This window comes from Anaeromyxobacter sp. (genome assembly GCA_016718565.1).
Lineage (GTDB): Bacteria > Myxococcota > Myxococcia > Myxococcales > Anaeromyxobacteraceae > JADKCZ01.
In genome coordinates this window covers 1-55797 of sequence record JADKCZ010000013.1, presented here as the reverse complement: position 1 = coordinate 55797, position 55797 = coordinate 1, and the positions used below count along the sequence as shown (strand labels likewise).

Here is a 55797-nt window from a genome sequence, read left to right as displayed (position 1 = left end):
CCACGCCTGGGGGCGCGGCAGGGAGGGGCAGCTCGGCAACGGGACCGGCCTGGACGAGCGCACGCCGGTCCTGGTGGGGGAGGGCTTCACCGCGGTGGCCGCTGGCCAGCGCCACTCGCTCGGGCTCACGGCCAGCGGGGAGCTCTACGCCTGGGGCGACAACGGCCACGGCCAGCTCGGCGTGGGCGCGGCGGCGGCCTCCTCGACGGTGCCGGTGCTCGTCGGCGCGGGCTACGCCGCCGTCGGCGCCGGGGCTGAGCACTCGCTGGCGGTGACGTCCGGCGGGGAGCTGCGCGCCTGGGGGCAGAACGGCGGCGGCCAGCTCGGCGACGGGACGACCACGTCGCGGAGCGCCCCGGTCGCCATCGGCTCCGGGTTCGCCTCGGCGAGCGGCGGCGGGATGCACAGCCTCGGCCTCAAGGCGAACGGCGACCTCATGGCCTGGGGCAACAACGAATACGGGCAGTTCGGCGACGGGACCAGCATCTCGAGCGCCACGCCGGTGCCGGTCGGCACCGGCTACCTGGCGGCGGTAGCGGGTCGCGACGACTCGTTCGGCCTGAAGGCCGGCGGTGAGCTCCTGGCGTGGGGCCAGAGCAGCTTCGGCGGCCGCGGTGACCCGTCGCCGAACCCGGCCACCACGCCAGTCTCCCTCGGGAGCGGCTGGGCCGCGGTCGCCGCCGGCGAGCACCACACCCTCGGCATCGCCCTGAGCGGCCACCTGCTCGCCTGGGGGCACGACGGGTACGGGCAGCTCGGGAGCGGCCTGGTCGGCTTCGCCTTCACACCCGAGCCGGTGGCGGGCGAGTTCCTCTCCGTGGCGGCCGGCGCCTACCACTCGCTGGCCCTCGACACGGCGGGCCGGCTCCACGCCTGGGGCGACAACCAGGTCGGCCAGCTCGGTACCGGCACCCTCACCTCCGCCGTGGCCCCGGTGGGCGCCCGGGGCCACTATCGCAAGGTGGTCGCCGGCCGCGCCCACGCCCTCGGGCTCACCGCCTCGGGCGAGCTGTACGCATGGGGCTACGATGGCGCCGGGCAGCTCGGGGTGGGCCTCGGGTTCATCGCCGCGTTCCCGCAGCTGGTCGGCGCCGGCTTCGCGGACGTGGCCGCCGGAGGGGACCACTCCCTGGCGCTCAAGCAGAACGGCGACCTCTATGCCTGGGGCCAGAACGCCAGCGGGCAGCTCTGCGACGGCGGCACCACCGGCGCTGGAGCGCCGGTCCTCGTCGCCGGAGGCTTCACGGCCATCGCGGCGGGGGCCTGCCACTCGCTGGCGCTCCAGGCCGGGGGGAACCTCTACGGCTGCGGCTGCAACACCTTCGGCCAGGTGGGCTCGGGCGACACCCGGGACGTCACGCGCCTGGCGGTCGTCGGCGTCGGCTTCACGGCGGTGGCGGCCGGCGCCTGGCACTCGCTCGGCGCCAAGGGCGACGGCGACCTGTACGGCTGGGGCTCCAACTTCTCGGGCGAGCTGGGCCTCGGGACCATGCCACCCCAGATCGGCCCGGCCCTGATCGGCTCCGGGTTCGGCAGCTTCGCCGCCGGGGCCACTCGCTCCTTCGGCGTGAAGGGTGGTGACCTGTACGCGTGGGGAGACAACCGCCAGGGCGCCCTGGGCGACGGGACCAGGACCGACCGGGACCAGCCAGTCCTCATCGGCTCCGGGTACGCCAGCGTGGTGGCCGGCCAGGATCACGCCCTGGCCTTCAAGGACTCCGGGGAGCTGTTCGGCTGGGGGAGCACCGACCACGGTCAGGCAGGGGTGGGACGCCGCTCCTGGCGGGCCGAGCCGCGGGTGGTGACGCCGCCGCCGTAGGGCGAGACCGGGGTGGAGCCGGCCTCAGGCCTGGCAGACCGGCAGCACGTACGGCCCCTCGGGGATGACGGCCACGGCGCGGTCCCCGCTCCTCGCCACGCTGCGGGCCACGGCCGCCTCCACCGAGTCGTCCACCAGGTGGACGCCGGTGAGGGCGCGGTCCTCGGGCGCCAGGCCGTGGGTGTAGAGGTGCACGCGCGCCAGCTTCATGGGCTTCACCTGCATCTGCGTCTGCCACTCGTCCACGTCGGCGAAGCGCTTCCCGGCGATCTCCTCCAGGAAGCGGTCCTGGCCGAGCGCCACCAGCCGCCGCTGCGCCTCGACGTACTCACGCGAGCCCATCCCCTCGGAGCACTCGGAGGCGATGATCAGGTCGGCGCCGGGCGCCAGGATGTCCTTGGGCGCCACCATGCCCTTCACCGTCTGGTAGTAGGTCTTGTCGAGGGGGTAGCCGGCGGCGCTGGTCACCACCGTCTTGAAGCGGCGCGGCACCCGCACGATGGCGTAGCGCTCCACGAACGCGACCGCCTCGGCGTGGCTCGCCACCACCTCGCCGAAGTTGACCAGCGAGACCCGGCGCGCCTCGTCGAGCACCACGTTCATGGCCAGCACGGGCCCGACCAGGGCGGCGATGGCCAGCTGCTCCTGGTGGAGCGGGTTGCCCTCCAGCACGCAGTTGTCGGCCAGCGGGTGGGCCATGAAGCGCGAGCTGTGGAAGGTGGTGATGGTCTCCCGGTGGGCCACGCCGGGCGCGATGACCTTCCGCCCGCCGGAGTACCCGGCCATGAAGTGCGGCTCGACCAGCCCGGTCACCAGCCTCAGCTCGGCCTCGACGAAGCGCCGGTCGAGCTTCACCGGCGTGCCGGCCGGCGTGCGCCCCAGGTCGACGTGGGCGTGGTCGTCGCGGGCGTCGTGGTTCTCCACCCGCACCGTCGAGAGGATCCAGGGATCGCCGATCAGCTCGGCCAGCTCGTCGCCCAGGTTGGGCCGGTGGAGTCCGGTCGCCACCAGCACGGTGATGCCCTGGCGCGGCACGCCGGCCTCCAGCAGCTCGCGCACCAGGGGGCCGAGCAGGAGGCCGTTCGGCACCGGCCGGGTGATGTCGCAGACCAGGATGCAGGCGGTCGCCTTGCCGCGCGCCGCCTCCCGGAGCGGGCGCGAGGCCACCGGCGAGGCGAGCGCGGCCGAGACGCCGTCGGCCGCCGAGGGGAGCACCGGCATGGCCGGCTTGCGGATGACCGTCACCTCCAGGTCGTCGGGGAGGTGGAGCGGGAGCGCCCCGCGTCCGTACAGCAGCTCGAGGTCCATGGCGGCCATGATAGCGCCGCGCCGAGCCGCCGGCGGACCCGGCCGGGCCTGGCCCGCTTTGTAGCGGTCTCGCGCCTCCGCTATACCTCCCCGCGTGCTCCACCTCGTCGGCCAGGACGCCCGGACGCTGGCCGAGCGCGCCGGGATCAGCCTCGAAGACGCCCGCCGGGTGCTCGGCGCGGTGGTGGGGCGCGGCGAGTCGGTGCGCGGGGCCCGCAACGTGCGGCGCGAGGTGCTGGACCACCTCGAGGCGGTCTGCACCCCGGGCGTCCTCACCGAGCTCGAGCGGGTGGACGCGGCCGACGGCTTCCGCCGTTACCTGCTCGGCTGCCCGGACGGCGCGCGGGTGGAGGCGGTGCGCATCCCGCTCTTCGACACCCACCACGTGGCCTGCCTCTCCTCGCAGGTGGGCTGCGGACTGGGCTGCGCCTTCTGCGCCACCGGCGCCATGGGGCTGGTCCGCTCGCTGGCCTCCTGGGAGATGGTGGCCCAGCTGCTGCACGTGCGGCGGGACTCGACGCGGCCGGTCACCGGCGCGGTCTTCATGGGGCAGGGCGAGCCCTTCGCCAACTACGACGCGGTGCTCGACGCCGCCTACGCCCTGTGCGACTCCTCCGGCGCCCGCATCGACGCCAGCCGCATCTCCATCTCCACCGCCGGGCTGGTGCCGCAGCTGCGCCGCTACACGGCCGAGGGGCACCGGTTCCGGCTGTGCGTCTCGCTCACCGCCGCCCTGCCGGAGAAGCGGCGGGCCCTCATGCCCATCGAGGCGGCCTGGCCGCTCGAGGAGCTGGTGGACGCGGTGCGGGACCACGCCGCGGCGCGCGGCCGGGTGACGCTGGAGTACGTCATGCTGGCGGGCGTGAACGTCGGCGAGGAGGACGCGGCGGCGCTGGGGCGCCTGCTGGCCGGTATCCCGGTGCGGCTCAACCCCATCGCGGTGAACGACGCCACCGGCCGCTTCCGCCCGCCCACCGAGCCGGAGTGGAACACCTTCCGCGACCACCTGGCGCGCCACCTGCCCGGCCAGCCCATCGTGCGCCGCTACTCGGGCGGCCAGGACCAGCACGCCGCCTGCGGGATGCTGGCCTCGCGGGCCGGCGCGGCGGTGGCGCCGGGCTGAGCTCAGCGCCCGGGCCGGGCCCCGTCCGGCCGCGCCTCGCCCTCGTCGAAGAGCTCGAGGTGGCGCAGGAGATCGAGCTGCTCCAGCAGCTCCAGGTCGCGCAGCACCAGCTCGTCCTCGTCCTCGTCGGCCTGGCTGGCCGGGTCCGGCCGCGGCGCCTCCGCGGGCGGTGGCGGCGGGGGCGGCCGCGCCGCCGGGTCGGCCTGCGCCACCAGCAGCGCCAGCAGGAGCGCGGTCACGGCGTCCCCACGTCGAGCGCCAGCACCAGCTTGGTGATGGGCGCGGCGCCGCCGAAGAAGTCGCCGGGGAGGAGCACGTCGGCCTCGGCGCCCACCGAGAGCCAGGCCAGCGGCGCCCAGGTGGCGGAGAGGTCGAGCTCGGTGCCGTAGACCAGGCCGCCGAACGGGCCCTGGTCCTCGGCGCGGAGCCAGGCGGCCCGCGCCACCAGGGCCACCTGGGCCGGCAGGTCGGCCTCCACGGTCAGGCCGGGGGCCAGCACGCCGCGCCCGTTCACCCCGGGCGCGCTGGCCTGCCGCGCCGCGAAGCCCTCCGAGAGGCCGCCGCTGAAGAACAGGTTGGTGGCGGCCACGAAGGGGGTGACGCCCAGGAACCCGGCGTAGCCGGCTGGCAGGCCGAGCCGCGCCTTCTCGGTGGGCGGGCGGTCGCCGGAGAGGTAGAGGAGCCAGGGCTCGAGGGTGAGCCAGTCCACCGGCGACCAGCCCCAGCGGACGTGGGCGGCGCGCCCGGAGAGCGGGATCTGGCGCACCGCCGAGGGGCCCTGGGCGGTGGTCAGCCGGGAGAGCTCGCCGTCCAGCACGGCCAGGGTGAAGTCGAGCCGGTGGCCGCGCAGCGGCAGCAGGCTGCCGCTCAGGCCGGCCCAGGCCAGGGTGGCCTGCGAGCTGGGGTCGGCCACCAGGAAGCGGGCCAGGTTGCGGGCCTGCAGCTGGTAGCCGGGCTGGCCGGGCAGGAGGTCGGAGAGCTGCACCACCGCGTCCTCCACCAGCGCCCCGCGGAAGAGGTCGGCCACGCTGCCGGTGGCGTCGCGGTGGGTGGCCACGAAGACCCCGAGGTGCTCGAAGAGCGAGGGGCGCCAGTCGGCCCTGAGCGAGACCACCGGCTGCAGGCCCGCCTCGCCGGCCGGCCAGTCGCGGCTGGGCTGGAACACCGCGGCGCCCAGCTCGAAGGGCGGCCCGAGGGCACCCAGGTCCAGCGCCACGTCCAGGCCGGTGGCGTAGTCGTCGTGCACCAGCCCATCCGCCACCACCTGGCGGGCCCGCCCGGCCCGCAGCGTGGCGAAGCCGGCGCGCCCGAAGCTCCAGGCGGCGTGGGCCTCGCGCACCAGCAGGGTGGCCGCGAGCTCGTCGGCGAGGGGGCGCCCGTTGGCGGTGAGCGCCGCCTGGTCGAGGGCCGTGCCCGGGAGCGGGTAGACGCCCTGCGCCGCGGTGCAGCCGGCCTGGCCGTCCAGGTCGAGCCCGGTGGGCGAGGTGGAGGAGAAGCAGACCGGCACCACCTGCGGGGCCCGGCGCAGCCGCAGCTCGCCGGTGTCGAGCGCCAGGGTCCAGCGCAGCGCGCCATCGAGGTGGCGGCCGGTGACCCGCACCGCGGCGAAGGCCGAGCCGAAGCGCTCGTCCTCCTCAGGCACCAGGTAGCCGGCCAGGGCGAAGGTGCGGGTGGCGGGGTCGAAGCGGACGTCGGCGGAGGGGCGGTCGCCCGCGAAGGTGGCGCGCAGGTGGAGCTGGGCCTCGGCGCGCACCGCGCCCTCCTCGGCGCCGGCGGGGAGCGCGGCGGCCAGGGCCAGGGGGAGCAGGCGGGCCAGGAGGGCTGTGCGCACCGGGGCAGTCTAGACGACCTGCCTCACCGGCCGCGCCGCTGCCGGAAGGTCTCGCGCGCCTTCTGCCGCTCCTCGGGCCCCATGTCGCGCCAGCGGCGCAGGTTCTCCAGGTAGCGGGCCCGCTCGCGCGGCCCGGCCTGCACGATCTCCTTGAGGGCGCTGCGCACCCTGGCCCGCTGCTCCGGCGGCAGCTCGCGGAAGCGGGCGAACCGCTCCATGAGCTCGCGCCGCTCGCGCTCCGGCAGCCGCTGGAAGGCCTGGTAGCGCGACAGCACCTCGGCGCGCGCGGCCGGGTCGAGGGCGCGCAGCCGCTGCAGGTTGCCGCGCAGCGCGGCCCGCTCCTCCTCCGGCAGGGCGCGGAAGGCGCGGGCCTGCTCGCGCAGGGCCTGGCGCTCCTCGGGGGAGAGCCGCTCCCAGCGGGCCCGGGCCTCGGGGTCGACGGGGCGGGCCGAGGCGGATCCCGGCGCGGCGGCGGCGGGCGGGCGGCGCGGCGGCGGGGGCCTGGGGCGGGGGCGCCGCGGGCTCGCCGGCGCGGGCCGGGGCGGCCAGCGCGGCCAGGACGAGGGCCAGCGCCAGCCACGGTGACACGGCGCGGAGGGGGCGGATCACTGGAGGGACTCCTTCCGGTCGAGCTCGTGCAGCGCGGCCACCACGGCGGCGTCCTCGGCGGTCTCCACGTCGCCGAGCGAGGCCACCACCTCGTACTCCTCGAGCAGCTCGAGGTCGGCGGCCAGCGCCAGCTCGTCGGCCCGCTCGGCCCGCACCGTCAGCAGCGCCACGGCCGCCAGCGCGGCCAGCGCGGTGGCGGGCAGCGCGAGCCGCCAGCGCCAGCCGCGCAGCCGGGCCAGCAGGCCGGGCGCCGGGGCGGGCTCGGCGGCCAGGCGCGCCGCGAGGCGGGCGTTGAACCAGGGCGAGGGCTCGGGCGGCGGGGGCAGCGCGCCCAGCAGCGCCAGCGCCCCGGCCAGCCGGTCGCGCTCGCCGCGGCAGCCGCCGCAGGCCGCCAGGTGGGCCTCCACCTCGGCCCGGCGGGCCGGGGGGAGCGCGCCGTCCAGGAGCGCGGTCAGGTCGTCGGTGACGTGGCTCACGGCAGCACCTCCTCGGGCGCACCGGCGTGCGGGGCCAGCGCGGTCGCCGCCGCCACCGTGGCCCGGTGGACCAGCGACTTCACGGCCGAGACGCTGGTCTCCAGGGTCTCGGCGATCTCCTCGTAGCTCAGCCCCTCGAAGCGGCAGAGCACGAAGGCGGCGCGCTGGTTCTCGGGCAGGCGGCCGAGCAGCGCGGTCACCGCGCCGGCCAGCCGGGCCGCCTCCAGCTCCTGCTGGGGCGAGGCGTCGCCGGAGGGCAAGGCGTCGAGGTCCGGGGCGGCCTCGCGGCCGTCGGCCTCGTCGGCCGGGGCGCCGGGCGACACCTGGTGCGCCGCGTACTCGCCCCGCCGCAGCTCGTTCAGGCAGTGGTTGGTGGCCACCCGGTAGAGGAAGGTCTTGAAGCGGGCGCTCGGCAGGTAGCGGTGGGCCGACCGGTAGAGCTTCACGAAGACGTCCTGCGCCAGCTCCTCGGCGCGGGCGGGGTCCTTCACGAAGCGGTGGCAGAAAGCGACCATGGCGCGGGCGTGCCTCTCGTAGAGGGCCCGGAACGCCGCGGCGTCGCCGCGCTGGAACGCCAGCATGAGCGCCGCGTCGGAGTCCTGGGCCATCTCCAGATCCAGAACACGCCCGGCCGGCGAAGGTTGCGGTGGCCCCAAGCGGGGCGTCAGCCGAAGACCAGCACCAGCCCGTGGGTCATGAAGTAGACCGCCGCCGCCACCAGCGCGGCCGCCGGGATGGTGAAGACCCAGGCCCAGATGATGCGCCCGGCCACGCCCCAGCGGACGGCCCGGGTGCCCCGGGTGGCGCCCACCCCGACGATGGCGCCGGTGATGGTGTGGGTGGTGGAGACCGGGATGCCGTAGTGGGCCAGGGCCAGGATGGTCACCCCGCCGCCGGTCTCGGCGCAGAAGCCGCCGATGGGCTGCAGCTTGGTGAGGCCGGTGCCCATGGTCTTCACGATGCGCCAGCCGCCGAACATGGTGCCCAGGCCGATGGCGGCGTGGCAGGAGAGCACCACCCAGATCGGGATGTGGAACTCCTGGCCGCTCCAGATGGTGCCGAAGAGCACCACGCCGATGATGCCCATGACCTTCTGGGCGTCGTTGGTGCCGTGGCTGTAGCTGAAGATGGCGGCCGAGACCAGCTGCAGCTTGCGGAACCACTTGTCCACCTTGGCCGGCGTGAAGCCCTGCACGATCCAGGCGGTGGCCACCATCATGCTGGTGCCGAGCACCATGCCGATCACCGGCGAGAGCACGATGAACATGGTGATCTTGAGGATGCCCGAGCCCACCAGCCCGGAGGGGCCCAGGGCCGGCAGGGTGGCGCCGATCATGCCGCCGGCCAGCGCGTGGGAGGAGGAGGAGGGCAGCCCCCAGTACCAGGTGAGCAGGTTCCAGACGATGGCGCCCATGAGCGCCGCGAAGACCACCAGCAGCACGGCGGTGGAGCCCTGCGCCTTCAGGGCGTCGAAGTGGATGATGCCCTTGCCCATGGTGTTGGCCACCTTGAGCTCGACGCCCCACAGCACCGGCGCCGCGGAGATGAAGTTGAAGAAGGCCGCCCAGGCCACCGCCCACAGGGGGGTGAGCACCCGGGTCGAGACCACCGTGGCGATGGAGTTGGCCGCGTCGTGGAAGCCGTTGATGAAGTCGAAGGCCAGCGCGACGAGGACCAGCCCGATGACGACGGCGTAGAGGAGCATGGTGGCGGTCCGGAGGCGCGCGGCCTCAAGCGTGCTCGAGCACCACGCCCTCGATGACGTTGGCCACGTCCTCGGCGCGATCGGTGGCGTCCTCGATCAGGTCGATGATCTCCTTCCACTTCATGACCGTGAGGGGGTCGTTGCCGCGCTTGAAGAGCTTGGCCATGGTCTGCCGGGTGAGCGTGTCGGCCTGGTTCTCCAGCACGTTCATCTCCTTGCAGGCCTCCAGGATCAGCTGCGGGTTCTTCTTCATGTTGCGCAGCCCCTTCACGGCCTCCTCCATCTTGCGCGACTGCTCCACCAGCACGGCGGCCAGCTCGCGGGCCTCGGGCAGCACCACGTCGATGTCGTAGAGCCCGAGCCGCTCGGCGGCGGCGTCGGCCAGGTCCAGCACGTCGTCGATGCGCGAGAGGAGCCGGTGGATCTCGGAGCGGTCGAAGGGGGTGATGAACTGGGTGTGCAGGCGGGCGAAGGCGCGGTGGGTGATGTCGTCGGCGCGGTGCTCCACGTCCTTGATGGCCTGGCACTTGGCCGGCACGTCGGTGAAGTCGTCGAGCAGCGCCTTGAGGAGGATGGCGCCCTCGACCACCGCGGCGGCCTGGGCCTCGAAGTCCGAGAAGAAGTCGTCGCTCTTGGGCATCAGCCGCTGCAACATTGGGGCGCTCCTGGCGTGAGGGCGCGCGGAAGATACCCGGTTCCGCCCCAGCGGCCAATGGTCCCGTCACCTGCTGCTCACAAAGGGCCAACCCCGCCTCGCGACGGGTGATTTGGGTCGTTGGCCCGTCGCGGAGGTAGGATGCGACCCGTGACCGAACGGCTCTGGCTGACCGATCCCGACCGCCTCTCCTTCGACGCCGCCGTGGTGGCGGTGCGCACCCTGGGCGACCACCCGGCGGTGGTGCTGGACCGCACCGCCTTCTACCCCGAGGGCGGGGGCCAGCCGGCCGACCGCGGGGTCCTCGGCGGGGTGGCGGTGCTCGACGTGCAGGAGGTGGACGGCGAGATCCGGCACGCCCTGGCCGGGCCGCTGCCGGCCGGGCCGGTGCGCGGCGAGGTGGACCCGGCCCGCCGGCGCGACCACCTGCAGCAGCACCACGGCCAGCACCTGCTCTCGGCGGCCTTCGAGGCGGCGCTGGGCGCCCGCACCCTCTCGTTCCACCTGGGCGAGGAGGCCTCCACCATCGACCTCGACTGCCCGGTGGGCCGGCTGGACGCGGCCGCGCTGCGCGCCGTGGAGGCCCGGGCCAACGACCTGGTCTTCCGCGACCTGCCGGTGGAGGCGCGCGACTTCGCCCCCGACGAGCTGGCGGCGCTGCCGCTGCGCAAGGAGGCGGTCAAGGGTGCGCGGGTGGTGGTGGTGGGCGACGCCGCCAGCGGCGGGGTGGTGGACGCCTCGCCCTGCGGCGGCACCCACCCCAGGCGCACCGGCGCGGTGGGCGCGGTGGCGGTGCTGAAGGCCTCGAAGTGGGGCGCCGGCGCGCGGGTGGAGTTCGTCTGCGGCGGCCGGACGGTGCGGCTGCTGGCCACCTTGAACGAGAGGGTGGCGCGGGCGGCCGAGGCGCTGCGCTGCGCCTCCGCCGAGGTGGCGGAGGCCGCGGCGCGCACCGCCGAGGACCTGGCGGCGCGCCGCAAGGAGGGCGAGCGGCTGGGGCTGGCGCTGGCCGACGCCGAGGCCGGGCGGCTGGCCGCGGCCGGCGGGCCGGTGGTGTGCGCCGTGCTGGCGCCGCCCGGCGCCGGGGCGGCCGCCTGGCTGCGCGGCGTGGCCCAGGGGCTCCAGGCGCGCGGGCGCATCGCGCTCCTGGGCGCGGCCGAGGACGGGAAGGCCTACCTGTGCTTCGCCAGGCCCAGGGGGCCGGGGCCCTCCATGGGCGACGCCCTCAGGACCGCGGTGCCGCTGCTCGGCGGCAAGGGCGGCGGGGCGCCCGACCTGGCGCAGGGCGGCGGGCCGGAGGTGGACCGGCTGGCCGAGGCGCTCGAGGTGGCGAAGTCGGCGGTGGGCGAGCGGTAGGCGCCCGCCCCTCACCCCCGCAAGGTCACCAGCGTGGCGCCCCAGCCGCCCGCCGCCTCGTCGGCCGGGCGGAAGGCCAGCACCAGCGGGTGGCGCGCCAGCAGCGCCTCCACCGAGCGGCGCACGGCGCCGGTGCCCTTGCCGTGCACCACCCTGAGCGCGCGCAGGCCGGCGGCGTGGCTCTCGTCGATCCAGGCCGGCAGCAGCTCCCCGAGGTCGCCCGGGTGGAAGGCGTGCAGGTCGAGCACGCCGTCGAGCGGCAGGGAGACCGGGCCGTCGAAGGGATCGGTGGGGTCGGTCGGGTCGGTGGGATCTGCTGGAGCTGCCACGCCGCCAGGATAGCGGGGCGGCGGGCCGGACGCCCGCCGGGGCCGGCGGGCTACGGCCGCGCCGTCGAGGTCGCCGGGGCCGCCGGCGCCGCGAGCCGGCGCGCCAGGACGGCCCGGATGGCCGGGAGGTCGAAGGGCTTCTCGAGGCACTCCCGCCCCGGCTCCATGAGGAAGTCGCGCGCCGCGTCGGTGCAGGCGCCGCCGGTGAGGAAGACCATTCGGCTGGCCAGGTCGGGCCGCGACCGGGCCAGCTCCCTGTGCAGGTCCATGCCGGTCATCTCCGGCATCTGCAGGTCGGAGAAGACCAGGTCGAACGGCTCGCCGCCCAGCACCCGGTCGAGGGCGGCCCGGGCCCCGCCGCAGCAGACGATCTCGTGGTCGGAGCCCAGCGTGCGCTGCAGCACCGTGCCCACCAGGGGCTCGTCGTCCACCACCAGGATGCGGGCCCGCCGCCGGCCCGGCGTCGTGGCCGGGGGGAGCGCGTCCTGCTCGTCGTCGGCCGGGTCGTGCCCGGCCACCGGCAGGACCACGCGGAAGGTGGAGCCCCGCCCCGGCGTGGACTGCACCTGGATCTCGCCCTTCATGGCGGCCACGATCCCGTGGACGATGGAGAGCCCCAGACCGGTGCCCACGCCCGGCGGCTTGGTGGTGAAGAACGGGTCGAAGATGCGCGGCAGGACCTCCGGCGCGATGCCGCAGCCGGTGTCGCTGAACTCGACGACCACGTGGTCGTCGCCCTGGGGCCTGGTGGTGATGCGGATCTCGTGCTGCTCGGGGGCCCCCTCCGGCACGGCCTGGGAGGCGTTGATCAGCAGGTTGAGGAAGATCTGCCCGAGGCGGGCCTCGTTGCCGCGCACCGCTGGCAGCGGCCGCAGGTCCTTGACCAGCCGGGCGCGGTGCTTGAAGGCGTTGCCGGCCACGTTGATGCAGCTGTCGAGCACCGGGCCCAGCTCCACCGGCCCGACCTTGGAGTCGTCGGCGCGCGACAGCGACTTCAGGTCGCGCACGATGACCCGCATCCGCTCCACGCCGTCGCGGGCGTCGCGGGCCGCGTCGCGCAGCTGGATCAGGACGTCGGCCACCTCCTCGTCGGCGCGGGCCGAGGCGGGGAGCAGGCTGGCCAGCAGCACCGTCTGCTCCGCCAGGAAGGTGATGTTGGCGTTGACGTAGGCCAGCGGGTTGTTGAGCTCGTGCGCCACCCCGGCCGCCAGCGTGCCCACCGAGACCATGCGGTCGGCGGTGGCCAGGCGGGCCTGCAGCTCCTTGCGGTCGGCCTCGGCGCGGCAGCGGGCCAGGGCGGCCGACAGCGAGCCGGCCGCGGCCTCCAGGAAGCGGATCTCGTCGGGGGCGAAGGCGCGCCGCCGGCCGGCGTAAGCGCCCAGCAGCACCCGCGGCCGGGCGAAGCCGGGCAGGGTGACCAGCGCGGCGGCCACCAGGTCGTGGGTGGCCAGGAAGCGGTCGCCCATCCAGGCGGCCCGGGCGTCGGCGGTGGCGGTGGAGCCGCGGCTGGCCAGGGCGAAGCCGGCCTGGGTGGCCTCGCCGGCCGGCATCACCGTGCCCTTGGTCTCCAGCAGGCACCCGGCGGCGGCGCGCACCAGCAGCTCGGCCGGCGCCCGGGTCTCCTGCAGCAGCGCCACGCCGTCCACGTCGAGGGTCTCCAGCACCAGGGTGCAGGCCGACGCCACCAGCGGCTCGATCTCCTCGGTGGTGATGGCCAGCTCGCCCAGGGCGGCCAGCGCCTCGGCGAAGCGGGCCCGGTCCGACTCGCGGGCCGGCCCGCGCTCCTGCGGCAGGTCGGCCCTGAGCTCGAGCAGCAGCGCCCGCAGCGCGGTCGCCTCGTCGGCGAACTCGCGCACGCCGGCCGGCACGCCGGCGACGGCGCGCGAGCCCTGCAGGGCGGAGGCGGCGGAGGAGGACCCCATCTGCCCTGCTCCCGTTGCATCATCCGTTCGCACGGCCGATCTGGCCGCCGGATCGCCAAGAAGCTGTAATGGCTGATGAATTCGTTCGAGCCTCTTCACCCATTCGGGTGCGACGCTGCGGGTCGGACCGGCCCCAGGGTTCGGCCTACAGCCTCCGGGGTGACCCGCCCGCGCCGGATCAGGCCGGCCGCGCCCGGGCGCCGCGTATAACCCTGCCGGTGAACCTGCCCGACCACCTCGCGCACCTGCAGGGCCTGCTCGACGCCGAGCGGGCCGAGGAGCGGGCGCGGCTCGACGAGGCGCGCGCCCGGCTCTCGCTGGCCGAGCGCGAGGCCCGCGGCCTGGCGCTGGCCGACGTGGAGGCGGCCGAGGAGGGGGCGCTGGCCGGGCGGGCCCTGGTGGGCTACGAGCGGCGCGGCGCCCCGCTGGACGGGGCGCGGCTGGGCGTGGGGGCGCTGGTCACCGTGACGCTGCGGCGCGAGCCGCGCGACGACGAGCCGAGCGGCGTGGTGGCGCGGCGCACCCGGACCCGGGTCTCGGTGCTCTTCGACGAGCCCCCGCCCGACTGGGCGGTGGACGGCCGGGTGGTGCTGGAGCTGACCCCCTCGCCCGTCACCTGGGAGCGGCTCTCGGCGGGGGTGCGGCGCATGGGCGAGGCGCCGGAGGGGCGGCGCTGGCACCGGGTGCTGTGCGGCGAGCCCCCGCGCTTCGAGGCCCGTCCGCGCGGCCCCGACCTGCCCTGCCAGCTCAACGACGAGCAGCGGCGCGCCCTCGACCTGGCCGACCGCGCCGAGGACCTGGCGCTGGTGCACGGCCCGCCCGGCACCGGCAAGACCACCGTGCTGGTGGAGGTGATCCGGCGCGCCGTGGCCCGCGGCGAGCGGGTGCTGGCCTGCGCCCCGTCCAACCTGGCGGTGGACAACCTGCTGGAGCGGCTGCTGGCGGCCGGCCTGGACGGCGTGCGGGTGGGCCACCCGGCCCGCGTGCTGCCCTCCCTGCTCGAGCACACCCTCTCGGCCCGCGCCGAGGCGCACGAGAACGCCCGCATCGCCCGCGACCTGATGGACCAGGCCTTCGCGCTGCGCCGGGTGGCCTCGAAGCGCCGCCAGCAGCGCGGCCCGGGGCGCTTCAGCGAGGCCCGCTCGGCCGAGCGCGACGCCCGGGCGCTGCTGGCGGAGGCGCGCGCCCTCTCGGCGCGGGCCGAGCGCGAGGTGCTGGACCGGGCGCCGGTGGTGCTGGCCACCCTGACCGGCCTCGACGGGTCGGCGCTGGCCGGCCGGCGCTTCCCGCTGGCGGTGGTGGACGAGGCCACCCAGGCGGTGGAGCCGGCCTGCTACCTGGCGCTGCTGCGCGCCGGGCGGGTGGTGCTGGCGGGCGACCACCTGCAGCTGCCGCCCACCGTGCTGTCGGCGGCGGCGCAGGCCGGCGGCCTGGGGCGCTCGCTCTTCGAGCGGCTGGTGGACCTGCACGGCGACGCGGTGAAGGTGACGCTGCTCGAGCAGCACCGCATGAACGAGGCCATCATGCGGTTCCCCTCCGACGCGCTCTACGGCGGGCTGCTCAGGGCCCACCCGGCGGTGGCGGGCCACCACCTCGACGACGCGCCGCTCGAGGTGGTGGACACCTCCGGCCGCGGCTTCGAGGAGGCCACGCCGGAGGGCAGCGACAGCCGCGAGAACCAGGGCGAGGCGGCCCTGTGCGCCGCCGAGGTGGAGCGGGTGCTGGCGCTGGGCGTCTCGCCGGCCGAGGTGGCGGTCATCACCCCGTACGACGGGCAGGTGCAGCGGCTGCGGGCGCTGCTGGCGGCCCGGGTCGAGCAGGGGCTGGAGGTGGACACGGTGGACGGCTTCCAGGGGCGGGAGAAGGAGGCGGTGGTGGTCTCGCTGGTCCGCGCCAACGAGGACGGCGAGGTGGGCTTCCTGGCCGACGTGCGCCGCATGAACGTGGCCCTGACCAGGGCCCGCAAGAAGCTGGTGGTGGTGGGCGACGGCGCCACCGTGGCGCGCCACCCGTTCTACGAGCGGTTCCTGGCCCACGCCCAGGCCAGCGGCGCCTGGCGCAGCGCCTGGGAGCGGGAGGCCCCGTGATCCGCTCCACCTTCCGCCTCACCCCCGGCGTCGGCGCCTGGCTGGAGTCGCGCCTGTGGGACGCCGGGGTGCGCACCTGGGACGACCTGGCCGCCGCGCCCGACGCCACGCTGCCCCTGCCGCCGCGCACCGCGGCGCGGGTGCGCGAGGCGGTGGGCCGGGCCCGGGCCCTGCTGGAGGCCGGCGACGCCGACGGGCTGGCGCGCCTCCTGCCCCGCTCGGAGCGCTGGCGGCTCTACCCCGCCTTCGCGGCCGACGCCTGCTTCCTCGACATCGAGACCGACGGCGGCGACGAGGTGACCGCCATCGGCCTGCTCGACCGCGACGGGCCGCGGGTGCTGGTCTCCGGCCGCGACCTCGACGAGTTCCCGAGGCAGGCGGCGCGCTGGAAGCTGCTGGTCACCTTCAACGGCCTGTGCTTCGACGTGCCGGTGCTGCAGCGCTTCTTCCCCGGGTGGCGCGGCACGCTGGCCCACCTGGACCTGTGCCACCTGTGGCGTCGGCTCGGCCACGCCGGGGGGCTGAAGCTGCTGGAGCACGAGGAGGGGCTGCGCCGGCCACCCGGCATCGAGGGGCTGGGCGGCCTGGACGCGGTGCGGCTCTGGAGCGCCTGGCGGCGCGGCGACGCCGCCGCCCTGCGCCTGCTGGTGGAGTACAACCTCTACGACGCCGTGCACCTCAGGACCCTGGCCGACCTCGGCTACAACCGGCTGGTCGAGCGGCTCCGGCTGCCGGCCCCGCCGCTGCGGATCTCCGAGCCGGGCGACTTTCGCTTCGACGTGACCAGGGCGCTGCAGGCCTTCGACGCCTGGTGAGGCGGCGCCTGGGCCCCGGCCGCCCCGCCCGTGGGATGGCGCCCGGCCCGCCGCCTGTTACTCGTGTGACCGTGCCACCCAGCCGCCTGCCGCGCCTCGCCCGCCCCGCCGCCGCGCTCGCCCTGGCCCTGGCCGGACTGGCGTCCGCCGCGCTGGCCGGCCCGGCCTTCGCCCTCGCCCCCCCCGGACAGCCCATGGACCCGCGCGGCCGCTTCGTGAACCTGGACGGCTCGAGCCCCAAGGGCCCCGGCGCCGTCTTCAAGTGGATGGTGGTGGACAAGCTGGCCGGCCGCCGGCGCGTGGCGCCCGACCGCGCCCCGGTGGCCAGCGTCGCGCCCGACCGCGCCCTGCTGGCCAGCCCGCCCGGGCCCGGCGAGCCGGCCCGCCTCACCTGGCTGGGCCACGCCAGCTGGCTGGTGCAGCTCGACGGCGTCTCGCTGCTCATCGACCCCGCGCTCGGGCCCACGCTCTTCGGCGGCATCGACCGGAACGTGGCGCCCGGGCTCACGGTGGAGGCGCTGCCCCGCATCGACGCGCAGCTGGTCAGCCACAGCCACTACGACCACCTCGACCTGCCGACCCTCACCGCCGTGAAGGCGCCGGTCATCGCGGGGCAGCGGCTGGAGCGGTTCTTCCGCAAGAACGGCCTCTTCTGCACCGAGCTCGGCTGGTGGCAGTCCACCCGGGTGGGCGGGGTGCGCGTCACCTTCGTGCCGGCGCAGCACTGGAGCCGCCGCGGCCTGCTCGACGGCAACCAGACGCTCTGGGGCGGCTTCGTCATCGAGGGCCGGAGCGCCACCGTCTACCACTCCGGCGACACCGCCTGGTTCGAGGGGTTCGCCGAGATCGGGCGGCGCTTCCCCCGGCTCGACGCGGCCCTCCTGCCCATCGGGGCCTACGACCCGGCCTGGTTCATGGAGGCGCAGCACCTCAACCCGGAGCAGGCGCTGGCCGCCTTCCAGGCGCTGGGCGCCGGCACCTTCCTGGCGATGCACTGGGGCACCTTCAAGCTCACCGACGAGCCGCTCGACGAGCCGCCGCGTCGGCTCGAGGCGGAGCGGCTGCGGCGCGGCCTGCCGCCGGAGCGGGTGCGGGTGCTGGCGGTGGGCGAGACCGTGCTGGCGGGTGGGGCCGCGCCCGTGACGCGCCCGTGACCTGGGGCCGGCATCCTGTGGTCCTCTCCGGGAGAGAGACGGGCGGTGGGTGCGCAGGCCGTGGTATCTGCCTGCCCACCGCCCGGCCGTCCACGCCGGGGCGCCCCCCACCGATGCCACCTCGCCAGCCGTCGCCCCGCCTGCGCCCCCGCCACCTCCGCCCCGCGGCCGTCGCCACCCTGGCGCTGGCCCTGGCCGCCTGCGACGCCCACGTGGAGGGGAACGGCGTGTTCGCCGAGCGGACCTTCGACGTGGCCCCCTTCGAGCGGGTGGTGGTGGGGCTGGGCATCCAGGCCACCGTGGCCGTCGGCGAGGACCAGGCCGAGGCGGTGATCACCGGCGACGAGAACGTGCTGGGCCACGTCGAGCTCCAGGTGCGCGAGGGCACGCTCATCACCGGCATCGACGTCCAGACCTTCACCTCCGTGCACCCGCTGCGGCTGCGCCTGGCCGCGCCGGCGCTGGCCGGGGTGGTCGCCGCCGCCGAGGCGCGGGTCTCGGTGACCGGCGCCGCGGCCGCGGCCTTCACCGCGGAGGCGCGCGGGGCGAGCCGGCTGACGCTGGGCGGCGAGGGCGGCGAGTCGCTCTCGCTGGTCGCGGCCGGCGGCTCCACCGTGTACGCCACCGGCTACCCGGTGGCCGGCGCCACGGTGCAGGTGACCGGCGGCTCCATCGCCCTGGTCCACTCGTCCGGCCCGGTCACCGGCACCGTGGCCGGTGGGCCGGGGTCGAGCCGGGTGGAGGTCGAGGGGGGCGGGACCTGCCAGGCCGTGGTCCAGGCCGGCAGCAGCTGCACCCCCGCCGGCCCCTGATCCGTGGCCCTCCCGGCGTGGGAGGTGGGTCCACATCACGGGTGTATACTGACCCCCGGGTCCGTCCATCCCGGGTCCGCGGCCGGTATCTCTCAGGATTTCGACGGCCTTTTGCTTGCACGAAGGGGAGCGCGCGGCCCGACGCCGCGCCACCGCCATGAGCTTCATCGACTTCGCATGTGTCTTCGTCCGGGCCTCCGGTGACCGCCTGCTCGCGGCCGAGCGGCTGGCCTGCGGGTTCCCTCACCTGTTCGGCTCCGCGCTCGGCGAGGTGGACCTCGCCTACCGCACCTCCTCCAAGACGCTGGTGGTGGTGGTCCGCTTCCTGGCCGACGCCTTCGACGAGCGGGCCAGGGCCCGGCTCACCTTCTGGTCGGCCCGCGCCGGCGGCCGCGCCAGCCCGCTCGGTGGCATGGCCGAGGGCGAGCGCAAGGCCTTCGACGCCCACCTCGAGCTGTGCGAGCTCAAGCTCCTGGGGCTCAAGCCGGCCGAGCTGTTCGACCGCACCGCCCGGCTCTTCACCGACGTGGGGGCCCCGGCCGCGCGCCGGCGCAACCCGCTCGACCGGCCCATGCTGGCGCTGGACCTCGGCGGCGCCGGGCTGGAGGGCGTGAGCTACCAGGCCGACCAGCGCGAGCTCTTCATCGCCGCCCCCATGGCGCCCCCGGCCGGTGACGAGGTGCTGGTGGTCTTCCGCCTGCCCGGCGCCGACAAGCCGGTGGGCGTGAAGACCCGCGTGACCTCGGTGCGCACCACCGCCGCCGCCGAGCCAGGCCTGCCTGCCGGCTTCGGCCTGGCCATCCCGGCCGGCGCAGCCGCCGTGCACGAGGGGCTGGTGGCGCGCGCTCCGACCGCCAGCGGCGTGCGCTACGCGCCCCGCTTCAACGTCAAGGCGCCGGTGAAGGTGCTGGTGCCCTCGCCGGCCTCGCCGGAAACCACGGCCCCGCCGCCGCCGCCCGCGCCGGCCTGGCTGGCTGCGCCCGTCGCCGCGCCTGCCGCCGCGGCGCCTGCCGCCGCACCCGCCGCACCCGCCGCCGCGGCGGCCCGCGCGGTCATCGAGTACGCCACCGAGCAGGAGCTGGAGGCGGACTTCATCGAGAACCTCTCGCAGGGCGGCGCCTTCATCCGCTCCTCCAGGCCGCAGCCGGTGGGCGCCACCCTGGCCCTCGACTTCCGGCTGCCCAACGGCGCCGAGCTCAGGGCGCAGGCCGTGGTGGCCTTCGCCAACGCCAACGGCATGGGCGTGCGCTTCACGCTGGACCCCGAGAGCGAGGCGGCGCTGCAGGCCGCCATCGCCCACATCTCCGCCCGGGCCCGCCGCGCCCTGGTGGTGGACGACGACGCCCTGGTGCGCCGCATGCTGGCGGACGCCCTGGCCGACCGCGGCTTCGAGGTGGTCACCGCCAGCGACGGCCAGGACGGCCTGCGGGTGCTCTCGGAGGAGCTGCTGGCGCTCGACCTGCTGGTCACCGACGTCGTCATGCCCAACATGGACGGCGAGGCGTTCGTGAAGACGATCCGCCGCGCCGGCGGCGAGGCCGACCTGGCCATCGTGGTGGTGACCGGCAAGATGGAGCCGGGCCTCGAGCCGCGGCTGGAGGCGGCCGGCGCCGACGCCGTGCTCGACAAGGCGCTGGGGCCGGAGCTGGTGGCGCAGGCCGCCGACGCCGTGCTGGAGCGCAGGCGGCTGTCGCGCGGGTAGGGGCGGTGCGCTGGTCGGGCGCTCACACAGGGTGCTCACACTGGGCGCGCACGCCGGGAGCGCACGCTGGGCGCTCCTCCGGTGGGTGAGCCCGAGGGTTCGGGCTCCCTCTCCCCTCCGGGGAGAGGGCCGGGGTGAGGGCCCGCACCGTCCAGCCCCACCCCATCCCCCCCCAGCAAGCCGGGGGAGAGGGACGGACGAGCCCTGAGTTCCTCCGTTGAGCCCCAGCCCACGGGTTCAGGCTCCCTCTCCCCTCCGGGGAGAGGGCCGGGGTGAGGGGACCATGTGCACGCGTCCAGCCCCCTCACCCCATCCCTCTCCCCGCCAAGCCGGGGGAGAGGGAGCTCGGCGGACGAGCCCTGAGTTCCTCCGTTGAGCCCCAGCCCACGGGTTGAGGCTCCCTCTCCCCTCCGGGGAGAGGGCCGGGGTGAGGGGCCCATGTGCACGCGTCCAGCCCCCTCACCCCATCCCTCTCCCCCAGCAAGCCGGGGGAGAGGGAGCTCGAGCGGACGAGCCCTGAGTTCCTCCGTTGAGCCCCAGCCCCCACGGGTTGAGGCTCCCTCTCCCCTCCGGGGAGAGGGCCGGGGTGAGGGGACCGCGGCCAGGCGGGTTCAGCTCCCCCGCTTGCGCCGCACCGTCACCGACTCGCCGCCGATGCCCCAGTTGTCGGTGTCGACCTCGTCGATGACCACCACCGTGGTGGCCGGGTTCTTCCCCAGGGTCTGCTGCAGGAGCTCGGTGGCGCCCTTGATGAGCGCCGCCTTCTGCGCGGGCGTGGCGCCCTCGCGGGTGATCTTGATGTTCACGTACGGCATCCGGTCCTCCTCGGTGGTGACTGTGGGTGAAAGCTCGGCCCGCCGGCGCGTCCGCGCGGCGGGCCCGGTGTGCCGGCGTGAGGCGCGGCCTCCCGGCGGGTCCTCACGGATCGCCCGCCGCGGCCGGCAGCGCCAGCACCAGCGCCCCCAGCGCCACCGCGCCGGCGGCCGCCAGCACCGCCGGGGCCGGGTGGCCGGTGGCCTGGGAGAGCCGCCCGGCCAGGTACGGGCCCACCGCCTGCCCCACCCCGTAGACCGCGGTGAGCGAGCCGATGGCCCGCACCGCCGCCTCCGGCATGAGCCGGCGGGCCAGGTCCACGGTGAGGGTGACGATGCCGATGAAGGTGCCGCCGAAGAAGAGCGCACCCAGCACCGCCGCCGCGCCGGAGGCGGAGAGGGCCGGCAGCGCCATGCCCACCGCCTGGGTGGCGAAGGCCGCGGTGAGCGCCCAGCGCAGGCCGAGGCGGCGCGCCGCCCAGCCCCACAGCGCCGCCGAGGGGGCCGCCGCCAGGCCGGCCGCCACCCAGACCCAGGCCGCCCAGCCCTCCAGGCCCGGCGTCTGCTGCACCGCCCGCACCGCGAAGGTGCCGCTGACGATGTAGCCCAGCCCCTCCAGGCCGTAGGCCACCGCCAGCCGGCCGAAGGTGACGCCGTCGTGGCGGCCGCCCGCCGGCGCCGGGTGCAGCACCGGCTGGCCCGGCGCCATGAGCAGGGCCGGCAGGGCCAGGAGGAGCGCGGCGCCGCCCAGCAGGAGCCAGGGCGCCTGCCAGGCCGCCGCCGCGGTGGCCGCCGCCACCACCCCGGAGAGCGCGATGCCCAGCCCCACCCCGGCGAAGAGCAGCCCCGCCAGCCGCTCGCGCCCGCGCGGCAGCGCCTCCAGCACCGCCGCCGAGACCAGCACGAACACCAGGCCGCTGGCCACGCCGGCGGCGAAGCGCACCGCCGCCCAGCCGGCCAGCCCGGAGGCGCCCACCGAGGCCGCCGTGGTGAGCACGCTGCCCAGCAGGCCGACCCGCAGCAGCCAGAGGCGGGGCGGCCCCGGCGGCGTGCGGCGCGCCCAGAGCACGCCGGCCAGGTAGCCGGTGAGGTTGGCGGAGGCGATGAGCCCGCCGGCCGCGTCGTCGAGGCCGTGGGCCCGCTGCAGTCCGGGGAGCAGCGCCGTGTAGGCGAACCGCCCGATGCCCATGGCCAGCGCCAGCCCGGCGGCACCGGCCGCCGCGCGCTGCAGGGGTGAGGGGCGCCAGGTCACGGTCAGTCCATACCAGGCGGCGCCCGGAGGTGAGACGAGGCGGCCCGGGCGGGGAAGGGGAGGTAAGCGATATCGGTTCGTGCGCCCGAATAATCCGTTCGGGGGGGCATGGCTACGATGGGCCGATATCGGTTCGGACGTCCGAACCGTCCGTTTGGGGGAGGACTTGACTGGACTTGGGGGAGCCGGGGCTCGGGCCTGGGGTCGGGGTCCGGGTCTGGGTCGAGGTCGAGGTCGAGGTCGGGGTCGCGGTCGCGGTCGAGGTCGGGGTCGGGGTCGGGGTCGCGGTCGCGGTCGCGGTCGAGGCAGGGGCGGGGGCTGGGGCTGGGCTGGGGCTCGGGATTGGGGCTCGGGATTGGGGCTCCGGGTCGAGGCTCGGCCCGGCCGGGCGCGCCCCCCCACGAAATCGACGCCCCCTTGAATCCGCCGGCGCCCGCCGCCGCGTCTCAGGTGCCGAAGACCACACCGCCGCGCCGCGCGACTTCGCCCCGCGGGGCCCACTGGAGCACCATGGACCTCAAGATGGACCTCACCCCGATCCTCATCGTCTCTATCGTCTTCCTCGCCTCGACCGCCATCGTCGGGATCGTCTTCTGGTTCCTGCACCGCTCCCGCGAGCTGCGCCACCAGACCATCCGCCTCGCCCTCGAGAAGGGCCAGCCCCTGCCGCTCGAGCTGCTCGAGGGGGGCGAGAGGAAGACCAAGGAGACCGACCTGCAGAAGGGGATCAAGCTGGTTCTCGACGGCGTCGGGATCAGCCTCTTCTTCCTCCTCGCGTTTCGCCAGGAGCGCCTCTGGCCCATCGGCCTCATCGTGGGCTTCGTGGGGATCGGCCACCTGGTCTCCCACTGGGTGACCGGGCGCAAGCAGGCCGACGCGCCCTCGGTGGGCTAAGAAGGGACGCATGGGGCCGTCGGACACCGAGCTGGTCGCGCGCGTCCTCGCGAGCGACGACCGGCGCGCCTTCGCCGAGCTGGTGCGTCGGCACCAGAGCGCGGTGCGCGGCCTGCTGCGCCGGCTCTGCGCCGGCGACGCCGCCCTGGCCGACGACCTGGCCCAGGAGACCTTCCTCAAGGCCTACAAGCACCTGAAGACCTGGCGCGGCGGTGGGCGGCTCTCCACCTGGCTCTACCGGATCGCCTGGAACGGCTGGGCGGGCCAGGTCCGCAAGCTCCCGGCGCCCGACGTGGCGCCGGAGCCCCCGGCCCGCGATCTGGCCGAGGTGGCCATCGACCGGCACGACCTCGAGCGGGCGCTCGGCGCCCTGCGGGCCGACGAGCGGGCCGCCCTGGCGCTGGCCTACGGCCAGGACGTGAGCCACGAGGAGGCGGCGGCCATCCTCGACTGCCCCATCGGCACGTTGAAGACCAACATCCTGCGCGGCAAGGAGAAGCTGCGCCGCCTGCTCACGCCGCTCGGCGCGGAGGGATCGCCATGACGCTCGACCCGGAGAAGCTGGAGGCCTTGCTGGCCGACGAGCCCTACGTGGAGGACGGCGGCTTCACCGCCCAGGTCATGGCGGAGCTGCCGCCGCCCCGCCGCGACCCGCGCCCCTTCATCATGGCGGGCTCCGTGGCGGCCGCCCTGGCCACCGCCTTCGCGGTGCTGCCCGGGGCGGTCCAGCTGGGGCTGGCGGCCGTGGCGACGCACTCCCTGCCCCTGGCCATCACCCCCGGGCTGGTGGTGGGGCTGGCCGCCGCCGGCTGCGTGGCGGCGGTCGTCGGCCTGGTCGTGTCAGCGGAGGCCTGAGCCGGAGGGTCGCACCCGGCTACCTGGTCGGACCGATCAGCGGCGAGGCCGCGGGGTGGTGCAGACCGCGCCCTCCTTCGAGCAGATGACGCGGTTGATGGTCCAGGACGCGCTGGCCTGGCTCACGCCGTCGTTGACGGTCACCTGCACCGTGACCGGCACGGACAGGCCCGAGAAGGTGGTGGTGCAGGCGTCCGGGGTCGCGACCACGGTGGCGGCGCCGAGCCCGGTGGCCGGGCTGAAGGTGGCGGCCAGGAGATCGCCGTCCGCGTCGGCCGGGCGGCTGGGGAACGGCACGCTGGTCAGGTCGGCCTTCCACCTCGGCTCGACGGCGCAGATGGTCGGCGCGTCCACCTCCCACGAGGAGCAGATGCAGGCGCAGGACTCGGCGGCCCCGGTGTAGGCCGGCACCGTGGGGGGCCGGTTGGTGATGGTGACCGTGGTGCTGGCGCTGGCCGCTTCCCAGCCGTCGCTCACCGCCGCGGCCACCAGGTGGTCCCCCGGGAAGCCGGCCAGGGTGGGGTAGGTGGCGCCGGAGGGCACGCTGTGGCGGCAGGCCACCGAGGCGACCCCGTCCGACGAGATGGTGACGTCGGCGCAGTCGGCGCCGTCGCCGCTCCCGGCATCCGCCAGGGGATCACCGTCGGGATCCGAGAAGCTGGAGAGGGTGGCGTCGGCCAGGTAGGCGCTGGCGGGCGCATCGTACCGGTGGCCCACGGTGATGGCCGGGACCAGGAAGGAGGCCACCGGCGCCCGGTTGAGGACGCGGACCGGGAGCTCCACCGGCAGCGAGGCGCCGAAGCCGTCGGTGGCGGTGGCGGTGACGCGGAAGCCGCTGGCGCCCGCCGCCGAGCGGAACTCGGCGGGCCGCTCGACGGGGGTGCTGAAGCGCACCGAGCCGGCGCCCGCACCGCTGCCCACCTCGGCCACCGAGGCGGTCCTGTCGGGGTCCACGGTGGGCAGGAGCGTGATCGACGCGACGGGATCGCCGTCTGGATCGACCGCCACGAAGGGGCTCGCGGCCGTGGCCTGGAAGCAGCGCCCGGCACCGAGGGGGCACGGCCCCACCGAGTGGTCGAGCGCCAGCTCGGTGGCGGTGGCGCCGGCCGCGGGCCGGAGCACCGGGACCCGGTTGAGGACCTGCACCGGGAGGTCCGCGGTGGCCGAGGCCCCGTTCACGTCCCGGGCCGCCAGGCGCAGCAGCCGGCCTGAGGCCATCAGCCCCGCCCCGGCCGGGCAGGCCAGCGAGAAGGCGCCCGCGCCCGGCGAGACCAGGTCGAAGGCGGCGGCGCAGCCGCTGCCCGCCGGCTCCAGCAGCGTGGCCGAGGCCTCGAGCGGATCGCCGTCCGGGTCGCTCATCGGCAGGGCCAGCGAGGCGTCCACCCGGTAGGCGGCGCCCTCGTAGCGGTGGTCGAGCGAGAGCGGGGGCGCCGCGATGGAGGGGGGCCGGTTGTTCACGGTGAGTGGCACCAGGGCCTGGGCCAGGTTGCCCTGCGGGTCGGTGACGCGGACGCGCACCGTCCAGGCGCCGGAGAGCGCGCCGCCGGAGGTCCTGAGGTCGAGGCTGGGGGCCGCGGCGGTGGCCGAGGGGGCGAACACGGCCGTGGCGCCGGCGCGGCTCTGGTCGGGCGGGAGCGCCGTCCACCGGTAGGTGAGCGCGGCGCCGGCCGGGGAGTGGCCGGTGGCGGCGAGCGCCGCCGGGCTCGCCAGCCCGCACTGCAGCGGGTTGCCCGCGCAGGCGTGGTCCACCGCCAGGGCGGCGGTGGCGGTGACGGTCGGGGGATCGGTCAGCGCCGCGACCGCCAGCGTGCGGCTGGCCGGGGCGCCGGCCAGGCCGGTGGAGTCGGTCACCGTGAGCGTCACCTGGTAGGTCCCGGCGCACCAGAAGATCAGCTGGAGCGCCGCGGAGTCCTCGCCCTCCAGGTCCGGCGCGCAGCCACCGAGGAGCGGCTCGACCGTCCAGGCCTGGCTGGCCAGGGCGTGGCCGGGGTCGGGATCATGGGCCGTCGAGGCCAGGGTGACGGCGCGGTGGGTGAGGAGCCCGGCGGGCACCGTGAAGTCGGCCACCGGCGGCGTCGAGGCCTGGCAAGCACCCTGGACGCAGGAGGAGCCGAGGTCGCAGTCGGTGGGGAGCTGGCAGGTGCGGACGGAGTCGCGCGAGGAGGCGCCGCAGCCGGCGAGCGCGGCGAGGAGGGCGAGGCAGGGGAGCTGGCGGAGGGTCATGTGGTTCTCTTCCTGGGTCCAGGGATCGGTAGCACGCGGAGTGCCGGTTGCGTGTGCTTCCGTGCAGTGCGGGCCCCGGGCCAGGAGGCGCCCTTCGGAAAATCGGGCACTTACGGTCCGTCCGGTTCCGGGGCAGGTCCGCGCGGCGGACCATCGGTCCGCGAAACGGACGGTCCCAGGACCACCGGTCCATGCGATTCCGCGCGGTTGGACCAGCGCATGGCCCTTGCACTGCCGCCGTTCCTGATGATGATCTGCACCTTCACCCTGCCGCCCACCGCCGGAGGTCGAGGCCGTCCATGCCCCTGACCAGCGCCCTCGTCGCCGCCCTCGCGCTCGCCGCCGGGCCCGATCGGACCCTGCTCTGCCGCCCGGTCGTCTCGGGGGATCCCGCGCTGGCGCGCGCCGAGGCCGTGCCCGACGCCGCCCGGCTCCTGGCCGACCGCTTCCTCGACTACCGGATCCCGTGCACCACGGCCGGCGAGGCGGCGCGGGCCGCGGCGCGGGCCGGCCTCTCCCCACGTGGTCTGGGGCTCGGCGGAGGGGCGCGCCGAGGAGAGCAGCTTCCTCCTGGTCCTCTCCGACGCCCAGGCGGTGGAGGTGGCCCGCCGCACCCTGGAGGTGCCGAGCGGGGTCGAGGCCGAGGGTCCGGTGCGGGAGGCGCTGCGGAGCCTGGAGCGGCAGGTGCCGCGCTCCGCCCCGCGCTGGAGCCGGGTGGCGGGCTGGGCGCTGGTGGGGGTCGGGGCCGCGGCGCTGGCCGCCGGCGCGGTGCTGGCGCTGCAGGCCCGCGACGAGGCGGCGCGCGCCAGCGCGGCCAGCGACCCGGGCGCCTACCGGGCGGCGCACGACGCCTGGACGAGGAAGCGGTCGGCCAGCGCGGCCACGCTGGCGGCCGGCGGGGTCGCGGTGGGCGCCGGCCTGGCGCTCAGGTTCGCCTTCTGACGTGGGAGAGACCACATGCGCCGCACCCTGATCGCCACCCTGCTCCTCGCCACCCTGGTCGCCGCCTGCGGCGCCGTCGAGGAGCGGCCGCGCTGCAGCGCGCCCGGCACCTGCCCCGCCGGCCAGTACTGCGCGCCGGAGGGGATCTGCTGGCGCGACGACTTCAAGCCGGCCATCGACGCCATCGAGGTGCTGGCCGCCTCGCCCACCCCGCGCGACGGCCAGATCACGGTGAAGGTGCGCGCCCGCGACGACCGCGGCCTGGCCGGCGTGTCCGTGAAGCTCGACCTGCAGCCGGACCAGCTGCCGGCCGCCACCTTCGACGGCACCGACTGGGTCCACACCTTCGACCTGGCGGCGCTCCCGTTCCCCTACTTCGAGCGGGCCGTGGAGCTCACGGCCGTGGCCATCGACGAGGCGGGCAACTCCACGCAGCAGGTGGCCGTGGTGAGGCCGACGGTGACGAGGTTGAGGTGGGTGTACGAGGGGGGCGCCAACATGACGCCCGTGGCCGTGCTCGCCGACGGCAGCGTCATCGCGGGGCTCGGCGCCAGCGCCAACCAGCTGGTGCGGGTCTCGGCCGCCGGGGCCAAAGAGTGGGAGGCGACGGTGGGCAGCCTGGCGGTCGCCGGGGCGCCGGCCGTGGGGCTCGCGAGCATCGCTGTCAGCAACCAGAGCGGTAGGGCCTTCATGGTCGGCCTGGACGGCTCGGTCCAGAACGGAAGCGGCTGCGACACGACGCTGGCCATCCAGTCGGGGCCTGCCGTTGGGGCAGATGGCGTCACCGCCTACTTCGGTTCCGATTCAGGAGCGGTGTTTGCTGTCGATGCGGGGGGGAGGTGCATGCCCTCTGGCGGCATAAGTGCTGTCGCCACCACTCCTGCAATCCGGCGGGATGGATCTCTGAGCGCGGCTTCCGGCAGCCTGCTCAGGAGTCTCACGCCACTTCCTGGCCTGTTCCAAGAAAACTGGAACGCCATCCCACCCAATCCACCCCCACCCTCCATCGGCCTCGACCTCGACCTCCCCCTCGCCATCGACGCCACCGACCGCGTCTGGACCTACTCCACCGACGGCAACCTCAACGTCACCACCGCCGCCGGCGTCACCAGCACGGTGAAGACCCTGGCCGGCCCGGCGCAGGCCGCCCCCATCATCCTCGCCGACGGCTCGCTGGTGCTCGGCGACGCCACCAACCGGCTCCACCGCCTCTCCGCCACCGGGGCGGCCCTCTGGGCCAGCCCGCCGGACCTGGGCGCCCAGCCGCTCACCGCGCTGGCGCTGGCGGGCGGCGAGGCCGTGCTGCTGGTGCCCACCTTCCGGGGCTCGCTGCACGCGCTGCGGGTCTCCGACGGGTCCACCGTCTGGAGCGCCCAGCTCACCACCGGCCTGGCCTCGCTGCGCCCCGGCAACGTCCACACGGCGCCCGGGGCCGGCCTCTCCCTGGCCTACTTCCCGTCCTCCTCCGGGAAGCTCTACGCGGTGGTGGTCGACGGCCACCTCGACGCCGCGGCCCCCTGGCCCAAGGTGTTCCACGACACCCGCAACACCGGCAACGCCGCCGCCCCGCTCCCGTGACCACCCGCGCCGCCCTCCTCTGGCTGCTCGTGGCCGCGGCGCCCGCCGGGGCGGCCGACCGCATCGCCATCCTGGCGGTCCACGATCCGCCCGCCCCGGACGGCGAGCTGGCCGAGCTGGCCCACCAGCTGCGCGCCGCCGCCACCGACCGGGCCGCCGGCGTGCTCACCGCGCCGGAGATGCGCGATCGCCTGGCCGGCAAGTCGGGCGGCGCCACGGTGCAGGAGCTCGACCGGGCCTTCGGCGGGGCCCTGGCCGTCTACCAGAACGGCGAGTACGAGAGCGCCGCGCGCACGCTGCGCGCCATCATCGACGACCTGGAGGACCTGCCGGAGAGCGAGGCGGTCTGGGCCCAGTGGACCCGCGCCATGGCGCGCCTGGCCCACGTGCACCAGTCGATGAAGCAGCTGGAGGAGCGCGACGCCGTGCTGGTGGCGCTGCTCAGGGCCGACTCCTCGCTGCAGCTCGAGTCGGCCCTCTACTCGCAGACCTTCCGGGCCCACCTCGACGAGCTGCGCCAGCGGGTGCGGGCCATGCCCAAGCGGCGGCTCACGGTGTCGGCCCGCGGCCGCGCCGGGACCATCTTCGTGGGCGGCCGGGACGTGGGCCCCACCCCGGCCACGGTCATCCTGCCGGCCAGCGTCTTCCGGGTGGCGGGCGCGGCCGGCGGCCTGCGCATCCCCGGCTTCCTGGTGGACCTCACCAGCGAGGACAGGGCGGTGGTGCTCGACTTCGCCCTGGCCGAGACCTTCCGGCCCGGCGCCGGGCCGGGCATGGTGCTGGCCCAGGCCGAGCGGGCCGGCGCCATCATCCGCGCCGGCGCCTGGCTCGGGGTGGAGCGGCTGGTCGTCACCTCGCGGGCCAGCGAGGGCGGCGCGCAGTTCCTGGTCGGCGCCATCTACGACGTGCGGCGCGGGGCCCTGCTGCGGGAGGGGAGCGTCCGGCTGATCTCCGGTGGGGTCCCCGCCGCCAACCTGGGGGCGCTGGCGTCGTTCCTCCTGCTGGGCCAGTCCTCGCGGGAGGTGCTCGACCGGACCCGGGATCCCCTGACGCCCCGGGCCTCGGCGCCGAGCGCCGCCGCGGTGGCGACCGCCACGTCCGCCGCCGCGGCGGCGACCACCGCCGCCACCGTGCCTGCGGTCGCGCTCCAGCCTGCGCCCGCTGCGCCGCCCCCGCCCCGGCTCCCGCTCCGGAAGGCCGCCGCGCCTCCCGCGACGCCACCCTCGCCGTCCAGCCCCGCCGCCCCGCAGGCGGCTGCCCCCGGTGGCCGCGCGCCGGGGCCGTCCGCGCCCGTCGTTCCGGGCGCAGGCGCAGGCGCAGCCGGCGCGACCGGCGCCGGCGGCAAGGCCCAGCCCGCCGCCGCGCCACCTCCAGCCGCGCCACCCTCGACACCCGGCGTCGCGGCCGCTCTCGGGGGCCACGCCGCGCCGCCGCCTGCCACCCCGGGGGCAGGTGCGGGCGCGGGCGCGCTCCCTGCGGTCCTCGCCGCCGCGCCGCCGCCGCCCCTCAAGGCAGCCACGCCCCCCAGGGCAGGACCGCCCCTGGTCACCACGCCTGCCCCGCCCCTGCCCCCGGACCTCCACCCGGCGCCGCCGGCGGACGACGCCCTCTCCCGCGGCCTGGCCCGCGCGCCCGGCGAGGTGGAGGCGCACGCCCAGGCCCGGCCGCGCTGGCTGCGACCGGCCGCCCTGGGCTCGGGTGTGCTCGCGGCCCTCCTCACCGGGCTCGCCGTGCAGCAGGGCGTGGCGGCCAACGGGGCCTACGCCGACGCCGACGGCATGATCCAGCCCAACGGCCAGACCCGCCCCGGCATCACCTACCCCCAGTACCTGGCCACCCTGGCCCGCGGCGACGACGCCAACCGCAACGCCTGGGTGGCCGGCGGCGCGGCGGCGGTGTCGGCCACCGCGGCCGGCGTCCTCTACTGGCTCTCGCGCGACCCCGCCCCGGCGCGCTAAGACCCCGGCGAGCCGCGCCGCCGCCGGGCCGGGCCGAAGGGGAGCCACGTGGAGCACTTCACCCGCAGCTTCATCGTCCGCTGGGCCGACTGCGACGCCAACGGCCACCTGCGCAACACCTGCTACAGCGAGTACGCCATCGAGGTCCGCATGGCCTTCCTGGCGCAGCACGGCTTCGGCCTGCCGGAGTTCCGCGCCGCCGGCGTGGGGCCGGTGCTGCTGCGGGAGGAGATCGACTACCTGCGCGAGTGCCACATGGGCGAGGAGCTCACGGTGGACTTCAGCGTCATGGGCCTCTCCCCGGACGACAGCCGCTTCAAGATCGTCCACCAGGTGCTGAAGCCGGGCGGCAAGCGGGCCGCCCGCCTGGTGGTGCACGGCGGCTGGCTGGATCTCGCCACCCGACGCCTGGTGCCGCCGCCGCCCGCGCTCAAGGTGGTGTGGGACCAGGTGGAGCGGGCCCAGCCGTTCGAGGTGCTGCCGCCGCTCGGGTCGAAGTAGCCGCCGCTCAGCGCGCCGGCTGGCCGGCGGCGCCGGCCGCCGCCGCACCCGCCGAGCCGGTGGCACCCGCCGGCCCCATGGACCCGGTCGCGCCGCCCGGCGCCGCGGCACCCTCCGGCGCGCCGTCCGCCGCGCCCCGCGCCGCCCGGGCCGCCGCCACCACCGCGCCCTGCAGGCGGTCCGCCAGCGCCGGTCCGTAGTAGCTGCGGCGCGCCTCGCCGTCACCCACGGTGAACCGGGCGGCGGTGTCCACGTAGCCCACGTAGTCGTCGGCCAGCGAGAACAGCTCCACCCGCACCGCCGGCCCCACCGCGGCGCGCCAGGCCCGGGCCACGCCCTCCACCGGCTCCGAGGGCGTGAAGACCAGCACCGTGTCGCCGAGGGACACCGCCGTGGCGCCGCCCTGGTCCGGGAAGAGCCCGCCGAGCAGGGTCCGGGTGGCCGGCTCGAGGAAGGCCGGCACCGCGCCGAGCCGGGTGTCCGGCAGCCCCACCGCGGCGGCCGCCACGCCGAGGCGGGGGGCCACCTGGGTGGGCTCCGCCGGCAGGCCGGTCAGCGCCGCCGCCACCGCGCGGCCGTAGGTGTCCACCGGGGCCGCCGCGTCGGCGCGGGCGTCGGCGACCGAGATCGAGACCGGCGGCGCCACCGGCGCCGCGGCCCCGCCGGCGCCGCCCGGGACCCGTGGCCCGGCCACCCCGGCCTCCGCCGCGGCCAGCGCCGGGGGCAGGCGCACCGACTGGTCGCCGATGGGCCCCTGGAAGAAGAGGCGCGTGCCGTGCGGCGCCTCGGCCAGCACCCGCGCCACCCAGTCGCCCGAGAGCAGGCGGTTGCGGCTGCCGAGCAGGGTGGGGTGGGCGGTGAAGGAGACCAGCTCGGCCAGCGGCGCGCCGTCGGGCCGGGCGAAGCGCAGCGAGAGCAGCCGCCCGTCCACCTCGGCGCCGGTCCGGTTGCGCACCAGCGCCCCGGCCTCGCCGCGGGCCACCGCCAGCGCCGCCGGCCCGCGCGCCGCGTGGGCGTCCCGCACCACCCCGGCCAGCGCCGCCACCAGGCGCTCGAAGGTCTCCGGCTGGTAGGGCCCGGTGGCCCCGAGCTCGCCGGGCAGCGAGTCCCAGTAGCCGCCCAGCCCGGCGTGGGTGTGGGTGGCCCCCACCACCACGGCGTCCAGCCCCAGGTCGGCCACCTGGGCCCGCACCGCCCGCGCCAGCGCCCCGGGCACCAGCAGGAGCTCGGCCGAGACCAGCGCCACCGACACGCCCGGGGCCGACAGCACCAGCGCCCGGGCCGAGAGCGGGTCGCGCACCCCCTCGGCCCGCCAGCGGAAGCGGGGGAAGCCGCCGATGGTGGGATCGGGGCCGGGGTCGAGCGGCCGCGAGGCCACCCCGGCCGAGAGCGGGCCGGCGCTGCCGCCGGCCAGGGTCAGCCGCGGGGGCTCGTCGGGCCGGTGGCCGCGCCACGGGATCGACAGGATCCCGAACGAGATCAGCACGATGGCGACCATGGCGAGCGGCCACCAGCCGCGTCGGTGCGTGGGGTTCATTTTCAAGACCACACGGTTATACTCCGCCGCCTCATGGGGTACGACGCGGTCTACGACAAGCTGAAGGACGAGTGCGGAGTCTTCGGGATCTGGGCCCTGGGCCACCTCGAGGAAGCCGCCAACTTCACCTACCTGGGGCTGCACGCCCTGCAGCACCGCGGCCAGGAGTCGGCCGGCATCGTCTCCACCGACGGGGAGACGCTGCACGTCCACCACGGCATGGGGCTGGTGGCCGACGTCTTCAACCCGGAGATCATCGCCCGGCTCAAGGGCGGCACGGCCATCGGCCACGTCCGCTACTCCACCACCGGCGCCAGCCACCTCAAGAACGCCCAGCCCATCGCCGTGCAGTACGCCGGCGGGGCGGTGGCGGTGGCCCACAACGGCAACCTGGTGAACGCCGACGTGCTCAGGCTGGAGCTGGAGGCGCAGGGCTCCATCTTCACGGCCTCCACCGACACCGAGGTCATCGTCCACCTCATCGCCAAGGCCAGGCAACACGGCCCGCCCAACTCGGCCGAGCAGCTGGTCAGCGCGGTGCGCCAGGCCATGTCGCGGGTGGCCGGGGCCTACTCGGTGCTCTTCCTCTCGCCCAAGGCCATGGTGGGGGTGCGCGACCCCATGGGCTTCCGCCCGCTGGTGCTGGGGCGCCTCAAGGGCCAGTGGGTGCTGGCCTCGGAGACCACCGCCCTCGACCTCATCGAGGCCGAGTACGTGCGCGAGGTGGAGCCGGGGGAGCTGGTGGTGGTGGACGGCGACGGGCTGCGCAGCGAGCGGCTCTTCCCCGACCAGCCCAAGGCCAGGCGGCTCGGCCGCTGCGTCTTCGAGCACATCTACTTCGCCCGGCCCGACTCGGTGCTCTTCGGCAAGTCGGTCTACCAGGCGCGCTCCTCCTTCGGGCGGCAGCTGGCCATCGAGCACCCGGTGCCGGCCGACATCGTCATCCCGGTGCCCGACTCGGGCGTGCCCGCCGCCATCGGCTACGCCGAGCAGAGCGGCATCCCCTTCGTCATGGGGCTGGTGCGCAGCCACTACGTGGGGCGCACCTTCATCGAGCCGTCGCAGTCCATCCGCCACTTCGGCGTCAAGCTGAAGCTCAACGCCCTGAAGGACGTGCTCAAGGGCCAGCGGGTGGTGGTGGTGGACGACTCCATCGTGCGCGGCACCACCAGCCGCAAGATCGTGAAGATGATCCGGGCCGCCGGCGCCGCCGAGGTGCACCTGCGCATCTCCTCGCCGCCCACCTCCTGGCCCTGCTACTACGGCATCGACACGCCGACGCGCCAGGAGCTCATCGCCTCGTCGCACGACGAGCTGCAGATCGCCACCTACGTCACGGCCGACACGCTCGGCTACCTGTCGCGCGACGGGCTCTACGCCGCGCTCGGCGAGGAGCGCTCCACCTTCTGCGACGCCTGCTTCTCCGGCGAGTACCTCATCGACTTCCCCACGAAGTCGGAGGTCACCCGCGGGCTGCGCGTCGTCGGGACCTGAGGAGCGCCCCGGCTAGGACGCCCAGGGCGCCAGCCGCTCCAGCGCGCCGGTGATCATGGCGTCGGCCGGGGCCAGGTGCTTGGCCTCGCGCAGCCGCGCCACCGCCACCTCGATGCGGCCGGCGGTGAGGTGGTTGATCCCCTCGTCGTAGAGCGCCTGGGCCGCCGCGGTGCGGCCGGCCGCGCCCATGGGGCCGGGCGGGGTGGGGGCGGGGAGGGCGATGCCCTCGGCGGCGAGCGCCTTCTCGGCGCCGAGGAGCACCGCGCTCCAGCGATCCGGCGCCACCGCCTCGAGGGGCGAGAGCACCAGGAAGCGGCGGGTCACCAGGGCGAAGGTGGCGCCGCGCACCCGCTCGAAGGCGCTGCCGAGCTGGTGCGCCAGGCCGGCCACGGTGATGCCGGTGCCGATGCGCTTGAGCACCGCCACCTCCTCGGCGGAGAAGTCACCGAGGAAGCGCGGCGGGTCGCCCAGGTAGAGCGAGGCGGCGCGCGAGAGCCGCTCCGGGATGCGCTTCACGGTGCTGGCGGCCGTGGGGTCGGCCTTCACCAGCACGTCGAACCAGCCGGCCTCTGTGCGGCCGGGCTGGAACTGGATGCCGAGGCGGGAGGGCTCCTGGGAGCGCAGCCAGACCACGGTGCCGGTGGCCCGGATGGTCCGGCCGATGGCCTCGCAGCGGATCTCGAGCTGGAGCTCGCGCCCGGGGGCGGCCAGGCGCGGGGTGACGAGCTGGCACCCCAGCGGGCCGAGGTCCTCGGTCTCCGCCTTCCAGGCCGCGAAGCGGTCCCGGATCTCGACGGAGCAGCGCTGAGGCACCCGCGGAGCGCGGCGCGGGTTGAGGACGTCGGTGTGCAAGGCTTCTACCCCCTGGATGTAGTGGAAGCTGGTGACGAAACGTGACTCAACAAGTCCCGGGCCGGGGTGGAAACGCTTCTTTAGGAGTAGGCTGAGCGAGGGTCGGCGCCCGTCGGTCCGGCCCCGTCCGCCCGACCGCGACCCCCTGGGCCCCGGTCTAGACTCGGGGCGCCATGACCCCAACCCCGCCCACCGCCCCTTCCTTCCGCGTCGCCGACGGCGAGGTCTGGATCTACCGGCTCTTCGACGTGGCCGACGCCATCGACCTGGCCCGGGCCGAGCAGCTGGGCGGCGCCCCGGCCGCCCGCCTGGCCATGGACGGCGCCCAGAGCGCCTCGGCCCTCGAGTTCCCCCGCGCCCCGCTGCACGTCTCCATGGGGCGCCGCCAGGTGCCGCTGGGCAGCGGCGCGCGCACCGCCGAGGCCAGCGCCCACGTCTTCGACTACGGCGTGGTGAGCGTGCGCTACCGGGTGGCCATCCCAGCCGGCACCGCGCTGGAAGCGCTGGTGCCATTGGCCGAGGAGCTGCTGGAGGGGCCCACCGCCGAGCTCGACGCCGCCGCCCGCGCCCACGCCGGCGAGGTGGCCGCCGCCCTGGGCACGGCGCTGGAGCGGCCGCACGAGTGGGAGGGGCTGGAGAGCTACCACGTCTTCTTCGTGAAGGCCTTCGAGGGCCCCGGGATCACCGCCCAGCGGCTCCTGGCCGAGGCCCCCATCCCGGCGCTGCTGCTCGGCGAGACCAGCCCGGTGCGCCTCTCCGAGGCCGAGCGGCAGGACGTGTTGTCGCACCAGTTCAGCTACCTGGAGAACGACCTGACGGTCATCCACTGGAACTCGGCCCTGGTGGTCGAGCCCTCCGGCCTGGAGGACGTGCCCGACCTGCTGGAGTTCGCCACCGCCCACCTGCTCGAGCTGCGCTTCTACGACGCCCTGCTCGACCGCGAGCTGCACCGCATCTACGACGAGCTGGAGGGCGGCGGCAGCCCCATCACCCACCTCGTCACCCGCAAGTACCGGCGCCTGCAGCGGCGCACCGCGGCCCTGCTGCTGGAGCTGTCCGAGATGATCGAAAGGCTCGAAAACGCGGTGAAAATCGTCGGGGACTTCTACCTGGCGCGCCTCTACCAGGCGGCCGTGAAGCGCTTCCGGCTGGCCTCCTGGCAGGAGACGGTGCTGCGCAAGCAGAAGCTGGTGGCCGAGGTGAACGACCTCACCGGCGACTCGGCCGACACCTCGCGCTCCGAGCTCCTCGAGATCGTCATCATCCTGCTCATCGCCTACGAGATCATCGCCGCGTTCGTCGTACGGTGAGTCGCTGTCACGAAAGGCCTGGAAACACCGGGCGGGGCGTGTGCGGTCCTCATGGAAGGCCCATTTTTCAGGCTGATCGTGAGATCGCCGTGTTGACGCGGGGATCCGGAAGCGATATCACGCTGGACATTCGCCGCCCTGCAACACCAACGAACAGCGGCGGTCAGGAGGGTTCTCCGACATGACGCAGGCCCAGTTCTTCCAGGCGGTCGCCGAGGCGGCCGGTGTTTCCAAGGTGCAGGCCAAGGCAGTCTTCACGGCGGTCGAAGAGGTCGTGATGAAGCGCCTCAAGGCCGAGGGCAAGATCCCGCTCGGCGGTCTCGGCGCGGTCAAGCTCGTGGACCGCAAGGCCCGCATCGGCCGCAATCCGGCCACCGGCGAGCAGATCAAGATCGCCGCCAAGACCGTGGTGAAGATCGCCCCGGCGAAGGCCATGAAGGACGCCTTCAACAAGAAGGCCAAGAAGTAGCTCGAGTCCTTCGAGCCGCACCCGACGCCCGTCGCGCTCCTGCGCGGCGGGCGTCTTCTCTTTTGGCTGGGGCCGTGTGGTTTCGAGCGGTGGCGACGGGCCGCGGGGCGCCCCGCGCCGGCCCGGCTCAGCTGGCCAGGCGCAGCAGCGCCAGCACCGTGCCGATGACGTCGGCGAACTGCACCGGCTTCTGCAGGTAGACGTCGACGCCCAGGTCGAGGGCGCGCTGCCGCACCTCGGGGCCGCCGGTGCTGATGGCCAGCACCGGCACCGGCGCCAGCGCCGGGTCGGCGCGCAGCCGCTCCACCAGCGCGAAGCCGTCGAGCACCGGCAGGTTGAGCTCGCACATGACGAGGTCGGCGGGCGCCAGCGCCAGCTGCACCAGCGCCTCCTGCCCGGTCCGGGCGAAGCGGACCTCCACCTCCACCGCGCCGGTCGGGGTGCGCAGCTTGCGCAGCGCGTACTCGTACATCTCGACGACGTGCGGGTTGGCCTCCACCACCAGGATGTGGAAGACACGCCCCGAAAGGTCCGCCGGCCCCGCGCCGCCGCCGGCCTTCTCCGCCAGGCGGGCCAGGGTGGCCCGGTCGGCGGTCCGGTCGTCGGGCACCTTCACGGCCACGCCACCGGGCCCCTCGGGGCTGGGGAGGCGCACCCGCACCACCTCCACCTCGACGGTCACCGGGGCCAGCAGCCCGGGGAAGCTGACCTGGAGGGGCAGGCGCTCCCCCACCGCCAGGGCGCGCTCGGTCCGGATGAACAGGCCGGCGGCCGACAGGTTCTCCGTGGTGTCGCGCACCCCGTGGTGCTGGCCGGGGTACTCGACCCGAAGCACCAGCGGTACGCGGGGTTCGCCTCGCTTCTCTTGGCCGGGAGTCATGCTGGAAGGCTTGTATATCGCGGCGTATCTCCTTGACAATACTACATCACCTCACTAGCGTCGGCGCCCGCCTCACCCAGCTCCCGTTCCCCACTTTCGGACTCCCATGACCAACCAAGCAGGTGGTGTCGAGGGGTTGCCGCGAGAGAAGGTCGAGCAGTTCGACCGCGAGCTCGCCGAGATCCTCAAGCGGTACCCGCCGGACCGGAAGGCCTCGGCGATGATCCCGGCGCTGCGCATCGGTCAGACCCTCTTCGGTTACGTCTCTCCGGCCGTCCAGGCCCTGGCCGCAGACCGGCTGGGGACCTCCCCGTCCCGCGCGGAGGAGGTCGCCACCTTCTACGTGATGCTGGAGACGCACCCGTTCGGGAAGCACCTGGTCGAGGTGTGCACCAGCGTGTCCTGCTCGCTCACGGGCGGCGACCGGCTCTACGCCTACCTGAAGCAGAAGCTGGCGCTGGCCGGGGCGGGCAACACCCCGGACGGCCGCTTCACGCTGCGCGAGGCCGAGTGCCTCGGCTCCTGCGGCACCTCCCCGGCCATGCTGGTGGACGAGGAGATGCACGAGCAGCTCACGCCCAAGAAGGTCGACGCCATCCTCGGGGGTCTCACGTGAGCGAGACGCTCATCCTCTCCGCGCGCTGGGCCAAGCCCGGCAGCGCCACGCTGGAGAGCTACCGGGCCGACGGCGGCTACGCCGCGCTCGACAAGGCCCTGGGCATGGAGCCCTCGGCCATCGTCGACGAGGTGAAGAAGTCCAACCTGCGCGGCCGCGGCGGCGCCGGCTTCGCCACCGGCCTCAAGTGGACCTTCCTCCCGAAGGACATCCGCCCCCGCTACCTGACCGTCAACGCCGACGAGTCGGAGCCCGGCACCTTCAAGGACCGCTACATCATGGAGCTGGATCCCCACATGCTGCTCGAGGGGATCGCGCTCACCTGCTACGCGCTCGACATCCACCTGGCCTACATCTACATCCGCGGCGAGTTCGCCAAGCAGGCGCGCGCCCTGGAGACGGCCATCGCCGAGGCCCGGGCGGCCGGCGTCATCGGGTCGAAGCTGCTGGGCAAGAAGGACTTCCCGCTCGAGATCCACGTGCACCGCGGCGCCGGCGCCTACATCTGCGGCGAGGAGTCGGCGCTGCTCGAGTCCCTGGAGGGCAAGAAGGGCTACCCGCGCCTCAAGCCCCCGTTCCCGGCCATCGTCGGCCTGTGGGGCAAGCCCACCATCATCAACAACGTCGAGACCATCGCCAACGTCCCCTGGATCGTGCAGCACGGCGGCGAGGCCTTCGCGGCCCTGGGGGTGGGCAAGTCCGGCGGCACGCGGCTCTTCGGCGTCTCCGGGCACGTCAACCGGCCCGGCGTCTACGAGAAGCCGGTGGCCTACAACCTGAAGCAGCTCATCATGGAGGACGCCGGCGGCGTGCTGGGCGGCCGCGCGCTCAAGGCGGTCATCCCGGGCGGCTCCTCGGCCCCGGTGCTGGCGGCCCACGAGATCGACATCTCCATGGAGTTCGACGCGGTCAAGGCGGCCGGGTCGATGTCCGGCTCGGGCGGCGTCATCGTCTTCGACGAGTCGGCCTGCATGGTCCGGGCGCTGGCCCGCCTGGCCAAGTTCTACGCCGAGGAGTCCTGCGGGCAGTGCACCCCCTGCCGCGAGGGCACCAACTGGATGGAGGGCATGCTGGAGCGCATCGAGGCCGGCCACGCGGTGGCCGCCGACGTGGCGCGCCTCGAGCAGGTGGCCAACTCCATCGCCGGCAACACCATCTGCGCCCTGGGCGACGCCGCCGCCATGCCGGTCCAGTCCTTCATCAAGAAGTTCAAGCCGGAGTTCCTGGCGCACGTGGAGCTCAGGCGCTGCCCCTGCGGCGACGACGGCTGGGGCCTCACCCAGGAGCCCCGCGACGCCGTCGCCGGGCCGATGAGGTACGCGCGATGAGCGTCACCGCCGAGCAGGTCACCTTCGTCGTCTTCGCGGTGCCGCTGCTGGTCACCGCCGTCATGGTGGTCACCGCCAAGAGCCCCATGTACGCGGCCATGAGCCTGGTGGCGGCCTTCTTCTTCCTGGCCGGCATCTACGTGCTGCTCTCGGCCCACCTCATCGCCTTCATGCAGATCCTGGTGTACGCCGGCGCCGTCATGGTGCTCTTCCTCTTCGTGATCATGCTGCTCAGCCTGGGGCACGAGCACCTGGAGAAGGAGCGGCAGAAGGCCATGCAGGTGCTCGGCTCGATTGGCGCCATCGTCATGGTGACCCTGATCGCCAGCGCCACCCAGGAGGTGGCGGGCGCCGAGATGGCGGTGGTCCCGCTCGACTTCGGCACCGTCAAGGCGGTGGGGCGCGCCCTCTTCACCAGCTACCTGCTCCCCTTCGAGGCCACCTCGATCCTGCTGCTGGTCGCCATCGTGGGCGCGGTGGTGGTGGCCAAGGAGAAGATCTAGATGGTCCCGCTCAACTGGTACCTCTTGCTGGCGGCCTGCCTCTTCGGCATCGGGCTGGTGGGCGTGCTGGTGAAGCGCAACGCCCTGATCGTCATGATGTGCGTCGAGCTGATGCTCAACGCCGCCAACCTCACCTTCCTGGCCTTCGCCCGCCAGTCCGGCGACATCGGCGGGCACGCCATCGCCTTCTTCGTCATCGCGGTGGCGGCGGCCGAGGCCGCGGTGGGCCTGGCCATCATCATCGCGGTGTTCCGCACCCGCGGCACCGTCAACATGGACGAGGTGCGGGAGCTGCGCGAGGAGGCCTGAGAGGCCCCGCGGCCCGCCCCGCTCCGCCCACGAGGCCCGCCACCCGGCGGGCCTCGCGTCTTTTGGGGGCACGGCCGCGGCGGGCGGCGCGGTAGAGTCCGCGCATGATCGCCCGCTGCGCCCGCTGCCAGGGCACCTTCACCACCGACCGGTTCGGCGTCCAGACCTGCCCGAACTGCGGGTCGGAGCTGCACCTCGCCGATCCCGCCGCCGCCGCTGGCCAGCCGCCCGCCGCGCCTCCCGCACCCGCAGGGCCGCCGCCTGCGGGGCCACCGCCCGCCGGGGCCAGCCTGCCGCCGCTCGGGGAGCCGGCCTGGGGCGCCCCGCCGCCGCCGCCCAGTGGCCCGGCCGGCGCGGTGGAGCCGCCGTCGCCCCCGGTCCCGCCCGCCGGCGGGTGGGGCCTCCCGCCCCCGCCGCCGTTCGGTGGTCCGCCGCCCGGTCCGCCGCCCGGCGGCTGGGGAGGTGCGCCGCCCCCGGGCAGCTTCGGCGGTGCGCCGCCCCCCGGCAGCTTCGGCGCCCCGCCGGCCTACGGCCCGCCTGGTGGCTCCGGTGGATTTGGCGGGTACGGCGGCCCCGGCGGCTACGGCCCGCCCCCCGGCGGTCCGCCGCCCGGCTGGGAGCTGCCGGCGCCCTTCGCCGAGCGCGCCACCCGCGGCTTCTTCCCGGCCTTCTTCGAGACCTGGAAGCTGGTGGCCACGCGGCCTGCAGACCTCTTCCGGCGGGTCCGCATCGACCAGAGCGGCTCGGCGGTGCTCTTCGGCGTGCTGGCGGCCAGCGTCGGGTCGATGGCGGCGGCCACCTACGGCTACTTCTCCGCGGCCGGCTCGCTGGCGGCCATGCAGGACCTGATGGCCAACCTGCCGGAGGAGCAGACCCGCTTCCTGCAGCTCTTCGCCCAGGGCGTCTCGGGCGGCGCCACGCTGGCCCAGATCGCCCTGGCGCCGCTCTTCGCGCTGCTCGGCATCTACCTCACCGCCGGCGTCCTCCACCTGCTGCTGCTGCTCTTCAAGGCGGCGCCGCGCGGCTTCGACGCCACCCTCACGGTGGTGGGCTACGCCACCGGGCTGCAGCTCCTGCTGGCGGTGCCGGGCTGCGGCGGCCTGCTGGCCCTGGTCTGGTACCTGGTGGCGCTCATCATCGGCCTCGGCGAGGCGCAGCGCTGCGGGCCGGGCAAGGCGGCGGCGGCGGTCTTCACGCCGGTGCTGCTGGGCTGCCTGTGCTGCTGCGGCGTGGCCGGCGTGAGCGGGGCCGGGCTGCTGGAGGCCCTCAAGCAGGGCACCAAGACGGTCACCGGCCAGGGGGTCGACCTCTGATGCCGGGCGCCCGCCCCGCCGCCCGGACCTTCGGCCACCCGGAGGTCTTCGCCCTCATCGCGGCGCTCTCCTTCCTGGTGGCGCGCTTCCTCCCGGTCCTCTCGCTGCCCTTCACCTGCCCGTCGAAGGGGCTCTTCGGCCTCCCCTGCGCCACCTGCGGCATGACCCACGCCTTCGTGGCGCTGGCGCACGGCGACCTCGGCGGCGCCCTGGCCGCCAGCCCACTGGGCGCCGCCCTGGCCGCGGCCGCCTGGCTCTACGCCCTGGCCGACGCCGCCCGGCTGGCCGCCGGCCGGCCCTTCCCCTCCCTCCCGCCGCGCCTGCTGCGCGCCGCCGCCGCGCTCGGCGCGGTGGCCCTGCTGACCAACTGGGCCTGGCTCCTGGCCCGCCAGGCCTGAGCAGGCCCCGAGACCTCCATGACCGACGCCGTCCTCGGCCCCGTCCTCGTCGTCCTCGGCTACCTCTCCGGCTCGGTGCCCTACGGCTACGTCCTGCCCAAGCTCGTGAAGGGCGTGGACGTGCGCACCATCGGCTCCGGCAACATCGGCGCCACCAACGCGGCCAGGGCCGGCGGCCGGACCATGGGGGTGGTGGTCTTCGTGCTCGACGTGCTGAAGGCCATGGTGCCGGTGGTGGTGGCGCAGTGGGTCATGGCCGGCAGCGCGCGGGCCGACGTCTGGGTCATGGCCACCGCCATCGCCGCCTTCGCCGGCCACCTCTTCCCGGTGTGGCTCGGGTTCCAGGGCGGCAAGGGCGTGGCCACCGGCCTGGGCGTGTTCGCGGTGCTGGCCCCCTGGGCGGCCGCCGCCGGCTTCGCCGCCTGGATCCTGGTCTACGCCACCATCCGCATCTCCTCGGTGGGCTCGCTGCTCGGCACGCTGGTCTGCGCCGCCGGCGTGTTCGCGCTGCGCGGGCCGCTGAGCCCCATCACCTGGGCCGGCGTGGCGGTGGCGGCCATGATCTGGTGGCGCCACCGCGAGAACATCGGCCGGCTGCTGCGCGGTGAGGAGAAGCCCAAGCCGAAGAAGGTGAAGGCGCCCTGACGGGCACCCCTCACCCCGGCCCTCTCCCCGGAGGGGAGAGGGAGACTCAACCTGCGAGGGAGGCTCAACCTGGGAGGGAGACTCAACCTGGGAGGGAGACTCAACCTGGGAGGGAGGCTCAACCTGGGAGGGAGACTCAACCTGGGAGGGAGACTCAACCTGGGGGGGGAGGCTCACCATACTCTGCTCCCTCTCCCCCAGCTCGCTGGGGGAGAGGGCCGGGGTGAGGGGGCCGCGGCGCCCTACACGTTCGGCTGCTCGGAGACCTCGCCCGGCACGCCGGCCCGCATCAGCACCTGGCGCGGCTTGACGCCGTTGGCCGGGCCCACCAGCCCCTCGCGCTCCATCCGCTCGATGATCTTGGCGGCCTTGTTGTAGCCCAGCCGCATCTCGCGCTGCAGCTTGGAGACCGAGACCTCGTCCATGCGGGCCACCAGCTCGATGGCCTGGTCGTAGACCGGGTCGTCCTCGTCGTCGTAGCGGCCGCCCTCGCCGCCGCCGTCGCGGGCCTTGAGGATGGACTCGTCGTAGACCGGCTTGCCCTGCTCCTTGAGGAACCCCACCACCCGGTGCAGCTCCTCCTCGGACACGAAGGCGCCCTGCACGCGGGTCAGCGGCGCGGTGGCGGTCATGATGAGCATGTCGCCGTTGCCCAGCAGGCTCTCGCCGCCGGGGCCGTTGATGATGGTGGCGGAGTCGTGGCGGCTGCCCAGGCGGAAGGAGATGCGGGCCGGGAAGTTGTTCTTGATGGTGCCGGTCACCACGTCGGTGGAGGGGCGCTGGGTGGCCACGATGAGGTGGATGCCGGTGGCGCGGGCCTTGGCGGCCAGGCGGGCCAGCGAGGTCTCCACCTCGCGCGGCGCGGTCAGCATGAGGTCCGCCAGCTCGTCGATGACCACCACGATGTAGGGCAGCTTCTGCGGCAGCTTGCGCTCGTCGCGGGCCGCCACCGGGTCGGCCGGCGGCGGGGCGGTGGGGTCCTCGAACTCGGCCGAGCCAACCAGCGGCCCGGCGGGCGGCGCCGCCAGCGCGGCGGCCTCGGCGGCGGCGCGGGCCTCGGCCTGGGCCTCGGTCTCGCCGGCCACCTCGTCCACCACCACCAGCTTCTTGAACGTGGGCTGGATCTCCTCGCCGAACAGGCTGCCCTGGGCGCGGTGCTTCTCCACCTTGGCGTTGTAGCTCTTCAGGTCCTTGGAGCCGGTGTCGGCCAGGATCTGGGTGCGCCGCTCCATCTCGTCCACCGCCCACTGCAGCGCGCGGGCCGCCTTCTGCGGGTCGGTCACCACCGGCAGGAGCAGGTGCGGGATGTCCTCGTAGGGCGACAGCTCGGTCATCTTGGGGTCGACCATGATCATGCGCACCTCGGCCGGCGTCTGCCGGTAGAGCATGCTGAGGATCATGGTGTTGAGCCCCACCGACTTGCCCGAGCCGGTGGTGCCGGCGATGAGCAGGTGCGGCATCTTCTGCAGGTCCACGCAGTAGGGGCTGCCCTCGATGTCCTTGCCCAGGCCGAGCGGCAGGAAGCCGCCGGCCGAGCCGAAGGTCTCCGACTCCAGGATGTCGCGCAGGAAGACGGTGCCGCGCAGCTTGTTGGGCACCTCGATGCCCACCACGCCCTTGCCCGGGATGGGGGCGATGATGCGCAGCCGCGTGGCCGACAGCGCCATCGTCAGCTCCTTGTCGCAGTTCTCGATGCGGGCCAGCTTGACGCCGGCCACCGGCAGGAACTCGTAGAGCGTCACCACCGGCCCGGGCCGGATGGTGGTGATCTGCCCGTCGATGCCGTGCTCCTTCAGGGTGGCCACGATGACCTCGGCCACCCGCGTCAGGCCGCTCTTGTCGACGTCGGCGGCCTTCTCCTCGTGCACGTCGAGCAGGTCGGTGGAGGGCAGGCGGAAGACGTCGCCGGCCTTGGTGAAGGCGAAGGCCGGGGCCTCCTTCTTCTGGTCCTTCTTCTTGCGGCGCTCCTCCAGCATGGCGGAGGAGACCACGATCTCCGGGCGGACCGGCAGCGGCGCCAGGGCCACGGGCGGCGGCAGGGGCTCCGGGGCGGCCTCCAGCGCGGGCGGCGGCGCCACGGCCTCGGCCGCCACCTCGGCGGCCCGCTCCTCGGCCCGCTTGCGCCGGCGGCGCGGCGGCTCGGCCTCGGGCGACGGCCCGGCGACCTCCGCGGCGGCCGCGGCGGCCAGCGGGCGCGGCTCCAGCGAGTCCACCCAGGCCGGATCGTCCAGCCCGGCGCGGCGCACCTGCTCGAGCGCCAGCGCCCCGGCCACGGCGCGGGCCTCGCCGGCGTCGTCCGGCCCGCCGGCCTCCACCTCGGCGGCCGCGGCCAGCGCCGCCGCCTCCTGCTCGGCGCGGCGGGCGCGCTCCACCTCCTGCTCGGCGCGCAGCTCCGCCACCGCCTCGCGGTGCTCGTCGATGGCGTCCGAGAAGCGGGCCCGGGTGAAGCCGAGGAGCGCCGCCACCCCGTCCCAGCTCCAGCGGGCCACGTCGGTGAGCTTGAGATCGGTGGCCACGATGGCCGCCACCGCGGCCACCGCCGCCACCACCAGCACGCTGCCGGTGGTGGAGAGGAGCCGCACCGAGCGGACCGCCAGCCAGGCGCCCACCCCGCCGCCGGCCGGGAAGGAGGCCAGGGCGAAGCGCTGCAGCAGGAGGTGCGAGAGGACCGCCAGGCAGAGGGTGAGGACGAGGGAGGCGCCGCCGCCCAGCGCGGTGAGCCGGCCGGTGGCGCCGCGGAAGAGCCGCCAGGCGATGGTGACCAGGGCCACCGGCACCACCAAGGCCGCGAAGCCCAGGACGCCGTAGACGGCGGAGGCGACCGAGTGACCCACCGGGCCCACCAGGTTGGAGGGGGGCAGGGCGCGCGCCAGCAGCGCGCCGTCGACGGCCGAGAAGGTGGTGAGGGCCAGCCCGGCCCCGCAGCCCAGGGCCAGGAGCACCACCGCGGCGATGTCCCGGGCCATCCCGGTGCGGGGCGCCTTCTTGCCCGAGGCGGGCTCGGCCGCCCGGCCCGAGCGCTCGCGCCCTGAGAGACGACGGTTCCCCTTGACCTTGCCCATGGACGCTCCGACCTCGTTCCCAGGATATGCGGCGATACCGCGCGCACGCGGCCCGCGTGGCCCGAGGATATCGGGGGGGAGGGGTGGGTCAATATTTCGGCGATTCCGCGGACATGGCCTAGAATCGAGCCACACGGAGCCCCCTGCCGAAGGCCGTTCATGGACGTCCGCTGCGACCGCTGCAAGGCCACCTACGTCTTCGACGACGCCCAGGTCACCCCCCAGGGGCTGACGGTGCAGTGCACCGGCTGCGGCCACGTCTTCCGGGTGAAGCGCAAGTCGCTGGTGGTGACGGTGCCGGTCCGGGCGGACGAGGTGACCGAGCCGCCGGTGCTGGCCTCCTCGCTGGCCCCGCGGCCCCCTGACGCGGCGCAGCAGCCCTGGGTGTTCCGCCAGGCGGGCGGCGGCGCGCCGACCTTCACCGACCAGGTCACCCTGCAGAAGTGGATCGTGGAGCGGCGGGTCTCGGCGGACGACGAGGTCTCGCGGTCCGGCAAGCCGTGGGAGCGGCTGTCCAGCCTGCCCGAGCTGGCCGCCTTCTTCGAGGTGATGGCGGAGGTGGAGCGCGGCCGCGGCGCGCCGCCGGCCGGCGAGCCGGCCCCGGCCCCGGCCCCGGCCCCGCACCCGGCCCCGGCCCCGGCCCCGCACCCGGCGCGGGCCGGCAGCACGGACTTCTATCCGCCCACGCCCTTCCTGCCGCTCCCGGACGCGTCGCCGCAGGCCGACGCGGCCCTCACCGTGGCCGCGTCGCCGCCCGAACCCGCGCGGCCCCCGCCGCCCGCCGCTGCGCCGCCCCGGCCGCGCCCGCCCCCGGCCGCGCGCGACGAGGCGCTGCTGACCGCCGAGCTCGGCCCGGAGGAGCTGGCGGCCGTCCGCGGCCGGCAGGGTAGCCGGAGCAAGCTGGTGGTGGCCGCCCTGCTGCTCGTCACCGCCGCCGCCGCCGCCTACGTCTTCGTCCCGACGCTCACCTCGCAGACCGCTCCGCCGCCCGCGCCCGCCCCTGTGACGGCTCCAGCGCCGGTGCCGGCGTCGGCTCCGCTGCCGCCGCCGGTGGCGCCGACCGAGACGGAGAAGGCACCCGAGCCGGTGGCGCCGCCGCTGGCCGCCGAGGAGCCGGCAGCGACCCCGACCGCGCCCCCGCCTGCGACCGCGACCCCGCCCGCGACCCCGACCGCGACCCCACCCCCGACCGCGACCGCGACCGCGACCCCACCCCCGACCGCGACCCCGACCCCGACCCCGACCCCGACCCCGACCGCCACCAAGCCCCCCGCCCCGAAGCCCGCCACCGCCGCCTCCCTCGTGGCCCAGGCCGGCAAGCTCCGCGACAAGGGCGAGGTCGAGAAGGCGCTCGACCTCTACTGGCGGGCCCTGGCGCTGGCGCCCGACAACCTGGGGGCCCTGACCGGGCGGGGTCTGTGCTATTTCGAACTCGGCCAGTACGCTCCCGCAGAGGCGAGCCTCCAGCGGGCGCTGCAGCTAGATCTGGAGCATCCGGACGCCATGATGGGGCTCGCCGAGACCTACCGCGCACAGGGCAAGAAGGCCGAGGCCCTGGCGCTCTTCGAGCGGTACCTGGCCGTCCACCCTGGCGGCGAAGAGGCCGCCGTCGCCCGCTACGCCATCAGCCAACTCAAGGAGTGACCATGTCTGACCGCGGAACGCCCGGAAAGCCGTCGAACACCGAGGACGAGTACTTCGTCCGCGAGGACGCCGAGAAGAAGCGGAAGATCGCGCTCCAGGCCAAGAAGGAGACCCAGGCGGCCGAGCTGGCCCGCCTCAAGGCGCTCCACTGGCTGCGCTGCCCCAAGTGCGGCCTCGAGATGCAGGTGGTGAAGTACAACCAGCACGACGTCGAGGTCTGCTTCGCCTGCAAGGGCATCTTCCTCGACGAGGGCGAGCTCGAGTCCATCGTCAAGCGGGAGAAGAGCGGCGTCATGGGCGCGGTCCTCAACTGGTTCAAGCCGGCCGCCGACTAGCGACCGGCCTGCGCCCGATGGCCCTCTCGCTCGACGACGTCCGGAAGATCGCCCGGCTGGCCCGCCTCCGGCTGACGCCGGAGGAGGAGGCGGCCTTCGGCGGACAGCTCTCGGCCATCCTGGACCACGTGGCCCAGCTGGGCGAGCTGGACGTCTCCGGCGTCGAGCCCATGACCCACGCCCTGGCGGCCGGCGACGCCGCGCCGCTGCGGGAGGATCAGGTGCTGCCCGGCCTGACGCCGGCCCAGGCCCTGGCCAACGCGCCGGCGCGCCAGGACACCTGCTTCAAGGTGCCGAGGATCATCGAGTGACCGCCGACGACGAGCTCACCGGCCTCTCGCTGCGCCAGGCCAGCGAGCGGCTGGAGCGCCGCAGCACCTCCTCGCGCCAGCTCACCGAGGCCTGCCTGGCCCGCATCGCCGCCACCGACGGGCGGGTCGGGGCCTTCCTGACCGTGACCGCCGAGGTGGCGCTGGCCGCCGCCGCCGCGGCCGACGCCCGCGCCGCCGCGGGGGCCCGGCTCGGGCCGCTCGACGGCATCCCGGTGGCGCTCAAGGACCTCTACCTGACGGCCGGCATCCCCACCACCGCCGGCTCCCGCATCCTGGAAGGCTTCGTGCCGCCGGTGGACGGCACCGCGGTGGCCCGCCTGCGCGCCGCCGGCGCGGTGCTGCTCGGCAAGCTCAACCTGGACGAGTTCGCCATGGGCTCGTCCAACGAGAACTCGGCGTTCAAGCCCTGCCGCAACCCGTGGGACCTGGCCCGCACCCCGGGCGGCTCGTCGGGCGGCAGCGCCGCCGCGCTGGCGGCCCGGCAGGTCTACGGCACGCTGGGCACCGACACCGGCGGCTCGATCCGCCTGCCCGCCTCCTTCTGCGGCGTGGTGGGCCTCAAGCCCACCTACGGCCGCGTCAGCCGCTCCGGCGTCATCGCCTTCGCCAGCTCGCTCGACCAGCCCGGGCCGCTCGGCCGCGAGGTGTGGGACGCGGCGGCCCTGCTGCAGGCCATCGCCGGCCGCGACCCGGCCGACCAGACCTGCTCCTCGCGCCCGGTGGACGACTACCTGGGCGGCCTGGAGCGCGGGGCCCGCGGCCTGCGCGTCGGCGTGCCGGCCGAGTGGTTCCAGGGCGGGCTCGAGCCGGGCGTGGAGGCGCAGGTGCGCCGGGCGCTGGCCACCTACCAGCGGCTGGGTGCCACCCTGGTGGACATCTCGCTGCCGCACTCGCGCTACGGCATCGGGGCCTACTACCTCATCGCCACCGCCGAGGCCTCCTCCAACCTGGCCCGCTACGACGGCGTCCGCTTCGGCCACCGGGCCGCCGGGGTGCGCGGCCTCAAGGAGCTGTACGAGGAGTCGCGGGCCCAGGGGTTCGGGGCCGAGCCCAAGCGCCGCATCATGCTGGGCACCTACGCCCTCTCGGCCGGCTACTACGACGCGTACTACCTGCGCGCCCAGAAGGTCCGCACCCTCATCCGGCGCGACTTCGACGCGGCCTTCCAGCGCTGCGACGTGGTGGCCGGGCCGGTGGCGCCGGGCCCCGCCTTCCGGCTGGGCGAGAAGACCGGCGATCCGCTGCAGATGTACCTGGCCGACATCTTCACCATCACCTGCAACCTGGCGGCGCTGCCCGGGCTGTCGGTGCCGTGCGGGCTCACCGGCGGCCTGCCGGTGGGGCTGCAGCTGGTGGGCCGCCCCTTCGACGAGGCCGGCCTGCTCACCGCCGCCCGGGCCCTGGAGCGCGAGCTGGGTCCGGCCCCGGCGCCGGCCGCGCTGGACGGGGCCGGCCCCCCGTGACCCGGCGCGCCGCCACCTTCGTCTGGGCCAGCATGCTGGTGCTGCCCTTCTTCTTCCTGGCGCTGGCCGACGCGACGCGCTGGGGGTCGGCCAACCCGTCCACCACCTCGCTGCTCTTCTGGCTGGCCATCGCCATCTCGGTGCTCAACCTGACCCTGTCGCGCACCCTGCCGCCGCGCCTCGGCTCGCTGCGGGCCGGCCGCGAGGCCACCGCCTTCACCCGCCTGATGGTGGCCTGGCTGCTCTGCGAGTCGGCCGCGCTCTTCCCGCTGGTGACCTGGATCGTCACCGGTGACCCCAGGCTCATCGGGGTCTTCGGCGTGGACCTGCTGGCGCTGCTGCTGCTCTACCCGAGCGACCACCGCTGGCGGAGCCTGCGCCCCGGGCTGGCGCCCGCCACGCCCGGGAGGGCGCGCTGATGCCGGTCTCCGACTTCCAGGTGGTGCTCGGGCTGGAGGTCCACGCCCAGCTGCTGACCCGGACCAAGATCTTCTGCGGCTGCCCCACCACCTTCGGCGGGGCGCCGAACACCCACGTCTGCCCGGTCTGCCTGGGCCTCCCCGGCGTGCTGCCGGCGCTCAACCGCCAGGTGGTGGAGGACGCCGTCCTGACCGGCCTGGCGCTGGGCTGCGCCATCCAGGAGCGCTCCGTCTTCGCCCGCAAGAACTACTTCTACCCGGACCTGCCCAAGGGCTACCAGGTCTCGCAGTACGAGGCCCCCATCTGCCAGGGCGGCGGGCTCACCTTCACGGTGGACGGCGTGGAGAAGCACGTGCGGCTCACCCGCATCCACATGGAGGAGGACGCCGGCAAGAACCTGCACGACGTGGCCGCCGACGGCGCCTCCGGCGTGGACCTCAACCGCGCCGGCGTGCCGCTCCTGGAGATCGTCTCCGAGCCGGACCTGCGCAGCGCCGACGAGGCGGTCGAGTACCTGAAGGCGCTCCGCGCCATCCTGCTCACGCTGGGCGTCAACGACGGCAACCTGGAGGAGGGCTCCTTCCGCTGCGACGCCAACGTCTCGGTGATGCGCCACGGGGCCACCCAGTACGGCACCCGCGCCGAGATCAAGAACATGAACTCCTTCCGCTTCCTCAAGCAGGCGGTGGAGTACGAGGTGCGCCGGCAGGTGGAGCTGGTGGAGGCCGGCCGGCCGGTGGTGCAGGAGACCCGGCTCTTCGACCCGGCCCGCGGCGAGACCCGCTCGATGCGCTCCAAGGAGGACGCGCACGACTACCGGTACTTCCCGGAGCCGGACCTGCAGCCGGTGCTGGTGGCGCCCGCGCTGGTGGCGCGGCTGCGGGCCGCCCTGCCGGAGCTGCCGCGCGCCCGGGCCGCCCGCTACGCCCAGGCCCTGGGGTTGCCGGCCTCCGACGCCGCCCTGCTGGCGGGCGACCGGGCCACCGCCGACTTCTTCGACGCCACCGTGGCCGCCCTGGGCGGCGCGCCCGAGGCGGCCCGCAAGGCCGCCAACTGGCTCAACGGCGAGGTGGCCCGCCTGGTCAACGAGACCGGCCTCGGGCCGGCCGCCTGGAAGCTCACCCCGGCCCACCTGGCCGAGGCGCTGGCGCTCCTGGAGCGCGGCGCCATCAACGGCGCCGGGGCCAAGGTGGTGGTGGAGGAGGCCTTCCGCAGCGGCGCCGCGCCGGCCGCCACGGCGCAGGCGCGCGGCCTGGCCCAGGTCTCCGACAGCGGCGCCATCGAGGCGGTGGTGGACCAGGTGCTGGCCGCCGCGCCCGCCGAGGTGGAGCGCCACCGCAGCGGCAAGAAGGACCTGACCGGCTTCTTCGTGGGCCAGATCATGAAGGCCCTGAAGGGCCAGGGGAACCCGGCGGTGGTGAACGCCCTCCTCAAGAAGAAGCTGGGGGGCCACTGATGGCCTGGGCCGGGTGGGGCGCCGGCGCCGCCGGGGCGGGCTCGGCGGGCGGGCCGAGCCGCGGCTTCCTGCTGGCCGCCGCGGTGGGCTCCGCGGTGGTCACGCTGGTGCTGGCGCTGGAGCGGAGCCCCGCCGCCCTGATCACCGGCGCCGCCGCCGGCTACTTCGCCCTGCGCGCCGCGGGCCGGCTCGGCCCACCCAAGGACCCCCCGACATGACCACCCGCGAGCCGCTGCGCCCCGTCCTCTACGACGAGGGGCGCGACCTGGTGCGGCTGCTCGACCAGCGCCGCCTGCCCGGCGAGGAGACCTGGCTGGAGCTCTCCAGCGCCGACCAGGTGGCCGACGCCATCCGCACCCTGGCGGTGCGCGGCGCCCCGGCCATCGGGGTGGCGGCGGCCTACGGCGTGGCGGTGGAGGCCCGGCGCGGCGCCACCGTGCAGCGGCTGCGCGAGGCCTCCGAGACCCTGGCCCACGCCCGGCCCACCGCGGTGAACCTGGAGTGGGCGGTGCGGCGCATCGGCCGGCGCATCGGGCTCGGCGCCGCCGAGGTGCTGGCCGAGGCCCACGCCATCCGCGACGAGGACGAGGCCGCCTGCCGCCGCCTGGGGGCGCTGGGCGCGCCGCTCCTGCCGCCGGGCGCCACCGTCCTGACCCACTGCAACGCCGGGGCGCTGGCCACCGCCGGCTACGGCACCGCGCTCGGCGTGGTGCGCGCCGCGGTGGAGGCCGGCAACCGGGTGCGGGTGCTGGCCGACGAGACCCGGCCCTTCTTCCAGGGGGCGCGCCTGACCGCCTGGGAGCTGCACCGCGACGGCATCCCGGTGACGGTGCTCACCGACGGCATGGCCGGCTGGCTCATGTCGCGCGGCGAGATCTCCTGCGTGGTGGTGGGGGCCGACCGCGTGGCCGCCAACGGCGACGTGGCCAACAAGATCGGCACCTACTCGCTGGCCGTGCTGGCGGCGCACCACCACCTGCCCTTCTACGTGGCGGCCCCGTGGTCCACGGTGGACCGCGCCACCCCGGACGGCGACGCCATCCCCATCGAGGAGCGCGGCGCCGACGAGGTGCTGGTCATCGGCGGCCAGCGCATCGCCCCGGTGGGCGTGCCGGCCCGCTACCCCGCCTTCGACGTGACCCCGGCGTCGCTGGTCACCGCGCTCATCACCGAGCGTGGGCTGGTGCGGGCGCCCTACCCCGAGGGGCTCTCGGCCCTCGATGGGCCGCGCTGACCCCGGCCCAGAGTTCCGCCGCGCGTCCGCACCGGCCGCGGCGCGGACCAACGCCGCCGGAAATCCGCCAAGGCCTCGAAGTGGTTCACTGGAACGGGGCCTGCAGTGGCCCGGGGGATGCGGGCCACCGTCGGGCATGGAGCGGAAGACCGACTTGTCCGTCGGACACGTATCTGTGTACGGTGGGACAAGTGAGGCGGCGTGAGCTGGAGCGCCGCCTCAGGGAACTCGGCTGGACCCTCCTGCGGCACGGGGGGAACCACGACGTCTGGACGGACGGTGAGCGGCTCGAGTACGTCCCGCGCCACGCCGAGGTGAGCGAACTGCTGGCTCGCCGAATCCTGGCCAAGGCAGCCTCCAAGCAAGGGAGCGAGTGATGCGCCTGGCGGGCCGAGTCTGGAGGGAGGGCCGACACTGGTTGGCGGAGGTGCCGATGCTGGACGCCCTGACGCAGGGCCGGAGCCGCGCCGAGGCCCTCCGCATGCTGGCGGACCTGATCGAGACCATGGCCGGCAAGGCCGGGTTCGAGGTGGAGGTCTTCCATGGCGAAGGCGCCGACCTCGAGGTCGGGACGCCGGACACCGCTGCGCTCGTCGCGGTGATGCTCCGGCGGCAGCGGGAGAAGCATGGGCTCTCGCTGTCCGAGGTGGCGAGGCGCCTGGGGGCTCGGTCCAAGACCGCCTACGCGCGCTACGAACAGGGGCGGAGCGTCCCCTCGGTCGAGAAGCTCTTCGAGCTCCTGGCGGCGGTGGCCCCCAGCCGAGACTTCGCGCTGCGGGAGCGTTCGCTTCCGCCGGTCTAGGGCGGGTAGGGGACCCGAAGCGATATCGCTTCACACGTGTGAACTGCTCCGTCCGGGCGCTCGCTGGGCCTGCGGCACGAAGTCTCGGTAGGTCGAACGGGACCGAGTTCACACGCACGACATGGTGGTGGCGGCAGCCTTGGCGGGCAGGGCGACCTTCGTGGTGACCTTGGACCGCCACCTGCTCGAGGTTGCCGGGCTGGCGGGCATCCGGGCCATGAGGCCAGGTGCGTTCCTGCTGGAACTGCGAGCGCAGCACTGACCTCCTACTCGCCCAGCTCGGCCCTGGAAGGGCGCCCAAGGCGCTAACGAATGCTGTAGCCGACGACTCGCCATCGGTCGTCGTCGTCGAGAGACATCGTCAGGCGCTCGATCAGATCCCCTACTTTCGCGCTGTTGGTTCGCCAAGTGAGCTCCACGTACTTCCCAGGTGGCATGGCTGGAACCTGCCGCAGCTCTACAACCGACAGTTCGCTTCTCTCGACGATCCTGCCCAGGCCATCCCGCAGTTGCCTGGACAGGTCGACGAGCTTCTCAGGGGTCAGCTGGCTCCTGCCTGGCGCTGCGATGGCGCGAACAGCTTCATCGGAGTTCCCCTGCATCACCTGGCCCAGCCAGAGCAGGCCGGCCTTGCGCGCGGCGGCAACTCCCTCCTTGTCACTCATGGGCGGCCGGCAAGTCCCACAGGCCTTGGGACTGTTCGGGACCTGACCACTGGGAATTTCCCGGTTCCACGGACCGCTGGCCGTGCGCTTGAAGCGGACCTCGTACGGCATGATGTCGTCCAGCTTCGTGACCTGGTCTCTCGCGAGGAGGAGGTAGGCGAAGACCACGTAGGCGTCGGCGCCGGCCCGTTCCGGCACCCACTGCATCGCTTCGAAGAGCTCTTGCGCCGCATCGCGGAGAACTGCCGGATCGTCCGTCTCGCTCAGGTACATGAGCCCCAGGAACCTGTCCTTCTCGCCTTCAATCTGGAGAGCCCCAAGGTGGAGCAGCGTGTAGACATGTCCCGACGGTAGGGTGATGGAGCCGAAGCTGATGTGCGTGCCGGCAGCCATTCGAAGCGCCGGCGGCCGACGCCTTGCGTCGCCTGGCTGGGCGGGGTCCACGCCCAGAGCCAAGACGGGGAGCATCAGTCCGACTGTCGTCAAGCACAGGGCTGGCCAGCGCATCACCGATTCCTTGCCCGAGGAGGGACGGCCCCACGGGGAGGCTTCGCTCCGTATGTCGAGGTGTTGTGAGACTTGAAGTTACCGTACCGTGCGTCCTGGGGCAGCACGAAAGGTGGTCGGTCGCTGCACCCTGGCTCCAGCAGACTGCGGGCCGGACCACGGCCGCGCTGTCCGGGCGGCGCCGTCCGATGGATCGGCGAGGGCACGCTTGGCCCGGTGAGCCCCTCACCCCGGCCCTCTCCCCGGAGGGGAGAGGGAGGCTCAACCGCGAGGGCCGCGGAAACCCTGCCGAGAGACGGCCTGGGCCGGGCGGTGACCGGGGTCTCGACCCGCCAGGACTACGCACCCCCGCCGGTCCGAAGGTACACTCCGGAGCCCGATGTCCCCGAAGCCCTGCCCCGCCTGCGGCCGCCCCGGCGGCAGCAACGCCGCCTGCCTCTCCTGCCGGGAGGCGGCGGCCAGGGAGCTGTCGCGCGACGCGGAGGACGTGACGCCCTCCCGGGTGGCCGACGCCGCCGCGCGGGCCGGGCGCTACCTGGCCAGCCCGCCCTGGTGGGCCCGCGGCGCGCCGGCCGGGCTGCTGGCCAAGCTCCGGCTGCTCTGGCTGGTGCTGCGCGACACCGTCAAGGGCCAGTACCACGCGCCCTGGAAGGCCATCGCCGCCCTGGCCGCGGCGGCGCTCTACGTGGTCTCGCCGCTGGACCTCATCCCCGACTTCCTCGGGCCGCTCGGCTTCACCGATGACGCCCTCATGCTGGCCCTCACCTGGGGCCTGCTGAAGCGCGAGCTGCTGGAGTACTGCGCCTGGAAGGGGCTGTCGCCGGCCCACTTCGGCCTGGAGAAGAAGTGAGCCGCGGCGGGCCCGGGCGGCCGCGGCTGATGGAGGGGCGCACCGGCGCCGGCCAGGAGGTGCTGGCGGTGGGCCTGCGCCGCGCCCCGGTGGACGACCTCTACCACTCGCTCATCACCTGGAGCTGGCTGCGCCTCTTCGCCACCATGGGGGCCAGCTACGTCCTGGTGATCGCCGCCTTCGCGCTCCTCTACCTGGCGCTCGGGGACGGGGCCATCGAGCACGCCCGGCTCGAGTCCTTCGAGGACGCCTTCTTCTTCTCCTTCCAGACCATGGCCACCATCGGCTACGGCCACATGCTGCCCCGCAGCACCGCCGCCAACCTGGTCTCGGTCATCCAGGTGATGATCGGCCTGGCCGGCACCGCGCTCTCCACCGGCCTGGTCTTCGCCAAGTTCGCCCGGCCCACCGCCCGGGTGCTGTGGAGCCGGGTGGCGGTGGTGACCCGCTTCGACGGGCAGCCGGCGCTCCTCTTCCGGGTGGCCAACGAGCGGGGCAACCAGATCGTGGAGGCCCAGCTCAACGTGGCGCTGCTGCTCGACGAGGTGACCGCCGAGGGGGAGCGGGTCCGGCGGGCCTACGACCTCAGCCTGCGGCGCGAGCGGTCGCTGCTCTTCTCGCTCACCTGGCTGGCGGTGCACCCCATCGGCCCCGGCAG

At 75.1% G+C, this 55797-nt stretch carries 54 protein-coding genes and 1 pseudogene (1 of these 55 only partly in view); 37 read left to right on the top strand and 18 right to left on the bottom strand.

Annotation, left to right across the window (positions count from 1 at the left end):
- Window positions 1–1819, top strand: the 3' portion of a protein-coding gene (locus IPO09_18340) for an RCC1 repeat-containing protein (protein ID MBK9519261.1). Its footprint begins 581 nt before the window's first position; only the last 1819 of its 2400 coding nucleotides appear in the window; its start codon lies beyond the left edge, outside the window; the stop codon is at window positions 1817–1819.
- Between the two features lie 24 nt (window positions 1820–1843).
- Here IPO09_18340 and larA read toward each other — a convergent pair whose 3' ends face one another.
- A complete protein-coding gene (gene larA / locus IPO09_18335; protein MBK9519260.1) occupies window positions 1844–3136 on the bottom strand; it encodes a nickel-dependent lactate racemase in 1293 nt (430 codons plus the stop codon).
- 85 nt (window positions 3137–3221) lie between these two features.
- Here larA and IPO09_18330 point away from each other — a divergent pair, with 85 nt between their 5' ends.
- Complete coding sequence (locus tag IPO09_18330; protein ID MBK9519259.1) at window positions 3222–4250, top strand: radical SAM protein; 1029 nt, start codon at window positions 3222–3224, stop codon at window positions 4248–4250.
- A 2-nt stretch (window positions 4251–4252) separates the two neighbouring features.
- On the opposite strand, the gene IPO09_18325 is transcribed toward IPO09_18330, so the two are convergent.
- The 7 genes from IPO09_18325 to IPO09_18295 all read right to left on the bottom strand — a co-directional run bounded on the left by IPO09_18325 (window position 4253) and on the right by IPO09_18295 (window position 9526).
- On the bottom strand, window positions 4253–4489 hold the full coding sequence (locus IPO09_18325; GenBank protein ID MBK9519258.1) for a hypothetical protein: 237 nt from the start codon (window positions 4487–4489) through the stop codon (window positions 4253–4255).
- Window positions 4486–6081 (bottom strand): hypothetical protein, encoded by a 1596-nt coding sequence (locus tag IPO09_18320; GenBank protein MBK9519257.1) that lies wholly within the window; start codon window positions 6079–6081, stop codon window positions 4486–4488. The genes IPO09_18325 and IPO09_18320 overlap by 4 nt, the downstream gene beginning before the upstream one ends.
- Before the next feature lie 23 nt (window positions 6082–6104).
- Window positions 6105–6356: a DUF3106 domain-containing protein gene (locus tag IPO09_18315; GenBank protein MBK9519256.1), complete on the bottom strand. Its 252-nt coding sequence runs from the start codon at window positions 6354–6356 to the stop codon at window positions 6105–6107.
- Window positions 6357–6686: 330 nt separating this feature from the next.
- Window positions 6687–7166, bottom strand: a complete 480-nt coding sequence (locus tag IPO09_18310; protein MBK9519255.1) for a zf-HC2 domain-containing protein — start codon at window positions 7164–7166, stop codon at window positions 6687–6689.
- On the bottom strand, window positions 7163–7780 hold the full coding sequence (locus tag IPO09_18305) for a sigma-70 family RNA polymerase sigma factor (GenBank protein ID MBK9519254.1): 618 nt from the start codon (window positions 7778–7780) through the stop codon (window positions 7163–7165). Before IPO09_18305 ends, IPO09_18310 begins: the two co-directional genes overlap by 4 nt.
- A gap of 50 nt (window positions 7781–7830) precedes the next feature.
- Entirely contained in the window at window positions 7831–8871 is a 1041-nt protein-coding gene (locus tag IPO09_18300; GenBank protein MBK9519253.1) for an inorganic phosphate transporter, read from the bottom strand.
- 25 nt (window positions 8872–8896) lie between these two features.
- Window positions 8897–9526, bottom strand: a complete 630-nt coding sequence (locus IPO09_18295) for a DUF47 domain-containing protein (GenBank protein ID MBK9519252.1) — start codon at window positions 9524–9526, stop codon at window positions 8897–8899.
- 150 nt (window positions 9527–9676) lie between these two features.
- Here IPO09_18295 and IPO09_18290 point away from each other — a divergent pair, with 150 nt between their 5' ends.
- Window positions 9677–10879 carry a phosphoesterase gene (locus tag IPO09_18290; GenBank protein ID MBK9519251.1) on the top strand — a complete coding sequence of 401 codons (1203 nt, stop codon included), beginning with the start codon at window positions 9677–9679 and terminating at the stop codon, window positions 10877–10879.
- A gap of 11 nt (window positions 10880–10890) precedes the next feature.
- Here the strand turns inward: IPO09_18290 and IPO09_18285 are convergent, their stop codons facing one another.
- The gene (locus tag IPO09_18285; protein ID MBK9519250.1) at window positions 10891–11208 is read right to left on the bottom strand and encodes a Smr/MutS family protein; all 318 of its coding nucleotides are present in this window, start codon (window positions 11206–11208) and stop codon (window positions 10891–10893) included.
- A gap of 50 nt (window positions 11209–11258) precedes the next feature.
- Window positions 11259–13130 carry a response regulator gene (locus IPO09_18280; GenBank protein MBK9519249.1) on the bottom strand — a complete coding sequence of 624 codons (1872 nt, stop codon included), beginning with the start codon at window positions 13128–13130 and terminating at the stop codon, window positions 11259–11261.
- A 218-nt stretch (window positions 13131–13348) separates the two neighbouring features.
- Between IPO09_18280 and IPO09_18275 the strand changes: the two genes are divergently transcribed.
- The 5 genes from IPO09_18275 (at window position 13349) to IPO09_18255 (ending at window position 19700) form a co-directional block, all read left to right on the top strand.
- Window positions 13349–15217, top strand: coding sequence for an AAA family ATPase (locus IPO09_18275; GenBank protein ID MBK9519248.1), 1869 nt, complete (start codon window positions 13349–13351; stop codon window positions 15215–15217).
- Entirely contained in the window at window positions 15214–16032 is an 819-nt protein-coding gene (locus IPO09_18270) for a ribonuclease H-like domain-containing protein (GenBank protein ID MBK9519247.1), read from the top strand. The genes IPO09_18275 and IPO09_18270 overlap by 4 nt, the downstream gene beginning before the upstream one ends.
- Window positions 16033–16226: 194 nt before the next feature.
- Window positions 16227–17186 (top strand): MBL fold metallo-hydrolase, encoded by a 960-nt coding sequence (locus IPO09_18265; GenBank protein ID MBK9519246.1) that lies wholly within the window; start codon window positions 16227–16229, stop codon window positions 17184–17186.
- A gap of 113 nt (window positions 17187–17299) precedes the next feature.
- The gene (locus IPO09_18260; protein ID MBK9519245.1) at window positions 17300–17998 is read left to right on the top strand and encodes a DUF2807 domain-containing protein; all 699 of its coding nucleotides are present in this window, start codon (window positions 17300–17302) and stop codon (window positions 17996–17998) included.
- 157 nt (window positions 17999–18155) lie between these two features.
- Complete coding sequence (locus IPO09_18255) at window positions 18156–19700, top strand: response regulator (GenBank protein ID MBK9519244.1); 1545 nt, start codon at window positions 18156–18158, stop codon at window positions 19698–19700.
- A gap of 611 nt (window positions 19701–20311) precedes the next feature.
- Here IPO09_18255 and IPO09_18250 read toward each other — a convergent pair.
- On the bottom strand, window positions 20312–20515 hold the full coding sequence (locus tag IPO09_18250; protein MBK9519243.1) for a 4-oxalocrotonate tautomerase family protein: 204 nt from the start codon (window positions 20513–20515) through the stop codon (window positions 20312–20314).
- 103 nt (window positions 20516–20618) lie between these two features.
- Window positions 20619–21701, bottom strand: a complete 1083-nt coding sequence (locus IPO09_18245) for a YbfB/YjiJ family MFS transporter (protein ID MBK9519242.1) — start codon at window positions 21699–21701, stop codon at window positions 20619–20621.
- A 573-nt stretch (window positions 21702–22274) separates the two neighbouring features.
- On the opposite strand from IPO09_18245, the gene IPO09_18240 reads away from it, so the two are divergent.
- Genes IPO09_18240 through IPO09_18230 form a run of 3 tightly spaced genes read left to right on the top strand, consistent with a single transcriptional unit; the run spans window position 22275 to window position 23513 of the window.
- Window positions 22275–22658: a hypothetical protein gene (locus IPO09_18240; GenBank protein ID MBK9519241.1), complete on the top strand. Its 384-nt coding sequence runs from the start codon at window positions 22275–22277 to the stop codon at window positions 22656–22658.
- 10 nt (window positions 22659–22668) lie between these two features.
- The gene (locus IPO09_18235) at window positions 22669–23202 is read left to right on the top strand and encodes an RNA polymerase sigma factor (GenBank protein MBK9519240.1); all 534 of its coding nucleotides are present in this window, start codon (window positions 22669–22671) and stop codon (window positions 23200–23202) included.
- The gene (locus IPO09_18230) at window positions 23199–23513 is read left to right on the top strand and encodes a hypothetical protein (GenBank protein ID MBK9519239.1); all 315 of its coding nucleotides are present in this window, start codon (window positions 23199–23201) and stop codon (window positions 23511–23513) included. The genes IPO09_18235 and IPO09_18230 overlap by 4 nt, the downstream gene beginning before the upstream one ends.
- 36 nt (window positions 23514–23549) lie before the next feature.
- Here the strand turns inward: IPO09_18230 and IPO09_18225 are convergent, their stop codons facing one another.
- On the bottom strand, window positions 23550–25736 hold the full coding sequence (locus IPO09_18225; protein MBK9519238.1) for a hypothetical protein: 2187 nt from the start codon (window positions 25734–25736) through the stop codon (window positions 23550–23552).
- A 299-nt stretch (window positions 25737–26035) separates the two neighbouring features.
- Between IPO09_18225 and IPO09_18220 the strand changes: the two are divergent.
- The 4 genes and pseudogenes from IPO09_18220 (at window position 26036) to IPO09_18205 (ending at window position 30715) form a co-directional block, all read left to right on the top strand.
- A pseudogene (locus IPO09_18220) lies at window positions 26036–26678 on the top strand (hypothetical protein).
- Between the two features lie 15 nt (window positions 26679–26693).
- Window positions 26694–28256: a PQQ-binding-like beta-propeller repeat protein gene (locus IPO09_18215; GenBank protein ID MBK9519237.1), complete on the top strand. Its 1563-nt coding sequence runs from the start codon at window positions 26694–26696 to the stop codon at window positions 28254–28256.
- Entirely contained in the window at window positions 28253–30214 is a 1962-nt protein-coding gene (locus IPO09_18210) for a hypothetical protein (GenBank protein MBK9519236.1), read from the top strand. The genes IPO09_18215 and IPO09_18210 overlap by 4 nt, the downstream gene beginning before the upstream one ends.
- Before the next feature lie 48 nt (window positions 30215–30262).
- On the top strand, window positions 30263–30715 hold the full coding sequence (locus IPO09_18205) for a thioesterase family protein (GenBank protein MBK9519235.1): 453 nt from the start codon (window positions 30263–30265) through the stop codon (window positions 30713–30715).
- Between the two features lie 7 nt (window positions 30716–30722).
- Here IPO09_18205 and IPO09_18200 read toward each other — a convergent pair whose 3' ends face one another.
- Complete coding sequence (locus IPO09_18200) at window positions 30723–32213, bottom strand: neutral/alkaline non-lysosomal ceramidase N-terminal domain-containing protein (GenBank protein MBK9519234.1); 1491 nt, start codon at window positions 32211–32213, stop codon at window positions 30723–30725.
- 72 nt (window positions 32214–32285) lie between these two features.
- Between IPO09_18200 and IPO09_18195 the strand changes: the two genes are divergently transcribed.
- On the top strand, window positions 32286–33746 hold the full coding sequence (locus tag IPO09_18195; protein ID MBK9519233.1) for an amidophosphoribosyltransferase: 1461 nt from the start codon (window positions 32286–32288) through the stop codon (window positions 33744–33746).
- Window positions 33747–33758: 12 nt separating this feature from the next.
- Here the strand turns inward: IPO09_18195 and IPO09_18190 are convergent, their stop codons facing one another.
- Window positions 33759–34598: a PilZ domain-containing protein gene (locus tag IPO09_18190; protein ID MBK9519232.1), complete on the bottom strand. Its 840-nt coding sequence runs from the start codon at window positions 34596–34598 to the stop codon at window positions 33759–33761.
- Window positions 34599–34771: 173 nt separating this feature from the next.
- Between IPO09_18190 and IPO09_18185 the strand changes: the two genes are divergently transcribed.
- A complete protein-coding gene (locus IPO09_18185; GenBank protein MBK9519231.1) occupies window positions 34772–35908 on the top strand; it encodes a hypothetical protein in 1137 nt (378 codons plus the stop codon).
- A gap of 181 nt (window positions 35909–36089) precedes the next feature.
- Window positions 36090–36377, top strand: a complete 288-nt coding sequence (locus tag IPO09_18180) for an HU family DNA-binding protein (protein ID MBK9519230.1) — start codon at window positions 36090–36092, stop codon at window positions 36375–36377.
- Between the two features lie 127 nt (window positions 36378–36504).
- On the opposite strand, the gene IPO09_18175 is transcribed toward IPO09_18180, so the two are convergent.
- A complete protein-coding gene (locus tag IPO09_18175) occupies window positions 36505–37257 on the bottom strand; it encodes a response regulator (protein ID MBK9519229.1) in 753 nt (250 codons plus the stop codon).
- A gap of 106 nt (window positions 37258–37363) precedes the next feature.
- Between IPO09_18175 and IPO09_18170 the strand changes: the two genes are divergently transcribed.
- The 7 genes from IPO09_18170 (at window position 37364) to IPO09_18140 (ending at window position 42369) form a co-directional block, all read left to right on the top strand.
- A complete protein-coding gene (locus IPO09_18170) occupies window positions 37364–37873 on the top strand; it encodes an NAD(P)H-dependent oxidoreductase subunit E (protein ID MBK9519228.1) in 510 nt (169 codons plus the stop codon).
- Window positions 37870–39201 (top strand): NADH-quinone oxidoreductase subunit NuoF, encoded by a 1332-nt coding sequence (gene nuoF, locus IPO09_18165; protein MBK9519227.1) that lies wholly within the window; start codon window positions 37870–37872, stop codon window positions 39199–39201. Before IPO09_18170 ends, nuoF begins: the two co-directional genes overlap by 4 nt.
- Window positions 39198–39704, top strand: a complete 507-nt coding sequence (locus IPO09_18160; GenBank protein MBK9519226.1) for an NADH-quinone oxidoreductase subunit J — start codon at window positions 39198–39200, stop codon at window positions 39702–39704. Before nuoF ends, IPO09_18160 begins: the two co-directional genes overlap by 4 nt.
- A complete protein-coding gene (nuoK, locus tag IPO09_18155) occupies window positions 39705–40013 on the top strand; it encodes an NADH-quinone oxidoreductase subunit NuoK (protein ID MBK9519225.1) in 309 nt (102 codons plus the stop codon).
- Between the two features lie 104 nt (window positions 40014–40117).
- Entirely contained in the window at window positions 40118–41326 is a 1209-nt protein-coding gene (locus IPO09_18150; GenBank protein ID MBK9519224.1) for a YIP1 family protein, read from the top strand.
- The gene (locus tag IPO09_18145) at window positions 41326–41724 is read left to right on the top strand and encodes a DUF2752 domain-containing protein (GenBank protein MBK9519223.1); all 399 of its coding nucleotides are present in this window, start codon (window positions 41326–41328) and stop codon (window positions 41722–41724) included. The genes IPO09_18150 and IPO09_18145 overlap by 1 nt, the downstream gene beginning before the upstream one ends.
- Window positions 41725–41742: 18 nt before the next feature.
- Window positions 41743–42369, top strand: a complete 627-nt coding sequence (locus IPO09_18140; protein ID MBK9519222.1) for a glycerol-3-phosphate acyltransferase — start codon at window positions 41743–41745, stop codon at window positions 42367–42369.
- Window positions 42370–42611: 242 nt separating this feature from the next.
- On the opposite strand, the gene IPO09_18135 is transcribed toward IPO09_18140, so the two are convergent.
- Window positions 42612–45431, bottom strand: a complete 2820-nt coding sequence (locus IPO09_18135) for a DNA translocase FtsK (protein MBK9519221.1) — start codon at window positions 45429–45431, stop codon at window positions 42612–42614.
- 159 nt (window positions 45432–45590) lie between these two features.
- Between IPO09_18135 and IPO09_18130 the strand changes: the two genes are divergently transcribed.
- The 10 genes from IPO09_18130 to IPO09_18085 all read left to right on the top strand — a co-directional run bounded on the left by IPO09_18130 (window position 45591) and on the right by IPO09_18085 (window position 53117).
- Window positions 45591–47075 (top strand): zinc-ribbon domain-containing protein, encoded by a 1485-nt coding sequence (locus IPO09_18130; protein MBK9519220.1) that lies wholly within the window; start codon window positions 45591–45593, stop codon window positions 47073–47075.
- Between the two features lie 2 nt (window positions 47076–47077).
- Window positions 47078–47410, top strand: coding sequence for a zf-TFIIB domain-containing protein (locus IPO09_18125; GenBank protein MBK9519219.1), 333 nt, complete (start codon window positions 47078–47080; stop codon window positions 47408–47410).
- Between the two features lie 17 nt (window positions 47411–47427).
- The gene (gatC, locus tag IPO09_18120; protein ID MBK9519218.1) at window positions 47428–47721 is read left to right on the top strand and encodes an Asp-tRNA(Asn)/Glu-tRNA(Gln) amidotransferase subunit GatC; all 294 of its coding nucleotides are present in this window, start codon (window positions 47428–47430) and stop codon (window positions 47719–47721) included.
- Entirely contained in the window at window positions 47718–49205 is a 1488-nt protein-coding gene (gene gatA, locus IPO09_18115; protein MBK9519217.1) for an Asp-tRNA(Asn)/Glu-tRNA(Gln) amidotransferase subunit GatA, read from the top strand. Before gatC ends, gatA begins: the two co-directional genes overlap by 4 nt.
- The gene (locus IPO09_18110) at window positions 49202–49624 is read left to right on the top strand and encodes a hypothetical protein (protein MBK9519216.1); all 423 of its coding nucleotides are present in this window, start codon (window positions 49202–49204) and stop codon (window positions 49622–49624) included. The genes gatA and IPO09_18110 overlap by 4 nt, the downstream gene beginning before the upstream one ends.
- Window positions 49624–51081: an Asp-tRNA(Asn)/Glu-tRNA(Gln) amidotransferase subunit GatB gene (gene gatB / locus IPO09_18105; protein ID MBK9519215.1), complete on the top strand. Its 1458-nt coding sequence runs from the start codon at window positions 49624–49626 to the stop codon at window positions 51079–51081. The genes IPO09_18110 and gatB overlap by 1 nt, the downstream gene beginning before the upstream one ends.
- Window positions 51081–51299, top strand: coding sequence for a hypothetical protein (locus tag IPO09_18100; GenBank protein MBK9519214.1), 219 nt, complete (start codon window positions 51081–51083; stop codon window positions 51297–51299). Before gatB ends, IPO09_18100 begins: the two co-directional genes overlap by 1 nt.
- Window positions 51296–52315 (top strand): S-methyl-5-thioribose-1-phosphate isomerase, encoded by a 1020-nt coding sequence (mtnA, locus tag IPO09_18095; protein MBK9519213.1) that lies wholly within the window; start codon window positions 51296–51298, stop codon window positions 52313–52315. Before IPO09_18100 ends, mtnA begins: the two co-directional genes overlap by 4 nt.
- A gap of 191 nt (window positions 52316–52506) precedes the next feature.
- Window positions 52507–52692, top strand: coding sequence for a type II toxin-antitoxin system HicA family toxin (locus IPO09_18090; GenBank protein MBK9519212.1), 186 nt, complete (start codon window positions 52507–52509; stop codon window positions 52690–52692).
- A 56-nt stretch (window positions 52693–52748) separates the two neighbouring features.
- Window positions 52749–53117, top strand: coding sequence for a helix-turn-helix transcriptional regulator (locus IPO09_18085; GenBank protein ID MBK9519211.1), 369 nt, complete (start codon window positions 52749–52751; stop codon window positions 53115–53117).
- 305 nt (window positions 53118–53422) lie between these two features.
- Here the strand turns inward: IPO09_18085 and IPO09_18080 are convergent, their stop codons facing one another.
- Window positions 53423–54250, bottom strand: coding sequence for a DUF4019 domain-containing protein (locus IPO09_18080; protein ID MBK9519210.1), 828 nt, complete (start codon window positions 54248–54250; stop codon window positions 53423–53425).
- A 418-nt stretch (window positions 54251–54668) separates the two neighbouring features.
- On the opposite strand from IPO09_18080, the gene IPO09_18075 reads away from it, so the two are divergent.
- Together IPO09_18075 and IPO09_18070 are read left to right on the top strand one after the other, a co-directional pair.
- The gene (locus tag IPO09_18075; GenBank protein ID MBK9519209.1) at window positions 54669–55139 is read left to right on the top strand and encodes a DUF1232 domain-containing protein; all 471 of its coding nucleotides are present in this window, start codon (window positions 54669–54671) and stop codon (window positions 55137–55139) included.
- Window positions 55136–55797: ATP-sensitive inward rectifier potassium channel 10 (locus IPO09_18070; GenBank protein ID MBK9519208.1), on the top strand; the 662-nt coding region annotated here is incomplete at its 3' end. The genes IPO09_18075 and IPO09_18070, both read left to right, overlap by 4 nt.

Coding starts and splice junctions, on each gene's coding strand:
- larA (MBK9519260.1), bottom strand. CDS start 3,136: ATGGCCGCCATGGACCTCGAGCTGCTGTACGGACGCGGGGCGCTCCCG.
- IPO09_18300 (MBK9519253.1), bottom strand. CDS start 8,871: ATGCTCCTCTACGCCGTCGTCATCGGGCTGGTCCTCGTCGCGCTGGCC.
- IPO09_18295 (MBK9519252.1), bottom strand. CDS start 9,526: ATGTTGCAGCGGCTGATGCCCAAGAGCGACGACTTCTTCTCGGACTTC.
- IPO09_18280 (MBK9519249.1), bottom strand. CDS start 13,130: ATGGGGTCCTCCTCCGCCGCCTCCGCCCTGCAGGGCTCGCGCGCCGTC.
- IPO09_18265 (MBK9519246.1), top strand. CDS start 16,227: ATGGACCCGCGCGGCCGCTTCGTGAACCTGGACGGCTCGAGCCCCAAG.
- IPO09_18260 (MBK9519245.1), top strand. CDS start 17,300: ATGCCACCTCGCCAGCCGTCGCCCCGCCTGCGCCCCCGCCACCTCCGC.
- IPO09_18255 (MBK9519244.1), top strand. CDS start 18,156: ATGAGCTTCATCGACTTCGCATGTGTCTTCGTCCGGGCCTCCGGTGAC.
- IPO09_18250 (MBK9519243.1), bottom strand. CDS start 20,515: ATGCCGTACGTGAACATCAAGATCACCCGCGAGGGCGCCACGCCCGCG.
- IPO09_18245 (MBK9519242.1), bottom strand. CDS start 21,701: ATGGGCATCGGGCGGTTCGCCTACACGGCGCTGCTCCCCGGACTGCAG.
- IPO09_18240 (MBK9519241.1), top strand. CDS start 22,275: ATGGACCTCAAGATGGACCTCACCCCGATCCTCATCGTCTCTATCGTC.
- IPO09_18235 (MBK9519240.1), top strand. CDS start 22,669: ATGGGGCCGTCGGACACCGAGCTGGTCGCGCGCGTCCTCGCGAGCGAC.
- IPO09_18230 (MBK9519239.1), top strand. CDS start 23,199: ATGACGCTCGACCCGGAGAAGCTGGAGGCCTTGCTGGCCGACGAGCCC.
- IPO09_18225 (MBK9519238.1), bottom strand. CDS start 25,736: ATGACCCTCCGCCAGCTCCCCTGCCTCGCCCTCCTCGCCGCGCTCGCC.
- IPO09_18215 (MBK9519237.1), top strand. CDS start 26,694: ATGCGCCGCACCCTGATCGCCACCCTGCTCCTCGCCACCCTGGTCGCC.
- IPO09_18200 (MBK9519234.1), bottom strand. CDS start 32,213: ATGGTCGCCATCGTGCTGATCTCGTTCGGGATCCTGTCGATCCCGTGG.
- IPO09_18195 (MBK9519233.1), top strand. CDS start 32,286: ATGGGGTACGACGCGGTCTACGACAAGCTGAAGGACGAGTGCGGAGTC.
- IPO09_18185 (MBK9519231.1), top strand. CDS start 34,772: ATGACCCCAACCCCGCCCACCGCCCCTTCCTTCCGCGTCGCCGACGGC.
- IPO09_18180 (MBK9519230.1), top strand. CDS start 36,090: ATGACGCAGGCCCAGTTCTTCCAGGCGGTCGCCGAGGCGGCCGGTGTT.
- IPO09_18175 (MBK9519229.1), bottom strand. CDS start 37,257: ATGACTCCCGGCCAAGAGAAGCGAGGCGAACCCCGCGTACCGCTGGTG.
- IPO09_18170 (MBK9519228.1), top strand. CDS start 37,364: ATGACCAACCAAGCAGGTGGTGTCGAGGGGTTGCCGCGAGAGAAGGTC.
- IPO09_18160 (MBK9519226.1), top strand. CDS start 39,198: ATGAGCGTCACCGCCGAGCAGGTCACCTTCGTCGTCTTCGCGGTGCCG.
- nuoK (MBK9519225.1), top strand. CDS start 39,705: ATGGTCCCGCTCAACTGGTACCTCTTGCTGGCGGCCTGCCTCTTCGGC.
- IPO09_18150 (MBK9519224.1), top strand. CDS start 40,118: ATGATCGCCCGCTGCGCCCGCTGCCAGGGCACCTTCACCACCGACCGG.
- IPO09_18145 (MBK9519223.1), top strand. CDS start 41,326: ATGCCGGGCGCCCGCCCCGCCGCCCGGACCTTCGGCCACCCGGAGGTC.
- IPO09_18140 (MBK9519222.1), top strand. CDS start 41,743: ATGACCGACGCCGTCCTCGGCCCCGTCCTCGTCGTCCTCGGCTACCTC.
- IPO09_18135 (MBK9519221.1), bottom strand. CDS start 45,431: ATGGGCAAGGTCAAGGGGAACCGTCGTCTCTCAGGGCGCGAGCGCTCG.
- IPO09_18130 (MBK9519220.1), top strand. CDS start 45,591: ATGGACGTCCGCTGCGACCGCTGCAAGGCCACCTACGTCTTCGACGAC.
- IPO09_18125 (MBK9519219.1), top strand. CDS start 47,078: ATGTCTGACCGCGGAACGCCCGGAAAGCCGTCGAACACCGAGGACGAG.
- gatC (MBK9519218.1), top strand. CDS start 47,428: ATGGCCCTCTCGCTCGACGACGTCCGGAAGATCGCCCGGCTGGCCCGC.
- gatB (MBK9519215.1), top strand. CDS start 49,624: ATGCCGGTCTCCGACTTCCAGGTGGTGCTCGGGCTGGAGGTCCACGCC.
- IPO09_18100 (MBK9519214.1), top strand. CDS start 51,081: ATGGCCTGGGCCGGGTGGGGCGCCGGCGCCGCCGGGGCGGGCTCGGCG.
- mtnA (MBK9519213.1), top strand. CDS start 51,296: ATGACCACCCGCGAGCCGCTGCGCCCCGTCCTCTACGACGAGGGGCGC.
- IPO09_18085 (MBK9519211.1), top strand. CDS start 52,749: ATGCTGGACGCCCTGACGCAGGGCCGGAGCCGCGCCGAGGCCCTCCGC.
- IPO09_18080 (MBK9519210.1), bottom strand. CDS start 54,250: ATGCTCCCCGTCTTGGCTCTGGGCGTGGACCCCGCCCAGCCAGGCGAC.
- IPO09_18075 (MBK9519209.1), top strand. CDS start 54,669: ATGTCCCCGAAGCCCTGCCCCGCCTGCGGCCGCCCCGGCGGCAGCAAC.